The sequence below is a fragment of the Spirosoma jeollabukense genome, assembly GCF_054777855.1.
In genome coordinates this window covers 115,344-173,014 of sequence record NZ_BAAHAD010000005.1, presented here as the reverse complement: position 1 = coordinate 173,014, position 57,671 = coordinate 115,344, and the positions used below count along the sequence as shown (strand labels likewise).

At 48.5% G+C, this 57,671-nt stretch carries 50 protein-coding genes and 1 tRNA gene (2 of these 51 cut by a window edge); 20 read left to right on the top strand and 31 right to left on the bottom strand.

Features of this window, described 5'->3' with window-relative positions; translation table 11 throughout:
• The 4 genes from map to ACYVEA_RS20125 form a co-directional block, all read left to right on the top strand.
• On the top strand, positions 1–356 hold the 3' end of the coding sequence (map, locus tag ACYVEA_RS20140) for a type I methionyl aminopeptidase (RefSeq protein ID WP_461115227.1). Its footprint begins 406 nt before the window's first position; only the last 356 of its 762 coding nucleotides appear in the window; its start codon lies off the left edge, out of view; its stop codon occupies positions 354–356.
• A 675-nt stretch (positions 357–1,031) separates the two neighbouring features.
• Complete coding sequence (locus ACYVEA_RS20135) at positions 1,032–1,649, top strand: hypothetical protein (RefSeq protein ID WP_461115226.1); 618 nt, start codon at positions 1,032–1,034, stop codon at positions 1,647–1,649.
• Positions 1,650–1,776: 127 nt separating this feature from the next.
• A complete protein-coding gene (locus tag ACYVEA_RS20130) occupies positions 1,777–2,229 on the top strand; it encodes a hypothetical protein (protein ID WP_461115225.1) in 453 nt (150 codons plus the stop codon).
• Between the two features lie 257 nt (positions 2,230–2,486).
• On the top strand, positions 2,487–3,026 hold the full coding sequence (locus tag ACYVEA_RS20125; RefSeq protein WP_461115224.1) for a hypothetical protein: 540 nt from the start codon (positions 2,487–2,489) through the stop codon (positions 3,024–3,026).
• 257 nt (positions 3,027–3,283) lie between these two features.
• On the opposite strand, the gene fbp is transcribed toward ACYVEA_RS20125, so the two are convergent.
• The 7 genes from fbp to ACYVEA_RS20090 all read right to left on the bottom strand — a co-directional run bounded on the left by fbp (position 3,284) and on the right by ACYVEA_RS20090 (position 12,266).
• On the bottom strand, positions 3,284–4,300 hold the full coding sequence (fbp, locus tag ACYVEA_RS20120) for a class 1 fructose-bisphosphatase (protein WP_461115223.1): 1,017 nt from the start codon (positions 4,298–4,300) through the stop codon (positions 3,284–3,286).
• A 157-nt stretch (positions 4,301–4,457) separates the two neighbouring features.
• A complete protein-coding gene (locus ACYVEA_RS20115) occupies positions 4,458–5,777 on the bottom strand; it encodes an MFS transporter (RefSeq protein ID WP_461115222.1) in 1,320 nt (439 codons plus the stop codon).
• Complete coding sequence (locus ACYVEA_RS20110; RefSeq protein ID WP_461115221.1) at positions 5,774–6,442, bottom strand: beta/alpha barrel domain-containing protein; 669 nt, start codon at positions 6,440–6,442, stop codon at positions 5,774–5,776. Before ACYVEA_RS20110 ends, ACYVEA_RS20115 begins: the two co-directional genes overlap by 4 nt.
• 4 nt (positions 6,443–6,446) lie before the next feature.
• Entirely contained in the window at positions 6,447–7,475 is a 1,029-nt protein-coding gene (locus ACYVEA_RS20105) for a sugar kinase (RefSeq protein WP_461115220.1), read from the bottom strand.
• A gap of 76 nt (positions 7,476–7,551) precedes the next feature.
• A complete protein-coding gene (gene uxaC / locus ACYVEA_RS20100) occupies positions 7,552–8,982 on the bottom strand; it encodes a glucuronate isomerase (protein ID WP_461115219.1) in 1,431 nt (476 codons plus the stop codon).
• Between the two features lie 99 nt (positions 8,983–9,081).
• Positions 9,082–10,737, bottom strand: coding sequence for a UxaA family hydrolase (locus ACYVEA_RS20095; protein ID WP_461115218.1), 1,656 nt, complete (start codon positions 10,735–10,737; stop codon positions 9,082–9,084).
• Positions 10,734–12,266, bottom strand: coding sequence for a tagaturonate reductase (locus tag ACYVEA_RS20090; protein WP_461115446.1), 1,533 nt, complete (start codon positions 12,264–12,266; stop codon positions 10,734–10,736). Before ACYVEA_RS20090 ends, ACYVEA_RS20095 begins: the two co-directional genes overlap by 4 nt.
• Positions 12,267–12,600: 334 nt before the next feature.
• Here ACYVEA_RS20090 and ACYVEA_RS20085 point away from each other — a divergent pair, with 334 nt between their 5' ends.
• Entirely contained in the window at positions 12,601–13,647 is a 1,047-nt protein-coding gene (locus tag ACYVEA_RS20085; RefSeq protein ID WP_461115217.1) for a LacI family DNA-binding transcriptional regulator, read from the top strand.
• Between the two features lie 16 nt (positions 13,648–13,663).
• Here ACYVEA_RS20085 and ACYVEA_RS20080 read toward each other — a convergent pair whose 3' ends face one another.
• The 6 genes from ACYVEA_RS20080 to ACYVEA_RS20055 all read right to left on the bottom strand — a co-directional run bounded on the left by ACYVEA_RS20080 (position 13,664) and on the right by ACYVEA_RS20055 (position 21,256).
• Positions 13,664–15,349 (bottom strand): glycoside hydrolase family 28 protein, encoded by a 1,686-nt coding sequence (locus ACYVEA_RS20080; RefSeq protein ID WP_461115216.1) that lies wholly within the window; start codon positions 15,347–15,349, stop codon positions 13,664–13,666.
• 263 nt (positions 15,350–15,612) lie between these two features.
• Positions 15,613–16,476 carry a sigma-70 family RNA polymerase sigma factor gene (locus ACYVEA_RS20075; RefSeq protein WP_009282104.1) on the bottom strand — a complete coding sequence of 288 codons (864 nt, stop codon included), beginning with the start codon at positions 16,474–16,476 and terminating at the stop codon, positions 15,613–15,615.
• Positions 16,477–16,550: 74 nt separating this feature from the next.
• Complete coding sequence (locus ACYVEA_RS20070) at positions 16,551–18,677, bottom strand: polyribonucleotide nucleotidyltransferase (RefSeq protein ID WP_461115215.1); 2,127 nt, start codon at positions 18,675–18,677, stop codon at positions 16,551–16,553.
• 179 nt (positions 18,678–18,856) lie between these two features.
• Positions 18,857–19,132: a 30S ribosomal protein S15 gene (gene rpsO / locus ACYVEA_RS20065; RefSeq protein WP_093822608.1), complete on the bottom strand. Its 276-nt coding sequence runs from the start codon at positions 19,130–19,132 to the stop codon at positions 18,857–18,859.
• A gap of 114 nt (positions 19,133–19,246) precedes the next feature.
• A complete protein-coding gene (locus ACYVEA_RS20060) occupies positions 19,247–20,749 on the bottom strand; it encodes an LptF/LptG family permease (protein WP_461115214.1) in 1,503 nt (500 codons plus the stop codon).
• Between the two features lie 114 nt (positions 20,750–20,863).
• Positions 20,864–21,256 (bottom strand): START-like domain-containing protein, encoded by a 393-nt coding sequence (locus ACYVEA_RS20055; RefSeq protein WP_093822610.1) that lies wholly within the window; start codon positions 21,254–21,256, stop codon positions 20,864–20,866.
• Positions 21,257–21,371: 115 nt separating this feature from the next.
• Between ACYVEA_RS20055 and ACYVEA_RS20050 the strand changes: the two genes are divergently transcribed.
• Positions 21,372–21,445 (top strand) — tRNA-Met (locus ACYVEA_RS20050).
• Positions 21,446–21,861: 416 nt separating this feature from the next.
• On the opposite strand, the gene ACYVEA_RS20045 is transcribed toward ACYVEA_RS20050, so the two are convergent.
• The 4 genes from ACYVEA_RS20045 to holA form a co-directional block, all read right to left on the bottom strand.
• Positions 21,862–22,254: a hypothetical protein gene (locus ACYVEA_RS20045; RefSeq protein ID WP_461115213.1), complete on the bottom strand. Its 393-nt coding sequence runs from the start codon at positions 22,252–22,254 to the stop codon at positions 21,862–21,864.
• A gap of 54 nt (positions 22,255–22,308) precedes the next feature.
• Positions 22,309–22,755 (bottom strand): hypothetical protein, encoded by a 447-nt coding sequence (locus tag ACYVEA_RS20040; protein WP_461115212.1) that lies wholly within the window; start codon positions 22,753–22,755, stop codon positions 22,309–22,311.
• A gap of 69 nt (positions 22,756–22,824) precedes the next feature.
• A complete protein-coding gene (locus tag ACYVEA_RS20035) occupies positions 22,825–23,238 on the bottom strand; it encodes a response regulator (RefSeq protein ID WP_461115211.1) in 414 nt (137 codons plus the stop codon).
• Between the two features lie 149 nt (positions 23,239–23,387).
• The gene (gene holA, locus ACYVEA_RS20030) at positions 23,388–24,422 is read right to left on the bottom strand and encodes a DNA polymerase III subunit delta (RefSeq protein ID WP_461115445.1); all 1,035 of its coding nucleotides are present in this window, start codon (positions 24,420–24,422) and stop codon (positions 23,388–23,390) included.
• Positions 24,423–24,724: 302 nt separating this feature from the next.
• Between holA and ACYVEA_RS20025 the strand changes: the two genes are divergently transcribed.
• The gene (locus tag ACYVEA_RS20025; RefSeq protein WP_461115210.1) at positions 24,725–26,500 is read left to right on the top strand and encodes a CocE/NonD family hydrolase; all 1,776 of its coding nucleotides are present in this window, start codon (positions 24,725–24,727) and stop codon (positions 26,498–26,500) included.
• Positions 26,501–26,597: 97 nt separating this feature from the next.
• Positions 26,598–27,563, top strand: a complete 966-nt coding sequence (locus ACYVEA_RS20020; protein ID WP_461115209.1) for an HNH endonuclease — start codon at positions 26,598–26,600, stop codon at positions 27,561–27,563.
• Positions 27,564–27,695: 132 nt separating this feature from the next.
• On the opposite strand, the gene ACYVEA_RS20015 is transcribed toward ACYVEA_RS20020, so the two are convergent.
• Positions 27,696–28,772, bottom strand: coding sequence for a DUF2652 domain-containing protein (locus ACYVEA_RS20015; protein ID WP_461115208.1), 1,077 nt, complete (start codon positions 28,770–28,772; stop codon positions 27,696–27,698).
• Positions 28,773–29,015: 243 nt separating this feature from the next.
• On the opposite strand from ACYVEA_RS20015, the gene ACYVEA_RS20010 reads away from it, so the two are divergent.
• Both ACYVEA_RS20010 and ACYVEA_RS20005 read left to right on the top strand, forming a co-directional pair.
• Positions 29,016–30,026 (top strand): aldo/keto reductase, encoded by a 1,011-nt coding sequence (locus tag ACYVEA_RS20010; RefSeq protein ID WP_461115207.1) that lies wholly within the window; start codon positions 29,016–29,018, stop codon positions 30,024–30,026.
• Between the two features lie 61 nt (positions 30,027–30,087).
• On the top strand, positions 30,088–31,008 hold the full coding sequence (locus tag ACYVEA_RS20005) for a helix-turn-helix domain-containing protein (RefSeq protein ID WP_461115206.1): 921 nt from the start codon (positions 30,088–30,090) through the stop codon (positions 31,006–31,008).
• A 169-nt stretch (positions 31,009–31,177) separates the two neighbouring features.
• Here the strand turns inward: ACYVEA_RS20005 and ACYVEA_RS20000 are convergent, their stop codons facing one another.
• The 3 genes from ACYVEA_RS20000 to ACYVEA_RS19990 form a co-directional block, all read right to left on the bottom strand.
• On the bottom strand, positions 31,178–32,035 hold the full coding sequence (locus ACYVEA_RS20000; protein WP_461115205.1) for a hypothetical protein: 858 nt from the start codon (positions 32,033–32,035) through the stop codon (positions 31,178–31,180).
• Positions 32,036–32,468: 433 nt separating this feature from the next.
• Positions 32,469–35,000, bottom strand: a complete 2,532-nt coding sequence (locus tag ACYVEA_RS19995) for a serine hydrolase (RefSeq protein ID WP_461115204.1) — start codon at positions 34,998–35,000, stop codon at positions 32,469–32,471.
• Positions 34,997–35,461: an Lrp/AsnC family transcriptional regulator gene (locus tag ACYVEA_RS19990; protein ID WP_461115203.1), complete on the bottom strand. Its 465-nt coding sequence runs from the start codon at positions 35,459–35,461 to the stop codon at positions 34,997–34,999. The genes ACYVEA_RS19995 and ACYVEA_RS19990 overlap by 4 nt, the downstream gene beginning before the upstream one ends.
• Before the next feature lie 156 nt (positions 35,462–35,617).
• On the opposite strand from ACYVEA_RS19990, the gene ACYVEA_RS19985 reads away from it, so the two are divergent.
• The 4 genes from ACYVEA_RS19985 to ACYVEA_RS19970 all read left to right on the top strand — a co-directional run bounded on the left by ACYVEA_RS19985 (position 35,618) and on the right by ACYVEA_RS19970 (position 40,200).
• A complete protein-coding gene (locus ACYVEA_RS19985; protein ID WP_461115202.1) occupies positions 35,618–36,682 on the top strand; it encodes a DUF1611 domain-containing protein in 1,065 nt (354 codons plus the stop codon).
• Positions 36,672–37,739, top strand: a complete 1,068-nt coding sequence (locus ACYVEA_RS19980) for a mandelate racemase/muconate lactonizing enzyme family protein (protein WP_461115201.1) — start codon at positions 36,672–36,674, stop codon at positions 37,737–37,739. The genes ACYVEA_RS19985 and ACYVEA_RS19980 overlap by 11 nt, the downstream gene beginning before the upstream one ends.
• Positions 37,740–37,808: 69 nt before the next feature.
• Positions 37,809–38,735 carry a heme-dependent oxidative N-demethylase family protein gene (locus tag ACYVEA_RS19975; RefSeq protein ID WP_461115200.1) on the top strand — a complete coding sequence of 309 codons (927 nt, stop codon included), beginning with the start codon at positions 37,809–37,811 and terminating at the stop codon, positions 38,733–38,735.
• A gap of 88 nt (positions 38,736–38,823) precedes the next feature.
• A complete protein-coding gene (locus ACYVEA_RS19970) occupies positions 38,824–40,200 on the top strand; it encodes an APC family permease (protein WP_461115199.1) in 1,377 nt (458 codons plus the stop codon).
• Positions 40,201–40,266: 66 nt separating this feature from the next.
• On the opposite strand, the gene ACYVEA_RS19965 is transcribed toward ACYVEA_RS19970, so the two are convergent.
• The 4 genes from ACYVEA_RS19965 to ACYVEA_RS19950 all read right to left on the bottom strand — a co-directional run bounded on the left by ACYVEA_RS19965 (position 40,267) and on the right by ACYVEA_RS19950 (position 43,304).
• Positions 40,267–40,716: a rhodanese-like domain-containing protein gene (locus ACYVEA_RS19965; protein ID WP_461115198.1), complete on the bottom strand. Its 450-nt coding sequence runs from the start codon at positions 40,714–40,716 to the stop codon at positions 40,267–40,269.
• 90 nt (positions 40,717–40,806) lie between these two features.
• Positions 40,807–42,165 carry a hypothetical protein gene (locus tag ACYVEA_RS19960; RefSeq protein ID WP_461115197.1) on the bottom strand — a complete coding sequence of 453 codons (1,359 nt, stop codon included), beginning with the start codon at positions 42,163–42,165 and terminating at the stop codon, positions 40,807–40,809.
• A 9-nt stretch (positions 42,166–42,174) separates the two neighbouring features.
• On the bottom strand, positions 42,175–42,780 hold the full coding sequence (locus ACYVEA_RS19955) for an acyl carrier protein phosphodiesterase (protein ID WP_461115196.1): 606 nt from the start codon (positions 42,778–42,780) through the stop codon (positions 42,175–42,177).
• Positions 42,777–43,304 carry a deoxycytidylate deaminase gene (locus ACYVEA_RS19950; protein WP_461115195.1) on the bottom strand — a complete coding sequence of 176 codons (528 nt, stop codon included), beginning with the start codon at positions 43,302–43,304 and terminating at the stop codon, positions 42,777–42,779. Before ACYVEA_RS19950 ends, ACYVEA_RS19955 begins: the two co-directional genes overlap by 4 nt.
• Before the next feature lie 117 nt (positions 43,305–43,421).
• Here ACYVEA_RS19950 and ACYVEA_RS19945 point away from each other — a divergent pair, with 117 nt between their 5' ends.
• The 3 genes from ACYVEA_RS19945 to ACYVEA_RS19935 all read left to right on the top strand — a co-directional run bounded on the left by ACYVEA_RS19945 (position 43,422) and on the right by ACYVEA_RS19935 (position 46,532).
• Complete coding sequence (locus ACYVEA_RS19945; protein WP_461115194.1) at positions 43,422–44,444, top strand: Gfo/Idh/MocA family protein; 1,023 nt, start codon at positions 43,422–43,424, stop codon at positions 44,442–44,444.
• 68 nt (positions 44,445–44,512) lie between these two features.
• Positions 44,513–45,427: a pirin family protein gene (locus ACYVEA_RS19940; protein ID WP_461115193.1), complete on the top strand. Its 915-nt coding sequence runs from the start codon at positions 44,513–44,515 to the stop codon at positions 45,425–45,427.
• 85 nt (positions 45,428–45,512) lie between these two features.
• Positions 45,513–46,532 carry an aldo/keto reductase gene (locus tag ACYVEA_RS19935; RefSeq protein WP_461115192.1) on the top strand — a complete coding sequence of 340 codons (1,020 nt, stop codon included), beginning with the start codon at positions 45,513–45,515 and terminating at the stop codon, positions 46,530–46,532.
• 99 nt (positions 46,533–46,631) lie between these two features.
• On the opposite strand, the gene ACYVEA_RS19930 is transcribed toward ACYVEA_RS19935, so the two are convergent.
• Together ACYVEA_RS19930 and ACYVEA_RS19925 are read right to left on the bottom strand one after the other, a co-directional pair.
• Complete coding sequence (locus ACYVEA_RS19930; RefSeq protein WP_461115191.1) at positions 46,632–47,957, bottom strand: ABC1 kinase family protein; 1,326 nt, start codon at positions 47,955–47,957, stop codon at positions 46,632–46,634.
• 70 nt (positions 47,958–48,027) lie between these two features.
• Entirely contained in the window at positions 48,028–48,678 is a 651-nt protein-coding gene (locus ACYVEA_RS19925) for a TetR family transcriptional regulator C-terminal domain-containing protein (RefSeq protein WP_461115190.1), read from the bottom strand.
• Between the two features lie 139 nt (positions 48,679–48,817).
• Between ACYVEA_RS19925 and ACYVEA_RS19920 the strand changes: the two genes are divergently transcribed.
• Positions 48,818–49,399, top strand: a complete 582-nt coding sequence (locus ACYVEA_RS19920) for a hypothetical protein (protein WP_461115189.1) — start codon at positions 48,818–48,820, stop codon at positions 49,397–49,399.
• A gap of 161 nt (positions 49,400–49,560) precedes the next feature.
• The gene (locus ACYVEA_RS19915; protein ID WP_461115188.1) at positions 49,561–51,006 is read left to right on the top strand and encodes a tetratricopeptide repeat protein; all 1,446 of its coding nucleotides are present in this window, start codon (positions 49,561–49,563) and stop codon (positions 51,004–51,006) included.
• Positions 51,007–51,026: 20 nt separating this feature from the next.
• On the opposite strand, the gene ACYVEA_RS19910 is transcribed toward ACYVEA_RS19915, so the two are convergent.
• The 4 genes from ACYVEA_RS19910 to ACYVEA_RS19895 form a co-directional block, all read right to left on the bottom strand.
• Positions 51,027–53,147 carry a ComEC/Rec2 family competence protein gene (locus ACYVEA_RS19910; protein WP_461115187.1) on the bottom strand — a complete coding sequence of 707 codons (2,121 nt, stop codon included), beginning with the start codon at positions 53,145–53,147 and terminating at the stop codon, positions 51,027–51,029.
• Positions 53,144–53,596, bottom strand: a complete 453-nt coding sequence (locus ACYVEA_RS19905) for a GNAT family N-acetyltransferase (protein WP_461115186.1) — start codon at positions 53,594–53,596, stop codon at positions 53,144–53,146. Before ACYVEA_RS19905 ends, ACYVEA_RS19910 begins: the two co-directional genes overlap by 4 nt.
• 99 nt (positions 53,597–53,695) lie before the next feature.
• Positions 53,696–55,051, bottom strand: a complete 1,356-nt coding sequence (locus tag ACYVEA_RS19900; RefSeq protein ID WP_461115185.1) for a M43 family zinc metalloprotease — start codon at positions 55,049–55,051, stop codon at positions 53,696–53,698.
• The gene (locus ACYVEA_RS19895; RefSeq protein ID WP_461115184.1) at positions 55,032–55,997 is read right to left on the bottom strand and encodes a PhoH family protein; all 966 of its coding nucleotides are present in this window, start codon (positions 55,995–55,997) and stop codon (positions 55,032–55,034) included. The genes ACYVEA_RS19900 and ACYVEA_RS19895 overlap by 20 nt, the downstream gene beginning before the upstream one ends.
• A gap of 360 nt (positions 55,998–56,357) precedes the next feature.
• Between ACYVEA_RS19895 and dnaB the strand changes: the two genes are divergently transcribed.
• A protein-coding gene (gene dnaB / locus ACYVEA_RS19890) for a replicative DNA helicase (protein WP_461115183.1) crosses the window boundary here: on the top strand, positions 56,358–57,671 show its 5' portion. Its footprint extends 1,314 nt past the window's final position; only the first 1,314 of its 2,628 coding nucleotides appear in the window; its start codon is at positions 56,358–56,360; the stop codon falls past the right edge of the window.

Sequence of the window (57,671 nt, the reverse complement as noted above, 5' to 3'; positions counted from 1 at the left end):
ACATCCGAGGGGGCGTACAAATCGCTGAGATTGGGCGTTTAATTGAAACGGAAGCCAAGCGAAGCGGCTATCGAGTCATAAAGAATCTGGCTGGACACGGCATAGGCCGGAGCCTGCACGAAGAACCGCATGAAATTCTTTGCTATTATGACCGGTCTAATAAAACGCGTTTTCGAACGAACTCGGTGGTGGCCATTGAAACGTTTATATCCACCAAAGCCACGTATGCCCAGGAGAAGGGGGATGGCTGGACATTAGTTGCCAGGGACAGTTTTGCCGTGCAGCATGAACAAACGATTGTCGTTACCAATAAGCAACCAATTATCCTGACAGCTGCGAATCAATTATGGAAGTAAAGTCTTGATTCCCTCATGACCACTTGACACGCAGGATAGTAAATACCGGTTAACCAGTAGGCGGTTGGTAGGGTTGATAATCCTCAAACTCCCACAAGGCGATCCGACCCATCCTGGCCGCTATCTTCTCCCCTATAATAACAAGACGGGAGTTGGCGACTTTTATCCCATTCAAGGTCAAACCATGACCTTAATGCTGAGACGGCCGTAACCGACGATTCGGTACGCGTGGAGATCAACGCTACTGCCAATGGAGATTATTCACTGGGTAGCCATCGGCTATACGATAAGGTGTTAGTCGACCAGGAGATAGACGCCATATTGCTAATAAGAAACAAATAAACTGTATAACTTACGTGATAAGGTTACCTACTAATTCTAGTCAACCATCGGAAGGGGAACTGGTGAGAAGGCGCTGCGGCAAAGCAGCGATAAATGATTATCATTTTATAACGCCAGTCAGTAAAGTTGAAGCTACTGTGCAGTTCATTAAGAAGTAATCAGGGAGCTAGTTTCCTTACCCTGGGTCGACTTTTCTAAAACTCTGTTGTCAGTTTAGTTGCGTCATAGTGGCCCGGTTTTGTCGTATAGATTTACATAGCTGAAAAGCGTTTGGTCGCAACGGGTTAGGTAGGTTCAAATTATAGTTTATTGACTTCATAACCGAACACGCTTATGAAACCAGTTCTATTGTTTCTGTTTTTTATGACGAACTCCTTGGTTGTATTTGCTCAAGCGATCGAGGCAGAGGCTAATCCGGGTAAACTTGTATTGACTGTAGGCTACCTGCATTCACTTACTCGCGTAGTTGAATCACCGGGAAACCTCGTAGGCATATCTGACTATTATGGCAAACCTGGGTTTTATACCGGATTGTATTACGAAAAGATATTTTCAGCATCTTTTGCAACCCGAAGCGAATTAACGTATCAAGTCAAAGGCGTTATGTTTGACGCTATAACTAACGGAATTTGGTATAAAAGAACCTCTAATTTCAATTATTTAAGTCTTCGCCAGTTGTTTAGTATTCTTCGATTGAATCATGTTGGTGTTTTCGCTGGTCCAGAAATTAATCTGTTAACGACTAAACGAGAATCAACTCTCTCCTTTACAAGTGTAGAATGGGGTGTATCCGGTTGCGTGCGTTACGAGCTTGGCCGATTGGCGATCAATGTTGACTATTTCAGAGCCTTAAACCGATTCCTACGCTCAGGGGACAATTTGCAATATTTTGACTTGTATAACGATAACCTCCGGTTTGGCGTGGGGTATAATTTAAATAAACAAAAGTAGGAGTAATAAATTGAGGGATTAGTAGTGGCTCCAACCGACTTTTGCAACAGTCACGCCATTTATACAACAGGAAGATACAACCTTTGCCAGTAGATATGGGTCTATTAACTGCAAATTCAGAAACTGTATGAAACCAATTATCTCCCTAGTTATAGCCTTAGTTCTCTGCTCAGTATTACAAGCCTGTGAAAAGCCGGACTGCGGGTGCGCTCCTCCGTTAAGTTCAGCGTTGATGGGCCAATGGGAATGGATAAAAACGGTGTCTCCAAGTCGTACGATTACTCCGCAAACAATGAAGTATAATCGTGTTTTCCAACATGAAAATGATGGAAGCCGTGACTACATTGCCTTCTATCAAAATGATTCTCTGTATTTGGAATTGACTAATTCACGCACATTTTATCAAGAAGATAAGAAGCTGTTTACGGTTGTGGAGCAATACGGATCCCAGTATTTAAAATATTATCTGACAAGAGGTTCAGATAACGTAACTAGAGAAATGCAAACGAGTGAGCTAATGAAGACGTACAGTGAAAAGGCAGACACGATCCGGCATTACTACAAATTTATTGGCCGTTAATTTGGGGTATTTTTAGAAAAATCTCCTTAAATCAACCTTCTCTTTGGCTAATTTCACATAACATATTCACAGTGGCTGTTGCAAAAGTCGATATGGCTTCAGGCTGGCTCGTCGATTAAGCAATTTTCGGCTATTAATTGGGTCGTAATTAACTTACAACTCATGCTTGTATAATCCGGTCTAGACTTTTGCAACAGCCACGGAGATTATACAACAGAAAAGAAGGTCACTCGTTATGCAAGCAAATCGCTCAGGGTATGAAAACGTCTTCATGTCAACTCGCAATTTTATTGGCTCTTCTACTAGCTCTTCAAGCTTGCCGAATTCGAATTACGCCTTTACCCCCACCTGTTGACCCACCCAAAACTGAACAAGTTTGTAAAGCGCCACCCATCCTCACCAATATTAAGGGCGCTTGGAAATGTGGGTTACTGTTAAGTGGGAACGGGGATCCTTTACCCGAATCCGCTCCATTTACAACAGCCACTTTTAATCGATTTGGCACGGTTACTTTCGGAGCAGATAAGATGGTTATTGACCCTGATTCAATATTTGGCAATCGTTTAGACAATGGATCACCTGTGGTATACAAGACCTATAGCCTTGAAACAGATACGGTTAAAACGGGCTCCTACTACAAGTATGGGGAAATGTTTTGGGTACGTAAATATTATAAAACCAGAACGAATGATCTCCAAAACGTGACTAGCTACTACCTGAAAGTCATTAGCAATGAGTGCAATCGCATCCACATGAAAGGCCCTGCTGGTTCGATTGAAGTTGTCTTGGTTAGGTAGAAGTATAGCAACTTTACGTAATGCCAGTGGCTATTGCAAAAGTCTGGAAGGGATTCAAAGAGCCTGTTTAGGCAGCCATTCTATGGCTATTAAATGGCTAAACGTTACTGATCCACCAAGCTCTGATAAGTGGGTTTCTACTTTTGCAACACCCACCATAGCTATACAACTAAAATAAAAATAAGTCACGATTTACCACCCAATGAGAGAGATAAATCGTGACTTATTTCTGGATAAGCTTTATCAATAGTAGTAGGCTATTTGAGCAAATTAACCAGGTCATCTACCATTACCGGGGAGCCAATGTATAATGGGGTTCGCTGGTGTAGGCTGGTAGGCTTGATATCCAGAATGGCCTGGTGCCCCGACGTAGCTAAACAGCCTGCCATTTCGGCCAGAAACGCGAGTGGAAAGGCTTCGTAGAGCAACCGAAGTTTCCCTTCTTTATTTTTCTTCGTGGGTGGATACAGGTATATCCCTCCTTTCAGCAGGTTCCGGTGGAAATCAGCGACCAGCGATCCGATGTACCGGGCCGTGTATTGATTACGGCGGCAAGATGTCAGATAATCCCGGACACCGTCTTCGTAGCCATCGCTGTTCCCGTCATTGCAGGAATAAATCTGACCATTGGCAGGGCTGTGAATGTCGGGATGGGATAGAATATACTCGCCCAGAGATGCATCATACGTAAACCCATTGGCACTATGACCCGTCGTATACACCATGATGGTCGATGAGCCGTAGAGAATATACCCAGCTGCCACCTGACGACGCCCGCCTTGTAGAAAATCAGCCATGGTTGGTTCGCTACCAATGGGCGTAATTCGTCGATAAATGGAAAAAATGGTACCAATTGATACGTTCACGTCAATATTTGACGATCCATCCAGCGGGTCCATCGCCACTACGTATTTTCCGTTATTGTTACCCGTATAAATAATATCCTCCTCTTCCTCTGAAATAATAGCGCAGGCTTCGCCCCCATTGGTAAGCGCCCGTTTAAAGCGAATATTGGCGATCATATCTAGCTTTTGCTGGCTTTCTCCCTGTACATTCTGAACGCCCATGCCGCCTGTGAGGTCGATTAAACCAGCCCGGTTCACTTCCCGGTGAATGATTTTTCCTGCGAGTGCAATGTCACGCAGTAATTGCGATAATTCGCCGGTAGCGTACGGGAAGGCCGTTTGCCGGTGCATGATGTACCGGTCCAGCGTTACCCCGACGGGCAGGGCTAGTGGATGCGAAGCTGTGATGTCTACGTGTTGGACGTCCATAAGCATATAAGGAGAGATTTATTTGAATAGATAGTTTACAGAGTTTATAGGTTTATAGACAGGATTTATTGTTTTATGATAGGTTGTTGTTTGTTTACGGTATTCAGTGTTCGGTGGGCTGACGCGAGTGGCATTGACGCGCCAGCCCACCATAAACTTAAATTACCGGTTCAGATTCAGGGGTTTCGAGCCTGACCGGTTGCATGGTCGGCGTCAGCAGATGCATGACCACCCAGGCCAGCATGTAGGCCGATCCGCACATGAGAAAGATAATACTATAGCCGCCCTGCGCATCACCCGCCTGTTTATAGCTGTCCAGGATACGACCAACGATCTCTGGAAAGATAATCCCCCCTACCGAACCCGCCATACTGCCAATTCCCACGATTGAGCTGACAGCCCGCTTGGGAAACATATCAGAAGCGGTCGTGAAAATATTGGCGCTCCACGCCTGGTGAGCCGCACCAGCCAGGCCGATCAGCGCAACAGCCCCCCAGATACCCGGTCCAAAACGCACGGCGATAACTGGTAAAACTAACAGGGCAAAGATGAACATTGCCGTTTTGCGCGCCCGCCAGACGGTCCATCCCCGACTGATCAGCGCCGATGACAGATACCCGCCCCCAATGCTACCGATGCTGACCAGGGTGTAGAGTACCGCCAGATACAGGTTTGGCTTTTTGGTATCGAGGTGGAATGTAGTCGCGAAATAATCCTGCAACCAGAACAGGAAAAACCACCAGATCGGGTCGGTAAGCATCTTGCCGAAGACAAATGCCCAGGTCTGGCGAACACTCAGCAATTTAGCCCAGGATACCGGTTTGCCATGATCGGCTACTTCGTCTGGCGTGGTTTCGTTATCGCTGTGGATATAGTCGAATTCTTCCTTCGAGAGTTTAGCCTGCCTGGCGGGTATCTGATAAGTAAAATGCCAGAAAACCAGCCAGATAAAGCCAACAGCACCGGTTATTATGAAGGCCATTTCCCAACCGTAAACACCCAGAATCCAGGGCACGAGTATGGGCGCTACAACCGCACCAATATTGGCGCCTGAATTAAAAATGCCCGTTGCCAGGGCCCGTTCTTTCTTCGGGAACCATTCAGCCACGGTTTTGATGGCTGCGGGGAAGTTTCCGGCTTCGCCCAACCCGAGCCCTATCCGCGCGATAATAAAGCCAAACGTACTGGTTGCCAGGGCATGACCCATGGCCGCCAGACTCCAGAAAATGATCGAGATGGTATACCCCATCTTGGTGCCAATCCGGTCAATGACGCGCCCAAAAATGAGCAAGCCAATGGCATAAGCCGCCGAGAAAACCTGCACAATACGACTAAAATCCAGCTCCGACCAGTGGAATTCTTTTTCCAGCGTCGGTTTTAGCAATCCAACAACCTGGCGATCCAGGTAATTGATGGTTGTAGCGAAGAACAACAGCGCTACGATGGTCCAGCGGTAACTTCCCAGCGGTTTGTTCATGCAGGTTGTGGAACAAAAGGTGTAACAATCTGAACCAGTGATGCGATCCTATCGCGTAAAGCCGCCGGATCCCCGCTGTTGCCCGCAAACAGCTGAGAGCCAATACCTACCGCCGTAATACCTGCTTTAAACCAGGCATTCAGGCTTTCGCTGGTTGGCTCAACGCCCCCGGTTACCATGAGTTTCAGCCAGGGCATTGGCCCTTTAATGGCTTTAATAAAATCCGGTCCAACTACGTTTCCCGGAAATACTTTTACCAGATTAGCCCCCAGCAACGTGGCCTGATAGATTTCATTTAAAGTAGAACCCGCGGGCATCCAGGGGACGCCCCGCTCCCGGCACACATCGCCCACTGTGGCTGTAATGACGGGTTGTACAACGAAATCAGCGCCCGCATCAATAAAGCGGCTGGCATCCTCCGGTGTCAAAATCGTACCGATGCCCAGTGCCATGTCGGGGCAGTTTTCCCGCACGTAGCTAACTAACGTCGTAAAAACCGATAGCGCCCTGTCACCCCGATTGGTAAATTCAAAGACCCGGAGCCCCCCGTCATAACAGGCCTTGACAATGGCCTGGGCATGATCGACATCGGCGTGGTAGAAGACGGGAACAATGGGGTTATGGACAACCAGGTCAAAAATCTTATCTGTTGAAAAAACGGGCATAGTATTAGGTGATTGAGTTTATAGTGTCCAGGCGTTTGGCAATATCAGCCACTGTTTGGGCGGTAGCATCGCCAAGTTCCTGCAACTTACCGAAAGCAGCGGCAGCGGCAAAATCTACTACGTCCTGAGGGGCATGCTGATGATAAAGTCCATAAATCAGACCTGCCATAAAACAATCCCCACTTCCTACCCGATCAACAACTGAATCGGTCAGCCATTCAGACGACACGTACTGCCGACCATCAACATATATTGTAGTAAAGTACCGCAAACCCATTGGTGGCTGATCAAACCGGAACGTATTAGCCACTACTTTACAGCGCGGAAACCGTTCCTGAATAGCCGCCGACGTAGCGTGTGCATGCTCCACATAATCAGCCTGTTGGCCTTTGGTGTGTATGTGCTCATCGACCGAAATCCCCAATAGCGCATTTGCCGACCAGATATTCCCCATCACTACGTCGCAGTATTCCACTAAACTAGGCATAACCTCGGTTGGGGCCATACCGTATTGCCAGAGCCGTGCCCGGTGATTCAGGTCGATCGATACAGTTATGCCCTTTGCGGAAGCCGTGGCCATTAACTCCTGGCAAGCGCCAGCCACGGAGGCACTCAGGGCTGGACTAATCGCGCTCACGTGTAGCCAGCCCGTGTCTCGCAGAATTTCATCCCAGTCAACTTTACCAACGGCCAGTTCAGAAAATGACGAATGAGCCCGGTCGTAAATAACACCTGCGTTTTTGAGATCCGTTCCCTGCGGCAAATAATAACTCCCGACCCGTTGTCCAAACCGAACAATACCCGATGGGTCAATTCCCTTTTCATCAATGTAGGCCACAATGTCGTCGGCTAACGAATTTTCGGGTAGAACCGTACTGTATTTCACGGGCACATGCCAGTTGGCCAGCGCCGTCGCTACGTTCAGTTCAGCCCCGCCAACAAATACCGGCATAGCCGCCTGCCGAATCCATTCGCCATTGGCCACCGGCGAAAACCGCACTAACAATTCGCCGAGACAACAAACTTTTGCCATACAAAATACGATCAACTACCTGATCATTAACATAATACTCAAAAAAGTCACATTAATGAATTGTTCTGGCACTCACTCAGACACGCAACGCCATTGGCTTAATACTAAACCCAAAATACGTTTTGGCATTGCCGTAACAAATATTCTGTACGATCTGGCCCATCCAGTCAATGTCGTCGGGTAATTCGCCGTTTTCGATGTCATTGCCGAACAGGTTACACAGAATCCGGCGGAAATATTCATGACGCGGATAGGACAGAAAACTACGCGAATCCGTGAGCATTCCGACAAACCGACTCAACAGGCCCATATTGGAAAGAGCATTTAGCTGGCGTTCCATACCCTCTTTTTGATCCAAAAACCACCAGCCTGAGCCAAATTGTACTTTACCAGCCACCGATCCGTCGTTGAAGTTACCGATCATGGTGGCCATGAGATCATTGTCGGCGGGGTTCAGGTTGTACAAAATTGTCTTGGCCAGTTTATCCTGACTATCCAGCCGGTCAAGGAATTTGGCCAGCGCCCGAGCCTGCGAAAAATCACCAATGCTGTCCCAGCCTGTGTCGGGACCAAGTTGCCACAACATGCGGGAATTGTTATTACGTAGCGCCCCCAAGTGAAACTGCTGTGTCCAGCCTTTTTCCCAGTCCATCTCGGCTAAATAAACCAGCATCGCTGATTTAAATTTCAGTACGTCTGAAGGAGTAAGCGTTTTGCCCGACCGAAGTGTATCAAAAATGGTATGAATTTCGGCTTCTGTGTAATCTTCAGCGTAAATCTGCTCCAGGCCGTGATCGGAGAGCTTACAACCCATAGCTGCAAAATAATCGTGTCGCTGGCGAAGGGCATCCAGAAAATCAGCCAACGTAGTAACCGATCGTTGGCTAACCGCTTCCAGCCGCGCTACGTAATGATTGAAGGTCGCCGGGTCTTCTACCGCCATCGCTTTGTCGGGGCGGAACGTCGGTAATACCCCAATATCAAAACCGGTGTCTGCCAGCGTCTGGTGGTGTTCCAGCGAATCGACCGGATCATCGGTCGTGCAAACGGTTTCTACGTTCATTCGCCGGAGTAGATTACGCACCGAAAAATCCGGCGACTGCAACTGTTCGGTACAGGCATCATAGATTCGGCGGGCACTTTGGCCGTTGAGCGTTTCGGTTATCCCGAAATACCGTTTTAACTCCAGGTGTGTCCAATGATAAAGCGGGTTTCTGACGGTGTAGGGCACGGTTTCGGCCCACTTCTGAAACTTGGCAAAATCCGGTTGGTTACCCGTACAAAAGCTTTCGTCTATCCCATTCGAGCGCATGGCCCGCCACTTATAATGGTCACCGTACAACCAGATTTGCGTCAGGTTCTCGAATTGCTTATTCTCAGCCATCTGATCGGGCGGCAGGTGGCAGTGATAGTCGATAATAGGCATCGACTTGGCGAACTCATGGTAGAGTTGCTGGGCCGTGGGGGTTTGCAACAAGAAATCGTCGTTCAGAAAGGGCTTTTTCATAGGGTTATAGAGCGAATGAGCGAAAGAATGAATGAAAGACGGAACTGGCGAGTCGCTTTTTCGCTTATTCACCGCGACGGCGGACCGCTCTTTCACTCTTTATAACGAAACACCCCGTTTCCAGGGGATAAAATCATCTTGTCCGTGGCGAACGGCCGCTACGTCCAGTTCACCACTGGCGACGCGGATAATCTGTGCCAGCAACCGCTCGCCCGCCTGCTCAATCGTTTCGTCGCCGTCGATAACCGTACCCGTGTTAACATCAATAATATCGGGCATTCGATTGGCCAGCGCTGTGTTGCTGGAAATTTTGATAACCGGTGCAATTGGATTGCCGGTTGGCGTACCAAGGCCCGTTGTGAATAAAACGACCGTCGCACCTGAGGCCACTTCGGCCGTTGTCGATTCTACGTCATTGCCCGGCGTACAGAGCAGATTCAAGCCTGGTTTGGTCACCAGTTCGGGGTAGTCGAGAACGGCCACTACCGGCGACGAACCGCCTTTTTTGGACGCACCCGCCGATTTCATGGCATCGGTGATCAGCCCATCCCGAATGTTGCCCGGCGATGGATTCATATCGAAGCCCGATCCGGCTTCTTTGGCCCGCAGCGCGTAGGTGTTCATCAACTCCTTAAACCGGTTAGCCGTTTCAGCATCGACGGCGCGGTCGCAGAGTTCCTGCTCCACCCCGCAGAGTTCGGGAAATTCGGCCAGAATGACTGCCCCACCCAAGGCAACAACCAGATCGGATGCGTGTCCAACGGCAGGATTGGCCGATATGCCCGAAAACCCATCTGATCCACCACACTCCAGCCCAATCGTCAATTTACTCAGTGGCGCGGGTTTCCGCACACAGGCATTTGCCTGCATCAACCCGGCGAACGTTTGCCGGAGCGCCTGGCTAATTAGTGATTCTTCGGTGCCAATGGCTTGTTGTTCAAGCACGAACAGCGGTTTATCGAACTGTGGACTTCGTTTTTGAATCTCCTCCTGCAACATCCCCACCTGCGCGTTCTGGCATCCCAGACTCAGCACCGTCGCACCTGCTACGTTCGGATGGGTAATATAGCCCGCCAGTAATCCGCAAAGGGCTTGCGCATCCTGACGTGTGCCGCCACAACCGCCATCGTGCGATAGAAATTTCACCCCATCGACATTCGGAAAGAGTGGTAGTTGACCACTTAACGACTGTTCTGTCGTTTGGAGGTCCGCCTGTAGAACCTCTTCAATGGTATGACCCGCCTGGACCAACGCCATCAGCTCCTGCGTTTGGCGCTGGTAGGTATGCCGTCGGCCGTAACCGAGGTCGTTTACCAATGCTTCTTCCAGCACCTGTATGTTGCGATTTTCGCAGAAGACGAGCGGAATAACTAGCCAGTAGTTGGCTGTCCCCACGCGTCCATCGGAGCGATGATACCCCATAAACGTCTGATTCTGCCACTGGTTGACCGTTGGCGGAATCCACTGATAGGATGACGCGTTCAGGTCATAGCTGTTCGTCGCGTGTTGTACATTGAACGTCGTCAGTCGCCCGCCCGCCGGAATGGTATGTTTGGCTTTCCCGACCAGCACCCCATACATCGTGATCGAATCACCGGGGGCGAATGCCTGAATAGCCAGTTTATGCTTGGCCGGAATGGCTTCCGTAACAATCAGGGAAGCACCCTCATTTTGCACCCGGTCACCCGGCTCAAGGTCGGTTAGTGCAACCAGTACGTTGTCGTTCGGATGTATCTTTAGTACGTTGTTTTTCATTTGGTTACGATGTCAATATGCCCAAATTGAGCCGAAATGGTAGCTACTACGCCGTTCTCCAGCATGTCGGCGAGGTAAGTACTTACCGAATCAGCAAAGCCCGGCAACTGGCTTAAATCGTGCCCCCAAAGAGCCGTATTCCGGAGCACAGTAGTAGCTACTTCGCTGGGTATTAGACGTGCCCACAGGTCGGCAAAGTAGGCCGCCTGGGCATCGTGAATCGGATACGTTTCTCCATCCCGTTCGCCAAACCAGGTTCCACTTTCCTGCCGGACTGCCCGCATAAATAATAGATAAGCCGCAAAGCCGATCGATACGTAGCGAGGAGTTACCGAATCTAACTTTTTATAATAGTGAAGCAGGGTCGGGATATTCCGCATCTGCATTTTAGCCGAATACTGCATCGTGATGGCCAGCCAGCGATGCTCGATGTACGGATTCCGGAAGCGGTCCAGTACCTGAAAACCAAAGCGTTGCGCTACTTTGTCGTCGACAGCATACGGAATACCCGGAATGAGTTCACCTAACATGACACTGCTCATAAAGGCCGACAATACCTCATCGTCCATAGCTTCGCGGACCGTGTCGAACCCGCTCAAAAACGCCAGCCCGCAGCTTAGTGTATGCGTACCATTGAGCAGCCGCAATTTCAGTTCGCGAAACTGGTCAATGTTTGGCCGAATAATCACACGTTCATCAGCCCGATGGAAGGAGAGCACAGTTTGTACGTGTTTATTGCCTTCTATGGCCCATAGCGCATAAACTTCCGAAACGGTTAGCAGTTCATCCTCATAACCAAGCTGTTCGGTCAGCGCCTGATATGTAGCGGTATCGGGACGACCCGGCACAATGCGATCAACCAATGAATTGCAGCAGGTATTCGCTTTTTCAAGCCAGCTAATAAACGCCGGTTCCAGTTTGTTCCGGTGCGCCAGTTCCCGTAATATGGCAGCCAGTTTCGTACCGTTTTCCGGGATGAGTTCCGTAGGTACAATGACTAACCCTTTCGTTGGATCGCCGTTGAACGCCTGATAGCGGGCATACAACACAGCGAGCAGCTTGCCGGGAAATGACTCAGGTGGCGCCTGCTGAATAGCTTCCTCCACGAGCTGGATACCCATTTCGGTCGTATTGGAAATGACAAGCTGTAAATCAGGGCTGGTAGCTACTCGTAGCACCTCATCCCAATCCTGTTTGGCGGACAATACGCGGCTAATCGCGGAACAGATTACGTTTTCCTCGATGAGTTGCCGATTGTCAACCCCGCGGATACAGAGTGTGTACAGATTATCCTGCCGGGCAAACGCAGTCATGTCGCCCCCGTCGGTGGATTTCACGACAACAATCCGTCCATTGAAGATACCCTGCCGGTTCGCTTTGTCGATCAAATAATCGGGTAAGCCCCGGAGCAGCACCCCCGTTCCGAACTGCAATACCTTTTCAGGTAAGTCCTGTAACTGGGCGGACGGCAGATTCACCGGGATACTTGGCTGGATTGATGGCAGCGCCTGAAACGATAAAGGATTCATACAGTAGGCGAGTGTTACGTCCACGACCGGCAGATTCGCATGCATGCTGCTACGTCAGGAAGTTATAGATCTAAGGTAAAGTTGTCTTTTTTACAGATGTCGCGTTAACTGGCAACTGGGTTAATTCAGTCATTGGTTCTATAAGATTAAGTAGGATGTTTTTTATATAGAAATTAATAAAGATATTTATTCACGCAAACGTTATCGGGAACGTTGCCGGATTTCAATTCACGGTCTATTGACCCATAAAACGAGTAGGCAGCCGTCGACAGCCCCGTATAACTGATACGTACCAACTGATTTAAATTTTTGTATTTTACCAATATCAGACACCTTGGATACCATCACTATAAAAGATATTGCCCGTGCCTTAAATCTCTCGACCTCGACTGTTTCGCGGGCCTTGCGGGATAGTTATGAAATAAATCCCGAAACCAAACGACTGGTCACTGAATATGCCGAGCGATTCAATTATCGCCCCAACTCGATTGCGCTTAGTTTAAAGGAAAATCGAAGTCGGGTCATCGGCGTGATTGTCCCCCAGATTGCCAATAATTACTTTTCACAGGCCATCAATGGCATTGAAGCCATTGCCTATAGCCGTGGGTACTACGTCATTATTTTTCAAAGCCACGAATCATATGAGCGGGAAATAGCGACGGTGCAGCAAGCCGTTGCCCGCAACGTTGATGGCCTGCTTATTTCCTTATCCAGCAGCACGTCGGATGTGACACATCTGCGGAAACTACAGGACCGGAAACTGCCGATTGTTCTATTCGACCGGGTTTCGAAAGACCTGGATACGACTTTTGTAACTGCGGACAATTTTGGGGGTGCCTTTGCCGCGACCGAACACCTGATTCAAACAGGCCGAAGACGGATCGCTCACCTGACCATACCGCCTTATATTTCCATTACACAGGAACGACTGGCGGGCTACCGGGCAGCGCTCGAGAAGTATGGTATTCCGTATGATGAAAACCTGGTGGGGTATACAGAATTCGGCCAGAATGACGTAGAGCCATTCGTCGATACCTTACTCGATCAGTCGCCCGACGCGTTTTTTACCGCCAGTGACCGGCTGGCCATCGGCTGCTTGGCCGCCTTGAAGAAGCGAGCTATTTCGATTCCTGAAACGGTTTCGCTCATTGGGTTTACAAACACCCCGGTAGCCGATTTGCTGGCCCCCCCCATGAGTACTGTGGAACAGCCTGCGCTGGAAATTGGACAGATGGCTGCGGAACAATTGATCAATCAGATTGAAGGAAAGCAAAAAGACATACATCCGGGTCGGATAACGATTCCTACCCGGATGGTTATTCGAGCCTCATCAGAACGCTTGCAGACTTCGCCTATCCTGCGGGAACAAAGCGGCTTATAAGCCTATATACTACGTATCACTTCATTGTCAGTACGTTAGCAGAAACATCGGTGGTTGTTTCTACCGTTTTCTTCGCCTGCGACGTATTGGTATTCAACAGCTTGATGTCTTTCGAGCGATTACCGGCGATGTGCATAAGCAGATCGGTATTGTCGGCGTAGCGAATGGCATCGAGCGTCAGGTTATGGCTGTTCTGAATTTGGATTAGCGGTCCGCCGTTCTGGATTTTCACGGGGCAAATGATGGCCACATTTTTCAGCCGGACATTGTCAGCTTCGATACAAACAAACCCTTTTCGACTTTGTATTACGGCGTTTTCGATTAAAATATCCTTCACGGCCATCTCGGGTAAGCCGCGTATCATAATGGCGGTTTCTGCCCCTTTGCAGCGCACGTTCCGAATCTGAAACGATTTGAACTGCGGGGTTGCTTCCGATAGCGGTTGCGCTGGAATGACCGGTAGTTCAGTGCTCTCTCCCTGTTGCGGTACGGGATCTTTGGCGGCATAATACATGTCGAACAGAATGGCTTCGCCTGCAATGTCGGTCATGTCCACCCCGTCCACGAAAATATTCTCCACGACCCCACCCCGCCCACGGGTCGTTTTAAAGCGCAACCCCACGTCGGTACCCATAAACGTGCAGTTCGATACGTAAAGGTTCCGTACACCGCCCGACATCTCACTGCCAATCACAAACCCACCGTGCGCATGATAGACACGGCAGTTCCGCACGACAATATTTTCAGTCGGAACACCGCGCTTGCGGCCCTGTTCATCACGCCCCGATTTGATGCAGATACCATCGTCCCCTACATCGAATGTACAGCCTTCAACGACGCCATTCCGGCACGACTCCAGGTCCAACCCATCCCCGTTCTGGGCATACCAGGGATTTTTAGCCATGACATTACGTAGCGTGATGTCTTCGCATAGCAGTGGATGTAAGCACCACGCAGGCGAGTTCTGGAACGTAACACCCTCCAGGAGAATTCGCCTGCAACGCGTAAGACTCAACATATTAGGCCGTAAAAAATCTTTGATGTCTTCGTAGTAAGCGGGTGCCTGGCCCGCTTTAATCGTAGTCATTGCGCCTTTAAGTGACTGAGCAGATGGGTACCATGCATCCTGTTTATCGTTTACTACACCCCCCGAAGCAACCAGTTTTTTCCACTGATCGGCGGTTAGTTTACTTTTCTTGACCATGCGCCATGTATCACCCGCCCCATCCAGAATCCCATGGCCTGTGATGGCAATATTTTCGAGGTCAGTACCAGAAATGGGCGCCTGATTCCGAACAGCGTCTTCACCCTCCCAGGTAGTATGCACCAGTGGGTACTCTGTTCGCTTATTGGTGAATTGTACCAGGGCTCCGGTCGCCAGGTGTAGGTTCACGTTGTTTTTGAGAGTAATCGGTCCAGTCAGCCATAAGCCGGACGGAATCAGAACGACGCCCCCGCCACCGCGACTGCATTGCTCAATCGCTTTATTGATCGCCGACGTATTCATCGTTACCCCATCCGCAACAGCACCGAACGTACTGATCGTCAGAGTATCTTTCCGAAAAGCAGGCATTTGTACTTTTGGCAGATCACGAATGTCAGGTGCACCGGACAAATTCACTCCAGGGCCATCGGGCAACGCAGGCGCTACGTCAAAGGCAATTGACGTAACGAACAAGGCTATTCCAGCAATTATTTTCATTGTTTTCAAAAAGGAAAGAGAATGTGACCGTTGATATAAGCAGGTACTAATGAGCCTGACAGCTTGCCAATAATACCCTAAAGTGATTGCTAAATCAGTACTTATTCAAGAAGGTCTATACCTTTTTTTACGCAATCGTTGCCGGGAACGTTACCACTCTACTCTAAAACCGGACTCTTGGCGCTACCCTTACCGGGGAGTAAAACAAAAACGGCTTCTACTTTCGCAGAAGCCGTCTTGCACATACATTACAAACAGGAATCTTAGCCCAGATACGTCTTCAGTGCCTTCGACCGTGAGGTATGGCGCAGCCGACGAATGGCTTTTTCTTTTATCTGCCGAACGCGTTCGCGGGTCAGGTTGAACTTCTCACCGATCTCTTCAAGCGTCATGGCATGTTCGCCATTAAGCCCGAAATAAAGCGTGATAACATCAGCCTCACGCTGCGTTAACGTCGACAGGGCCCGTTGCACTTCTTTACGTAGCGAATCGTTTATCAGGCCTGAATCAGGCTTGTCTTCACCATCATTTTCGAGTACGTCGAGCAAACTGTTTTCTTCTCCCTGCACAAATGGCGCATCCATCGATACATGACGACCTGAAATCTTCAGGGTGTCAACCACTTCAGCCGCCGAAATTTCCAGCACGGCGGCTAATTCTTCCGGCGACGGCTCCCGTTCAAATTTCTGTTCGAGGTCTGAGAATGTCTTTGATATCTTGTTAAGCGAGCCTACCCGATTTAACGGCAAACGAACAATCCGGGATTGCTCAGCCAACGCCTGAAGAATCGACTGGCGAATCCACCAAACAGCGTAGGAGATAAATTTGAATCCGCGCGTTTCGTCGAACCGTTGAGCCGCTTTGATTAAGCCCAAATTACCTTCGTTGATCAAATCGCCCAACGAAAGTCCCTGATTCTGATATTGTTTAGCCACCGACACCACAAAGCGCAGGTTTGCTTTCGTTAGCCGCTCCAGCGACAATTGGTCACCTTCCCGAATTTTCTGGGCCAGCGTTACTTCCTCATCGGGCGTAAGCAGGTCTACTTTACCAATCTCCTGCAAGTACTTGTCTAACGACTGGCTCTCGCGGTTGGTAATCTGTTTTGAAATTTTTAGCTGTCTCATGATACGTTGTCCCCGGTGGAGTCATGTATAACGCGAACCTTTGACGTTGCATTACACGAAAAAGTAACAATTACTTACGCATTTTTGTTCTCTGGCTTCGGCAGCAAAACTTTACGCGATAAACGGTACTTTCCGGTCTTTTTATCCACGTCAATCAACTTTACTGTCACTTCCTCCCCTACCTGTAAGACGCCATCCATGGTTTCCAGACGCTCCCACTTGATCTCGGAAATGTGCAAAAGTCCGTCCTTACCCGGCATAAACTCGACGAACGCGCCGAAGGGCTGGATTGTCTTTACTTTACCAACGTACGTTTCGCCCACTTCAGGAACGGCAACGATGCCTTTCACACGCGATACGGCTTTGTCCATACTCTCTTTGCTGGTCGCAAAAATGCTGACCCAGCCTGCGTTGTCGTGCTCATCAATATTGACGACGGCGCCAGAGTCCTTCTGGATATCCTGAACGACTTTACCACCGGGTCCAATGACGGAGCCAATCTGGTTGGTATCGATCTTGATAACCATGGCCCGTGGAGCGTGTGGTTTCAGATCGGAACGAACTTCAGAAATACCCTTCATCATTTCGCCAAGAATGTGCAAACGACCAACGCGTGCCTGCTCCAGTGCCTGAGCAAGTACTTCGTAGGATAAACCATCAACTTTCAAGTCCATCTGGCAGGCAACTATACCTTTTTCGGTACCGGTTACCTTGAAGTCCATATCACCCAGGTGATCTTCGTCGCCGAGGATATCCGACAGCACCGCATATTTGTCTCCATCGGAAATTAAGCCCATGGCAATACCGGCTACGGGTGCCTTGATTTTGATCCCGGCATCCATCAGCGCGATGGTACCAGCGCAAACAGTTGCCATTGACGACGAACCGTTTGACTCCAGAATATCGGACACAATCCGGATCGTGTACGGATTTTCGTCACCAGCCGGCAACACCTTTTTCAAGGAACGGTGGGCCAGGTTTCCATGACCGATTTCGCGACGGCCAGCACCCCGATTTGGTTTCACTTCACCCGTTGAAAAACCGGGAAAATTATAATGTAGCAGGAACTTACTATAGCCCTGATACATCGTCTGATCGACAATCTGCTCGTCTGTTTTGGTACCCAGCGTTACCGTCGTAAGTGACTGGGTTTCGCCACGTGTAAATAAGGCAGATCCGTGCGGGCCTGGCAGATACCCCGCTTCAGCCGAAATTTGGCGAATTTGATCCAGCTTCCGGCCATCCAGACGAACCCGTTCATCAAGTACCAACCGGCGCGATGCCTCCCATTCCAGATCATGGAAATAGGTTTTGATCAAGCCAACATTTACGTCGGAGCCTTCAGGGAAGGAGGCTATGTACTCGTCGCGAATGGCTTTGGCCGCTGCGGAACGTCCTTTTTTGCTTGGGTTCTGCTGACTGACCGCGGCATAAATTTTATCGTACGTAGCCGCCCGAACAGCCGCCCGAAGTTCTTCGTCGTGCGTTTCGTGGTTATACTGACGTTTTTCGGTCTTACCAACTTTAGTGGTCAATTCTTTTTGTGCCTGGCACTGTACTTTGATAGCTTCGTGAGCGATCTTCAGCGCTTCAACGACTTCGGCTTCAGAACATTCGTTCATTTCGCCTTCTACCATACAAATATCCTTTTCGGTAGCGGCAACAATCAGGTCAATGGTTGCCCGTGCCAGCTCGGTCGTTTTTGGGTTGATCTTGTATTGCCCGTCAATTTTCGCGACACGCACTTCAGAGATAGGCCCGTTGAACGGAATATCCGATACAGCTAATGCGGACGATGCCGCCAAAGCTGCCAGTGCATCCGGCTGAACTTCGGGATCAGCCGAAATCAGCGTAATCATCACCTGTGTGTCGGCGTGGTAATTATCGGGGAATATTGGCCGCAAGGCGCGGTCAACTAAACGGCTAATGAGAATTTCATGGTCGCCCAACCGGCCTTCACGCCGTTGAAAGCTTCCAGGAATACGCCCGGCGGAGGCAAATTTTTCTTGATAATCAACGGATAAGGGGAGAAAATCAACGCCTTCTTTCGCGTCTTTACTCGATACGACGGTGGCTAACAACATCGTGTCGCCCAACCGTACAACCACCGCTCCGTCGGCCTGACGGGCCAGTTTTCCGGTTTCGATGGTAATTTCCCGCCCGTCGGGCAGCGCAACGGATTGCGTGGTTATTTCAAACATAAAACAGATTTTGATACGTCCTCTTACAGCTTTAAACCGCTCTGGCGGCCCGGCAAACCGGGTAGCCTGATTTACTTTTTACTCTTTTTTCACTTACTGGCACTACGCTCCTGTTGAAACAACAAAAATCAGGGAATCTACTGTGTAGCAGATTCCCTTTTTTTCATGGGCTGACCCAATTACTTCCGTAGTCCCAGCGCGGCCAGAATGGCCCGATACCGCATGATGTCTTTTTTCAGGAGGTAGTTCAGCAGCCGCCGACGTTTACCAACTAATTTCAAAAGACCCAGTTGGGTGCCGTAATCGTGCTTGTGGACTTTCAGGTGTTCAGTTAAATGACTGATCCGGTAGGTGAACAGCGCGATCTGGGATTCGGCCGACCCGGTGTCCGTTGCGCTTTTGGCATGGCCCGAGGTGGAGAATATCTCCTGTTTTTTTTCGGTCGTTAGATACATCTTCAGACAGCTTATTTAAGTAAAAAAATGAATTCGGGTGCAAAGGTAGTAAAAATAGTCGAAAGTCATTAGTCAATAGCCTTTAGTTTTTCTACTGGGGCCTATAAACCTCTGTTAACTAACAACCATTGACCGACGACTTTTACGATCAGCCCATCTGCGTTTCCATCGTTCCCAGGCAATCGTGTATACGTCCTTATCAAATAAGCGTGAATCATGTCGGGCACGCTGCATCAAAAATAAGCCAACGGGAAACAAGACCAGATTAGCCATCCAGGCACCAATAGGCACCCACAGCAGGCCTTCTTTCGCGTACTTATCGCCGACAAGCGTTAATACGTATAAAGCAATGAAAAACACGATGGAAACGAGCACGGGTAGCCCAAATCCCCCTTTTTTAATAATTGCCCCCATGGATGCGCCGATCAGGAACATAACAAAGACCGAGATGGCCTGTGTGAATTTGTGATGACTTTCTAACTGATATTTCCAGACATTCTTTTCTTTTTCACTCAGGTACGTTACGTTCGACGTTGAGTATGACAAGATATTTTGCGCCTGACTCAGCGCCATCTGCATTAATTCGGGACGGGATACGGCTCGTTTTTTCAAGAGCGAATCCACCCATTTTCCATCCTTCACTGTTTTTTGCCGGAGCACGGCATCCGCTTTAAACTGGTAATTATAGTATTGACGCGATGTACCGGCCACGCTTAAGCTTGTCCGGTTATAATCTTTACGTAATGAGTCGGTCAGGGTAGAGAGTTCCCTGAGATTTTTCATGTACTCATGGTACTCAAACTGATTCTCGTCGGTACGTTTAATACCAAACGATTCAAGGCTGATGACGAGTCGATAGTCTTTAAACCCATTTCGCATAAACTGGGCACCCTGAGCGCCCCCCCCGCTGCTGGTATAACTAATGGTGTTGTCTGAATATTCCTGATAATCATTGCCGTTAAATAGCTGAAAAACGAGGTATGTGCGGTCTTTATCCGTATACATACGCCCCGAATCGGCCAGAATAATCTCTCGATTGCCTGACTCAAGACCATTCGTTGATTGTTTGTAAATGATCAGCCCCTTCAATAAATCGCCGGTAGCACTCCCTTTAGCGGCTTTAACTTTATGGTCGACCTTAATACTATACCCCGGCAAATCATTATAAAAAATACCTTCTTTCAGGTTTAGCGTAGCTTTGGCCGTTTTGATATCATAAAGTAAACTATACCCCTTGAGGTTAGCCCAGGGTGCAACTGAATTATTAAACCAGAATGAGAAAGCGCTGATGCCAACCGCCACGACAAGCAGTGGCTGCATAGCTCGGGTAAGCGAAATACCGGCACTTTTCAATGCGGTCAGCTCAAAGAATTCACCGAGATTCCCAAATGTCATCAGTGAGGAGAGCAACACCGCCAGTGGCAAGGCAGTCGGAATGGTTAAGAGCGCAAAGTAGAAGAGTAGGCGGCCGAAGGTAGCCAGATCGAGGTCTTTTGAGACAAACTCGTCAATGTAGAACATCAGCAGTCGCATCAGAAATATAAAGATGACGACGCCCAGGGTTAAAAAAAACGGCCCCCAAAACGAGCCGAGCACTAACTTATCTATCTTCTTCATTAAAAATGTATAATGCAAACGAAAAATGGATAATGTCTTTTCTATAAGCCGTCAATCACATTATACATTCGGGGCCGCCCGTGCGGTTCATTTTCCATTACCCATTAACAAACTTTAACTTCCAACGATTTCTTTCAGTTTATCCATCAGGCCATCCCACAGATCTTTGAGCTCTTCCTGGTCCGTTGTGGATGAATAGTCTGTAACCCGTAGAAACGTTGATTGTGTCAATTCACTCTGATCAACCCGGAAGTCAACGTAGTTGTTGTCGGTACCTGGCTCAGCCGTATCTAAAAACTCAAAGCGAACGCCTTTATTCTGTCGCATGGATACTTGCCGGGCAATGTGGCTTTCATTGTCCCACTGAAAATCGAACCGTTGTTCAGGCATTGTATTTACCTTACTGGCAAACCATTGTGATAGACCCGACGCCGTGCTGATATACGGGAAAAGCATTTTTGGAGATGCCCGGAGTTCGTATTCAGTAATAAATTTTATTTTCTCCATAGTTCGAGCTACTTTATAAATGGCGATATTAGCAAAGGTAAACGATTTTTTTTGCGAAAGTCAACGATGTTTTTTGTCTTAAGCCAATTTTTCCTTACTTTTGTGGCATCAACACGGCGGGGTAGCTCAGATGGTTAGAGCGTAGGATTCATAACCCTAAGGTCGGCAGTTCGATCCTGCTCCCCGCTACTCAGATAACGCTTAATTAATTGTTTATCAATTGGTTAAGCGTTATTTCATTTCAGGCATGGCTGGATTTAGTAAAAATCATTACTTTCTCTTATATCAAGCCATCGCCTAAAAGTAGCCTTCCTTTTCTTTAGATTTCCTGCTCAGTTCCGTGTTTTTCTTCTCACCGCCATTAGCCAGACACAATCAAACGCAATTTCACGGTCGGGTTATCTATATAAAATAGAACCAGGCAAGTCTGAAAAATAGATTTATATCGGTAAGGAGCGCCTTTTCGATACGTAACGCGGTCGGATGGCTACAGGTGATTTGGGCGGTTAGGTAGGACTAACGTTCGAACCTAAAAAAACGTCGTTGGCTACCGTCGAGATAATGGAAAGCGTACTAAGGCCTCCATAGTGTAGATTTCAGTACGATCAGGGATACCGTCTATTAGTTGACAAACCCGTAGAAGCGATCACGTTAAAACTTCTATCCAGTGTGCAATGAATTGTATCCTGTATCACTAAGCTATCAACGGTTTTTGTAACAATTGTCGTTGTATAATACAGAGCATCCTCGTGGGACACATCACTTTTAAGTCCAGATGAAGGTGATCCAGCGGCATTGATCCGTTTAAAATCAGTGGTTTTGACTTCATAGATCATAGGCTTATCCTTTAAGGCAAGCCAATCATTGAAATCGTTAAAGTAGCTTAAAATTGATTGATCAATCCGTTCCTGAAGTTGTTCTTTACTGGGTTCACCGCAGGAAAAAGCTACGAGTAATAAAGGCAGTAGCAATACCTCAGTTTTCACACGTCTTAACATGATGTAGTAAGTTGGATTCGGGCATGAAGCCCGACTTCATTACAAACCGACAAGTTAGGGTAGCGTATATTCTAATGTCGCTTGCTCAAGCGTTTGCGCATATCGGTTAATGATTCCATTGAAGGCCATAAAACCGCCTTTTATGGATTCATCCTCTGGACCTTCATTGGCCAGTGGTTCATCTTCAAACTGCTGGCCCTTTGTTTCGAAGGTGCCCTGAGCAGTAAACATAACCACGCTATTTTCAATGCTCGCCATTATCCGTATCTCTGTTTCGCCGTAGACATTTTTGTATTCGGTAACAATAGTAGCGGCCTCTTCATCGGCTTTTTCTATCGTAAACCCTTCATTCTCCAGATAGGCCTGAACTGACTCAAACAAGGTAGAGTCGGTTAACGTAGTGGTCAATTCAATACCCGTCGCGCCAGGCGGTATGGATTGAGCGTTTAGCGCCAATGAGAAGACGGTAAGGGTGATAAATAAGCAGAAAAGATACTTCATGGCCTGGTTTAAACTACCACAAATATTCTCAATTCTGTCTTGGCGACCAAATAATGACATCAAGTGACGCTATTTAGGGCTTCCGGAAGCCGTGGATTGGTAACCAATTAGTTTAATAACGATACGTTGCAATTCATCCCGATTGATTGGTTTACAAAGATAACCTGTCGCGCCAAGTGCCTGATAGGCTTGCTGGTCGGCTTCGTTAAACTGCTCAGCGAGCATAAAAACGGGCGTGTTCAGGCAGCAATCATTGACCAAAAACTTGCTTAACCAAGCTTCTTCTTCACCTGTAGGTACAACTCCATCCAGCACCACTGCCATAGGCTTAGGCCCCGTTGCCGTTGCTAACAAAAACGCTTCGGCAGACCTGAACCATTTTAGGTCTACTTCACCCGCCCAGCGTTGAAATCCATGCCGCCAGAAAAGAAAATCATCTTCATCCTCATCCAAAAGGGCAATCCAGGCTCTATCCGTATTCATTCGTGTCAACGTATTAGGCAATGGGCATACTTTCCTACTAGTAGGTCCTACTTGTACCGTATACAGCACCGAATTGTTTGATGTAGTCTTAATTAACTACTAATAGGCCTACAATCTTGTTGCACCCTACCTAGCTACGTTCAAAACCATTAATGGAGCACCTCAAAAACAAGCTCACGCAGGATATCGCCTTCGGTCATGGTGGGTGCGTCGATTCCTTTACTCCGGGCGTCGGCCCGACGGATGGCCTGAATGATAGCGGCTACCTTGGGCAACGGGAACGTACGGGCGGCCGAGAGGTAATCTTTCACAAAAAATGGATTGACGCCCAACAAAGGAGCTAATCCTTTATCGGTCTGATCTTTAGAGGCTTGCACCAATAACACTTTACTAAAGTAACCAAATAACTGCGCCAGAATCACCACCAGTGGATTGTCCTTTGGGTTGCGCCCAAAATAGTCAATAATTTGATTGGCCTTCACAACATCGCGCTGGGCGAGGGCCTTTTGTAATTCAAATACGTTGTATTCTTTACTGATCCCCACTAACCGCTCAACCGTAGCCGCCGAAATCTCTTCGCCAACGTGGAGGTTGATCAGAATCTTGTCGATCTCGCTGGCCAGTCGTTTGAGATCATTGCCAATGTGGTCGGCCAGCAGCTGGCAGGCTTTGGGGCTGACCTTTGCGCCCTGTTCGCGGCAGTACTCCCCTACCCAGTCTGGAATTTTATTATCGTATAGCTTCTTGACAGCTAACAGTTTGCCTTTCGCACCAAAGGCTTTTACCCAGGCTTTCCGCTCGTCGAGCGCTGGCTTTCCCTCTTCTTTGACGTAGCAAAGCATCAGGATGGTACTAGGTAATGGATTCAGCGCATAATCTTCAAACAAGGTCTGGGTCGATTTGTCATTGATACCGTTCATCTGCTGGGCTTCTTTGACAAGTACCAACTGGCGTTCAGCCATGAACGGATAGCGACGGGCATAGTTCAGCACCGCCCCGGCATCGGTATCTTTCCCGAACAGGACAAATTGATTAAATCCCCGCTCAGCAACCGGTACAGCCACTTTTTCGAGTTCGTCAGCAATACGATCCAGGTAAAATGGCTCGTCGCCGTGAATGAGGTAAACGGGGGCAATCCGCTTATTACGGATGTCTTTCAACAGGGCGTCAACGGCAGGAATCAAAATAGCTTCGGGAATAAAGAAAATTGTAATACAGAGATATACGGAGGAAATACGGAGATACACCGGGATAGATTTCTGAGAAATGAAAAAACTCAGTGAAACTCTGTTTATTCGCCGTGTATCGCTGGGTTGCATCCGTTCTAATGGTCAAATTTAGAAATTTAGGGCCTTACCAAAAAGCTATCCGGTGATTCATAGGGATGATGTGGCTATGTTTTCTATCTTTATTCCCTCACGCACAGACGCTTCACTCCATGAAAATCATTTCCCGCTGGCTCCCTGGACTTTTTCTGCTTTTATCAATGCCATCAATCGCCCAGGCACCCAGTTCCTACGAACGCAGGGAAGTCCTGATACGGATGCGCGATGGTGTTCGGCTGAATACGGTTATTTATACGCCTAAAACCAGTAAGGAACCAGTACCTTTTCTGCTGACCCGCACCCCGTATGGCGTCAGTGAAACCGACAGTCCGGATCGTATACCGTATGTAAAAGATATGGCCGACGATGGCTACATCTTTGTCTATCAGGACATTCGGGGACGGTATAAATCGGAAGGCACTTTTGAGATGCAACGATTCAGCCGCAACAAAGAAGACCCAAAAGCCATCGACGAGAGCACGGATACGTATGACACCATCGACTGGCTGCTGGCGAATGTGCCTAACAATAATAAAAAGGTAGGCATGTATGGCATTTCGTATTCAGGCTGGACTACCGCTATTGCGGCCATTGATCCGCACCCGGCCCTGGTAGCCGTTTCGGAACAGGCGACGCCTTCAGACATGTTTCTGGGCGACGACTTTCACCACAATGGTGCGTTTCGGCTGAGTTACGGATTTGAGTACGCGTTCATGGAGGAAGCGACCAAAACGGACTCGCTGTTTCCCTTCCCCAGTTATGATACGTATGACTGGTACCTGAAACTAGGGCCGCTTTCGAATGTTAACAAGCTGTATTTCAAGGAGAAATTACCCACCTGGAACGACTTTGTGAAACACCCGAATTACGACAGATTCTGGCAGAAACAATCGCTTATTTCCCGCATCGACAGCCCAAAAATCCCCATCATGAACGTAGCGGGCTGGTGGGATCAGGAAGATTTTTACGGCCCGCTGAAAGCGTATCAGCTTTGGGAAAAGCAGGACAAATCGCACAAAAATTTTCTGGTGGCTGGCCCCTGGAACCATGGCGGCTGGGGGCGGAGTGATGGCCGGTCATTGGGCAATATCAAGTTCGATACGGCCACATCTGTTACGTTCCGAAAGGAGATTCAGGCGCCGTGGTTTGCCTATTATCTAAAGGGGAAGGGGTCGGGAAATTTTGCCGAAGCTGTTACCTTCCAGACGGGCTCAAATACCTGGAAACGCTACGAAACCTGGCCGCCCAACGAAGCCACCAAACGCAATCTCTATTTTCAGGCAAACGGCAAATTATCCTTCAACGCGCCCAACGTTGCAGCCGGCGCCGATAGCTACGTATCGGACCCCGCCAAACCCGTTCCCTACCGAACGCGCCCCATTGAAGCAACCTACGGTCCGGGGTCTCGCTGGCGCACCTGGCTTACGGAAGATCAGCGATTTGTGCATAACCGACCGGATGTACTTTCGTGGGAAACCGATGCACTTCAGGAGGACATAACGGTGACGGGCGAGGTGTTGGCCAAATTATTTGCGGCAACCACCGGCAGCGACGCCGACTGGGTTATCAAGTTGATTGATGTCTATCCGGCTCATTACCCAAAGGAGCCAGCCATGGGCGGCTATCAGTTCATGGTGGCGAATGATGTTTTTCGGGGTCGGTTCCGGAAGAGTTTTGAAAAACCGGAAGCCATTCAACCGAATAAAACCGAAATGTATTCGATTGATCTGCACACGATCAATCACGTTTTCCAGAAAGGCCACAAGATGATGGTACAGATCCAAAGCACCTGGTTTCCCATTATCGACCGGAATCCCCAGACGTTTATGCCGAACATTTTTGAGGCCAAAGAAACCGATTATCAAAAAGCCACGCACACCATTTTCCGATCGGCTGCGGCTCCCTCGCATCTGGAGTTGAGCGTAGTGGGGAAGTGAGAGAGTTTTAACTCAAAAATAATAGATTACAGTAAATAACAATAGATTACAAAGTGCGATTATTTATTGGACTTAATATAAAATACAAATATAATTTATGGAAATTATTGCTGATTATCCAATAAATGAAGATGCAATAAAAGCAATTTCAGAATTACAGCATGATTACGATTTTTTAGTAATTAAAAGATTTAACAGAGAAGGGGATAAGAACTTCCTAAAGGGTTCTATTGAAAATAAATGCAGATTTTGTGGAAAATCTTTCCCCCATGTTAAATTTAGGAAAATTGCACACGCAATACCGGAATTTATTGGCAACAAATGCTTACTTGCAAAATTTGAGTGTGATACTTGTAACAACTATTTTAGTGAATTCGAAAGCGAGCTAGCAAATTTTATGCTACCTTTTAACGTAATAGCTGGAACAAAATCAAAAGGCAATAATGCGCCTAAATTTAAATCCAGCAATCAGCCTCAAATTAATAATCAGAATGGAATAATTTCTATCAGTGATTTTTCTGATCAAATTTTATCAGATTCTGAGTATTCAAATTTAGAGTTTAAAATAATTTTACCATCTCATATTCCTGAACTCATATATAGATGTTTAATTAAAATTGGGCTAAGCATTATTCCTGAAAAAGATTTAGAAAACTACAAAAATACAATTGTATGGTTAATGGATAAAAGCATTCAATCAAATATAAAGCCTTTTATGTTATTTTCTTTATACCCTTTCACTATAAGCTCCAATGAAATATTTTGTTCAATACTTGTCAGAAAAAATAATTGTACTAAAAATGTCCCACATTCTATTTTAGTGCTCTCATATGGGAATTTCGCTTTCCAAACTTTAATTCCATACAGCGCAAAAGAAAAAATTGGAATTAAATTACAGGCTCTTCCATTTATATTTCCAACGATATTTGACTTAAATAAAAATCATTCTATTACAAGAGTGGATGAATACATTGAATTAAGTTCAACCGAGAAAGTAAAGGATAAGAGAGTATCATTTAGTATAGAAGGAAAGCGATATACAGAAAATTCAATGAACTTCTAAGTGAAATCAATAAGTAACTCATTTTCTGTCTTTCCTACTTTCAAAGTTTCACTACGTTAAATTTACAAATCTTTCAAGCCCCAGTCCTGCATAATGGCGATAACAGTATTAACATAGTCCAAAAAAAATACCCTAAAGATCAAATTCAACTTTTTCCTCGCAATATGTCTTAAGTCCTTCTGCCATCTGTTGTAGCCTCTCAAGGAACGTAGCACGTACTTTTTCCGGCAAACCGGATTCGTCAGCATTCATAAAACGACAGCTAAAAGTACTGGTCTTTTCATCAATTTCTTTGAATACATATTCATAAATCAACGAGAGATTCATCGACCGAATCTGGCAACTTTCGGCATAAATAAACCCATCCTCGGTTATCGTCATTCGTCGGGGTGATAGGATGGCTTCATACTTGTCGAAAGTGAAACGATGAACGCTGCCAATGAACACTTCGGATATGTCCTGTTCTACCTTTTGCAAACCGGGAACCCAGTCAGCACGGTTGGCTATATTCATAACAAATGTCATATAAACATCACGAACGTTTGCCGCTATCTCGACGTCATGGTATGGCGTCGTATCCGTACGGTAAAAAACCGGTGGGGCCGGTGGTTCAGGCACGAGTTTTCTCAGGCCATTCAGCATGGTAAAGCGATACTCCACTTTACCAATCGAATCATATTCTGATGACGAAATAGTCCATTCCATGTCCTCCGTTTCCGACGAATCAGCCTCCTGTTGCAGCAGTTTTTCCGTTATCAGTACGTACTCATGATTTTCAATATCATTTTTCAGTAAACGGTGGGCAACGATCATATCCAGGCCCGATTGTTTTGTGAAACGGCCTACTTTTATTTCAGCCAGCGGCCCATGATGCACGACAAACTTCAAGGTTAGATTACTAATCGATTGGCAGGCTTTGCAAGGGCAAACGGTATAGCGCTGAATCCATATCCGCCTGAAATGGAAGGCGTTAAAGATTTTAAGGCACATGTCCAGTACGTCTTTTTTGGCAGGCGCCGGGCCTTTTTTTATCAGCAAAACAGCATCGCCTTCAATTTCTGATACGTCATATTCATCCCCTACGGCCGTCACTATTTCATCAATGAGTAAATTGATGGCGTGTGAGCTATGGTTGAGTTCCGTCGTTGTCATGAACTCGGTAAATCCGCTGATATCCGGGATCAGTATCGTTGCGTTAGTTTGCGCCATTGCCTAAAAGAATAAACCGCTAAGTTAATGAGGAGTAAAGTCATGTGAGCCGCAAAAATTGGTCATTTTAGCCCACTTATTCCCCTATTTTTGCGTAACAGGCACTACTTTTTGCAAAAAAGCCTGACTAATTTAACGACTTCATTTTGGATACAACTCCGCTCGATTCGGCTACTTTTTGGCGGGCAAGTCTACTGACCTTTGCCTTGTTAATCAGTAGATCATAAATCAACCAGTCGAGTCATGAATAGTATAAAGAAAATCAGCTTAGGTAGTCAGGGGCTTGTTGTTCCCGTGGAAGGGCTGGGGTGTATGGGAATGACCCAAATTGCGGGAAATGATGTGTATGGACAAGCCAATGAAGCCGAATCCATCGCAACGATTCATCGTTCGCTGGAATTGGGCGGCAATTTTCTGGACACCGCGGACCTCTATGGCCCGCTGCAAAATGAAAGGCTGGTGGCGAAGGCTATCAAAGGGGCCAGAGATCAATACGTTATAGCGACGAAATTCGGTTACGAAATAGACGATACTGAACAATTGACCTGGCAGTTCAATGGCCAGCCTGCCTATGTAAAAAAAGCCGCCGAACGCTCACTTAAAAACCTTGGCACCGATTACATTGACCTCTATTATCTGCACCGGCTCGATCCGAACACGCCCATCGAAGAGACCGTTGGGGCCATGGCGGATCTGGTGAAAGAAGGCAAGGTTCGTTACATCGGGCTTTCGGAGGTGTCGGCAGCGACGATCCGAAAAGCGCACCAGGTGCATCCGTTAACCGCCGTACAGACGGAGTATTCTCTGTTTGAACGAGGTGTGGAGGAATACAGAATTTTAGCTACATTACATGAACTCGGGATTGGGTTTGTGGCGTATTCACCGTTGAGCAGGGGGTTTTTAAATGGAGTCATCAAAAGCCCAGCCGATTTTGATGATTCCGATTTCAGGAAATATATTCCCCGGTTTCAGGGCGAAAATTTCAACAAAAACATGGAGTTATTGGCTGAAATTAAAAAACTGGCCGAGGCAAAAGGGATTACTTCGTCGCAATTAGCGATTGCCTGGGTGCTGTCGAAAGGCGCTGTAGCGATACCGGGCACTAAGCGAGTTAAGTACATTGAAGAAAATCTGGCTGCCGCCGATATAATTCTAAGTCCGGACGAGAAGCAGCAATTGGAAGCTATTGTACCCCTGGGGATCTCTACCGGCGACCGTTACGATGCGGCCAACATGGCAGGCATTGATCAATAAACCAGTAATAAAGTTGAGAAAGCATTGCTAGTTTTCTCAACTTTATTTATTATGTACGCTGATGAAAAAAGAAGCAAACCACCCCTACGTTATTAATTCAATTTCCGACCTGCATCGCTTATTAGCGTTACCCAAGCCGGAACATCCGATGGTGAGTGTCATTAATCTTGGCGAAATAAAGTGCTATCTGGATGAAAGTTTACGTAGTGTGATCTATAATTTCTATTCGATCTGTATCAAAAAAGACTTCAAAGGAAAAATGAAGTATGGGCAAAACTATTATGATTTTGACGAAGGCGTAATGACGTTTTTCTCGCCCGGACAGGTCGTCTCTACGGAAACGCCCGAGGACATATCATTGTCGGGCTGGTGGCTGGTTGTCCATCCTGATTTCGTACGGAATTATTCGGTAGGCAAAAAAATTAAAGACTATGGTTATTTCTCTTATGCCGTAAATGAAGCCCTGCATCTTTCCGAAAAAGAAGAAGCCATGATTACAACTATCATGCAAAACATAGATCAGGAATATCGGTCAGTAATTGATACGTATAGTCAGGATGTTATGGTTTCTCATATTGAATTATTACTCAATTATTGCAACCGGTTTTATAACCGGCAATTTATAACTCGTAAGACAGCCAGTAGTGATTTATTAATCCAGTTAGATGGCATTTTAGCGGACTATTTTACGGGAGACACGGTGCAGCAATTAGGCTTGCCTACCGTTCAGTATATTTCGGATAAACTGAATGTATCGCCCAGCTATTTGAGTGATATGCTGCGAACATTGACGGGCCAAAACACCCAGCAGCACATCCACAATAAATTAATTGAACAAGCCAAAGTAGCCTTAACAACGACCTCTTTATCCGTGAGTGAAATTGCCTACCAGCTGGGTTTCGAATACCCGCAATCGTTTAATAAATTATTCAAGAGCAAAACGAACGTATCACCGCTGGAATTTAGAAGCTCTTTTAATTAAATTCAGTTATTCTTTTACCCATCTACATCCCTGACAATGGCTTACCCGCCTGGTGGAATTAATGGGAATATAGGTTTACCACCATGGCTCAAACAGCGTTATATGCCCCAGGTTTCCAGTAGTAGATTATCTGGGGCACATAACGATAATTATCAGAAAAATCAACGTATCACGCGGCCATCCTCAACAATGAACCGTTATTAGAAACGGGTATTGAATACGTAGTTATTGTCGCATTGCTTGGCGGCAGTGGCTTTTGAACAACGTTTACATTCGATGACGTGCCTTGTGATCCGGAAAACGTACCGGAAGCCATTGCCTGCACCCCCCCGTTCACAACCTGATACCCGGTCGTATCTATTATATTGTTATTAATGCAATCGGTAAAAACACTTCCGATATCCACAAACCACAACCAGTGATAGTCATTGTTGTGATTCAGATCTACTTTATTATTGAACCAAATGGCAACTGATCCCGAAAGAAAGCAAGTGGCTGTCCAGGGAATATCGTACTGATTGGTTGTTACAACCAACGTAGCATCGACGACACTTTCCGCCGGAACATTTATGGTCGTGTTAATTGACCAGCTCTGGGAGTTAGTTGTCGTTTCAGACTGTGTGCTCGACAGAGTTAGATTCACGGAAACCTGCTCCGTTGCCGAAGCAACACTGGGAACCCCTTCTGTAGCGCTTACCTGAACCCCAACCTGAAGGCTTTCGGTTATGGACCAGGCAAACTGCTGTGTAGTTGTTACACTTTGCACGTATGCCTGAGAATCCTGCACTGAACTGTTATTATTAAATGCCGATACGGTTGAGGAAATAGAACCCGACACCGGATTATAGTTGCTGGTATCGTAATTCAAGGATTGATACGTAGCACTGGTTTGATATTGATGATAATTAGCCAGGTAAGACTGGGCCCCATAGTTGGTGCTTTCCGTAAATTTGACGCCACCACCGTTTAGTTGAGCGTTCATCCAGTTTCCCCAGGCATCAGTGATACTCTGTAATGAGTTAGCCATTTTTTTAATTACTAAAGTTTATTGCTTACTCTGATGAAGGCTTTTCAGCGTCCGCCTGCTGTGCAATTGAGCTCAAATTGTTGGTTCAAAATTGCAGGGTATCGAAGAGAACTTTACTCATTTTCTGGACAAAAACACTAAATTTCAGGACATCTCCCTGAAAAACCAGTGGTTCACTTATAGGTATGTTACAGACTACCCTTGATGTTGATACGTATATTGCAGGCTCCAAAAAAAATACAGCACATGTTGGAGCAACTACATGCTATAGTCAGAGAAGCGACCCCGGAAGCTGAGGAAGTCATCAAATAGGTATGCCCACTTTAGTTTTGAGCGGCAATCTGGTACAGTTCGCTGCTTTTGAAAACGATATAGGGTTTTATCCAGCCCGGCCGGAAAGCCAAGCGTGAGCGAAGAACAGAACTTATAAAAATCATTCTCGCCGAATCAATACCCCTGGCTGCTCACCCGTCGCTTTCTGCTCTTTGTACACAAGCTTTCCAGCGACCCAAACGGCTTCAATACCCGTTGACAGCGCGCTGCTATCGCCAATTCGGGCGTTGTCCTGCACCGTGTCGGGGTTGAGTAATACCAGATCAGCGTAGTAACCGGGCGCAATTATACCCCGGTTTTTCAAGCCAAGATGTTCGGCCGATAGCCCCGTCATTTTGTAGATGGCCGTTTCGAGCGGCATCAGTTTCTGGTCGCGAACATAGCGCCCCAGTACCCGTGTGAAAGCCCCATACCCCCGCGGATGGCCGGTGTAAGCCCCGTCGGAGCAGATAACGGTGTGCGGCCAGACCAGAAAATTCTTTACATCCGGGTCGTCCATCGACTTACCCATTATCCCCTCAACACCGTCTGCGTCAGGATTTTTCTGCGAAAATGCCGACGCTTCGGCGACCAGTCCCATGAGTGTCTGTGCGGATTTTTCGTGCCGCAGTTGGGCAATGTCACTAATGGTTTTTCCCGCGTACGATGGATTGGCCGCGAAACGCACCAGCACCGACTGGGCAGGATCGAAGAGCTGATTGACCGCAAACTCCGCGCTGGCGGCATTGGTGTAATCGCGCTTGGGGAACAGTACCCGTAACGTCGACATCCAGTAATCATACGGGTAGCAATCGGCGGTGATGTTAATACCCTCAGACCGAGCCTGTTCCAGTTGCGCCAGAATACGAGTCGATTGTCCCCATTGATCACGCAACGCGATTTTGATGTGTGAAATCTGAACGGGCATTTTCGTGATTCGACCAATCTGGATAATCTCATCGATGGCATCGTCGATCATCATGTCTTCGCTCCGTATGTGGCTGATATACCGCCCACTTGAATCGGCCGCTACCTGCGCCAGTTGTATGACTTCGTCGCGGTTCGAGAAAAAGGCCGATTCATATTCCAGCCCCGTCGACAGGCCCAGCGAGCCATTGCTTAACTCAGCACGTAACAGCGTTTTCATGCGATTGACTTCGTCGGGTTTGGCGGTTCGGTACAATCCGTTGGCACCCATAACTTTCTGACGGAGCATGGCATGTCCCGTGTAACTCGCTACGTTCACGGCCACGGGTTGCCGTTTCAGTCGGGCCTGTAGCGTGTCCATGGGTGTTCCGCCCCCATCCTGCCCCACCACAATCGTCGTAACACCCTGACTGACAATCGGAAGTGCGTCAGGTTTAAGCCCCCAATCATGGTGGCTGTGGCTGTCGATAAAACCCGGCGCCAAAACCATCCCACGACCATCGGTGACTGGTTCATTTGGAAAAGCGTTCAAATCGCCAATTTCCCAGATTCTGTTGTTTCTGAGCCGGACAGCCGCTTTTTTAACTGGTAAACCAGTACCATCGATGAGCCGGATGTTCGTAATCAGATTCGTCCGGGCCAGCACGGGCGTCTTTCGCGCCAGAATTTCCTCGGCCACCCGACCTGCCGCATTCGTCCCGTTCGTGAGAACGATCAGCGTTTGTTTTTTATCAATGTAGCGCGTAATCAGGGTTCGAAAACCGACCCAGCTACCCGTATGTCTAATTACGTTACCGCCCTCCTCGATCATCCAGCCAAACCCGTAGGGATACGTAGCACCTGAGTTGAGTTTTACGGGCGTAAAAGCCTCGCGTAACGTAGTGGTTTTGATCAGTTTCTCTGTATATAATGCCTGATCCCAGGTCAGCAGGTCCTCGGCGGATGCATAAACATTCCCATCGCCGATGACCCCGTCGATCCGAATCAGGTCATTTGGTACGTTTGTGCCGTTCTCCCTCTGAAAACCATACACCCGATTTCGGGGCGTCGTGCGGCTTTTGTGGTAATAGATGTACGTATTTTTCAGTTTGAGCGGTTTGACGATGTGCTGATCAAAAAATGTTTCGATCGGCATCCCGCCCACTTTCGTGATGATCGACCCCAGCAATACGTAGCCCGTATTGCAATATTCCCAGCGATCGCCCGGCTGGAAAATAAGGGCGGGTTTGTACTGATGCAGCAACTGAAGCATCCCATCATTGGTGAGCGTATCCAGCGGGCCGAGGTATTGCTGCGCCAGATTGAAATACTCAGGCAACCCCGACGTGTGGTTCAGCAGATGCCGAACGGTGATCTTTTCGTAAGGGAATTCGGGCAGATACGTTCGTACCGGCTCGTCGTACCGAAGTTTTCCCCGCTCCTGCAACTGCATGATCATCATGCTCATAAACTGCTTCGACACCGACGCCAGATTGAAAGCAGAGTTTATCGCCAGCGGTTCGTTGGTAGCGATGTTGGCGGTACCTAATGCCTTCGTATACCGGACTTTACCCTGCTCAGCCACCAGCACGACGCCGTTAAACATAGCCCGGTTATGAAGTACGGTCAAAGTGGAGTCGAGCGTTTTCAGGCGAGATGCCAGCGGGGACGTAACAGACTGCGCCTGAGCGGTGAGCTGTCCGGTTACAAAGGCTATAAGAATGTAGCGAAAGAATTGGGACATCATGATTTTGGGTAGGTTGGCACAACGGTTGACTGCTTAACGGCATAGAGGGCTATGGCGCTACTGTGGACACGTATCATCGGGAGCCTGGCCAGTTGCTGCAAAAACTGAGCGTATTCTTTGATGTCACGGACCACTACTTTCAATTGATAATCAATGGTTCCCGCCAAGTGATACGCGTCCAGGACGTCGGGCATCAGGCGGATGTTCTCTTCAAATTCAGTAATATTTTCGGGTGTATAGTCGGGCATGGACACGTTGCAAAACACGACTAGTGGCCGGCCTACTTTCTCGGCATTGACCAGCGCTACGTAACGCTCGATGACCCCGTCGCGCTCCATTCGCTTGATACGCTCAAAAATGGGCGTGGTGGTCATGCTTAGCTGTTCAGCCAACTCCTTAATCGTGAGTTTGGCATTCTGTTGCAACAGGGCGAGCAAACGAAGGTCAACGTCATCGAGCATAATCAACCTGAAATAATATTCTTTTCAAAATGGCAATCTAACAGGTGTATAGAATATTATTCCACTATTTACTTTTTAGCACAATTTTATTCAATCAATTAAGCAATTATAAGAACGAATCTATAGATTTATCAAAATTTTTAGAACAATTAACAAATGAATAATCGAGCTATTCTGTTGACTGATGGCTTGTTAAGTACGCCGAATGCCAAAACTGCCCACGGTCTGATTCGCGGTACAGAGCGCTACACGGTTGTCGGAGCCATTGACGTACCGACAGCCGGACAAGACGCTGGCTATGTATTGGATGGGCACGTTCGGGACATTCCGGTTTTTGCCTCCGTCGAGGAAGCTCTGGCACAACTTGGCGACGTTGCCTATGCCATTGTATCCATCGCCACCAACGGGGGCGTGTTGCCGCCCACGATGTTGACCGACATTAAGCGCAGCCTCGAACAGGGACTTTCTATCGTCAATGGATTGCACGAATTCCTCAATGACAAACCGGAACTGGTGCCGCTAGCGCAGCAATATGGCGGACAGCTTATTGATGTGCGACGGCCCAAAGCGCGCAACGAACTGCATTTCTGGACGGGTGAAATCAATCAAATTACTGCCCCGATTATTGCGGTCATAGGTACCGACTGCGCGCTGGGAAAGCGTACCACCGCCCGCCTGATCCGGGAAGCCTGCGGACGTACTGGCCTGAATGCACAGATGATTTATACCGGGCAAACGGGCTGGTTACAAGGGGTTCAGTATGGTTTCATTTTCGATTCAACGCTCAACGATTTCGTATCGGGTGAACTGGAACATGCGCTGGTATCATGCTGGCGCGAAACCGGGGCCGATCTGTTGCTGATCGAAGGGCAGGCCGCCCTTCGGAATCCGAGTGGTCCCTGCGGATCGGAGTTTTTGGTTTCGGGTAACGCACGTCACGTCGTACTGGTTCACGCCCCCAAACGGACATATTACGACCACGACCCCACCTGGGGTAAAATTCCATCCGTCGAGTCAGAAATTGCCTTGATTAACGCCTACAACTCAGACGTTATCGCCCTGGCGCTCAATACTGAAGACTGTAGTACTGAGGAAGCGTTCATGTACCAAAAACAGTACGCCGAACGTCTCGGCATTCCGGTATTATTGCCGTTACAAGAGGGTGTAGACCCAATTCTGCCGGTTCTTGAGACACTACTTTCCAAAACTCATGCGCATTAAATCCATTCGGGCGTTCATTCAGGATCTGGCTCTGACCAAACCCTACACCATTGCCTATCAGACAACCTCGTCGGTCGAGAATGTCTTTCTGGAAATCGAACTCGACAACGGCATGGTTGGTCTTGGAGCCGCGAACCCGTCCCCCGAAGTAGTGGGAGAATCTCCGGCGCAGACCCTGCAAAATCTTCAGAGTGAGTGGGTTGAGAACCTGGCTGGGCGGGACATCCGTCTCTTTCTCAGCCTGATTGACGAGGCTCAACAACAGTTTCCGAATGCGCCCGGCACGTTGGCCGCGCTGGATATTGCACTGCACGATGCCTTCGGGCAATATCTGGGCATTCCAGTTGTGCAGTTTTACGGACAGAAAATACGGTCACTACCTACGTCTGTCACCATCGGTATTATGAACGTAGCAGATACGCTGACCGAAGCGGCCGCCTATGTTAAGCAGGGATTTCGGGTGGTGAAGGTGAAAACGGGACTGGACGTAGCGGAAGACATCGAGCGGATCGTGAAACTTCGGGAGACTTTCCGTAATGAACTGACGATACGTGTCGATGCGAATCAGGGTTATTCACTGGCTGATTTAAACCGTTTTTATACAGCAACAATAACAGCCAATGTTGAACTGATTGAGCAACCCTTACCAGTGGGCCAGGAACACGAATTGCTGGGTTTATCAACCGATATCCGACAATTTCTAGCGGCCGATGAATCGTTAAAAGACCCCAAAGCAGCTTTGCAGTTGGCGCAGCAACCCCAACCATTTGGCATTTTCAATATCAAACTGATGAAATGCGGGGGTATTAAAGCGGCTCTTGAGATCGCTACGATTGCCCGGCCTGCTGAAATTTCGCTATTTTGGGGATGCAACGACGAAAGCAGGGTGAGCATCGCGGCAGCCCTTCATGCAGCCTTCGCCAGTGTCAACACGCGCTACATCGACCTGGATGGTAGTCTTGACCTGGCCGAAGACATTGTATCGGGTGGTTTCCTTATCGAAGATGGCTTTATGCGCCCCACCGACGGCGCGGGTCTGGGATTGGTTCGTCTTTGATAAAACCCTGACAACCAGCGTCGGCTCCCGCCATTCCATACATCATATATCCGATATCATACATCGAAAATGCTCCCCTACTTCCCTTTCGGCCAGCAGTTTAATGACAAAATGGGCACAGCTCCATTGGCTGAACATGACCGGCTGATAGAGGTTGATGAGCACTACCTGACTGAGATTACTCTGAAAAGGCAGCTCCTAGTTGAACTTCCTGCGTACTATTTTCAGGCCCTACCAGGCTACGAAACAGCGCAGTGGGACGTAGTGAATCTTGTTTTAAATAATCTTTCCCGTTTCCAATCCGATCAGTTCACGCTTCGCCTTAAAGGTGATAACTGGTACTGGCACAATCGCTTACTGAATGAAACCGTAAGCTTTACATATGGGGATTCGCGCACGCTACCGATGGAGCCGCTCGATTGGGTAGGCCGACAGGTGCAGGAAGATTTGGTATTGCTCTCAGGCGATGACGCTACGTTGGTGGCCGGACAACTTTGCTTCGCTAATGACTGGTGTCTTGATGAGAAAATAGGATTGCCCTTCTGGCAGATTCATGCACCGATTGTTCCAATTGTGGAGCCGATGATGCAAGCTGCCCGGAAATTCATGGAACGCCTGTCCGCTGGTCGATCTTTCTGGCGGACGAACTGGAGCGTGAAAGTGAGTGATCAGCTGGACATGACGAGCCGACATACGGCAGCACTCAAACAACTCCTCGCCAATCGGCTACCCTGCCTGACACCCGAAACAATCGGGCAAGAGCTTTTCGTCCGAGTCGAGCGACAAACCCTCACCCGTTTATCCCGTTCAGGTGCCATCCTGTTCGGTATCCATACGTATCAGAATCTGCTTGCGCACGAAGCTGCCGACCCCGAGCGCGCTGAGCGTATGGCGCAAGTATTCAGCACCACGCCACCGGCAATGCTGGATTACAAAAGTATGACAGCTTTTACGCCTTCGCTCCTTGTTTATTTAACTACACCAAAACCTCTGTAAAGCCGCCAATCGCTATCTAATTATTTCGTACTATTGCTATTATATAAAATAGTACGTCCACTCAGCTCCGATTAGCCAAACATTCCTCATGCACAAACTCGCCCGCACAATTGAATTACGTCCTGCTATTTTATTGGTCGTCAGTGGTATTGTGGGATCGGGTGTTTTCAAGAAAGTAGCGCCCATGGCGGCTGAACTAGGTTCCCCATTGTTGGTGCTAGCGTGCTGGATCGTAGCCGGATTGATTAGTCTCGCTGGAGCGCTTACTTATGCCGAGATGGCCGGCATGTTTCCGCAATCAGGTGGGGAGTACGTCTATTTTAAAAAAGTCTACGGACGCTTATTTGCGTTTTTGTATGGCTGGGGCGCGTTCACCGTCATGCGAACCGCCACGATTGCCGCCCTCGCGCATATCTTTGGCCAATCGCTGATATCCCTCACTGGCTTACGCGATTCCTCGGTCGAGTTCGCCGTGAAATGCGTCGCTACGTTGCTTATCAGCGTGTTAAGCCTGCTAAATTACCGGGGCGTTACGTTTGCGGAGGGATTTAGCCGGGCCCTCATCTACCTTACCTTTGCGGCTGTGGCCGTCATTGCCTTCATCGGCTTTCGAGCCGACACAGGCAGTCTGGCCAATTTGACACAGGCCATTCCGAGGCCCAGCGCTACATCCCACACGCTACTGGGTTCACTGGTTGCCGCTTCCCTGGGCGCGTTCTGGGGATACGAAGGCTGGAATCAGATCGGGTATATTGGTGAGGAAGTCAAAAATCCACAGCGCAATCTGCCCATCGCCCTCGGGGTAGGAACCAGTATCGTTATCGCGATTTATGTGCTGCTGAACGTCGTTTATGTATACGTCCTCCCCATACATACGCTGGCTGATCTGGCCAGCGTGCCCGGCAAGATTGCGGGTGTCGAAGTGGTCCGTCAGGCGGCTGGCTGGGTGGGCGCTACGTTTATTTCGATATTGATTCTGGTAACGACATCAAATTCAACCAACGCGTCAATCCTGATGCCTGCCCGGGTGTTCTATGCGATGGCCCGCGACGGGCTGTTTTTTAAGGCAGCCGCGATCATACATCCCCGTTATAAAACGCCATCGGTCGCCATCTTGCTGCAAAGCGTCTGGTCGGTCGTTTTGGTTTGGTCGGGGAGCTTCGACCAGCTAACGGATATGCTGGTCTTCGCATCCTTTATTTTCTACGGAGCTACGGCCCTTGGCGTCATTCTGTTACGGTATAAACAACCCGATTTGCTACGCCCCTATCGGACTATTGGCTATCCAATTGTGCCTGTTTTTTTCTGTGCCTGCTGTGCGTTGCTGGTCTGTATGACGCTCATCAATCAGCCCCGCGAGGCCATAACGGGTTTGGGTCTGATTGCTACGGGCCTGCCTTTTTACTGGTTCTGGCGAAAGCGCCCCGAAGAGTCTAACGTAGAAAATCCGGTACTGAACGAGTAATGTCTCTGTGAGCTTTACCCGTGTTTGAATCAGTACTTAACAGGGGCTAAAGCCCACAGAGACACGTCAATCAATAGCCGGATAGCCTTTATCGAGCCAATCGGTTTTCAAATTTTTGGGAATATTCAACAGTTTGTGATTGGTAAATCCCATTTCATTAAGCTTCGTGAACGCCGGCCGAACATTGGGGCATTTACTGAACGGGCAACATCCACAATAAATCACAATTGCCCGATCTTTCGGCTCTTTGCTGAGCAGTTTTTCCAGTTTCGCTATATTTTCAGCCTCGTTGGCTGGCCCAACGCCCACCGATGTCTTGATCGTAGCGGCTGGCCCAATGCTGATAATGAGCGGCTGTTTCGCATCCGGGCTGGCGATTGTAGCCGCTAAGTCAGCCGGTTCGAGCAGTTGCTCAGGGCTCCAGGGCTCGGCTTTTTTCCAGCTAATCTGGGCGAAAATGGCGCAGATCAATGTAATGGCAAGGATCAGTGAGGAGATTGTTTTTTTCTGGTTCATAACTTGACTATTTTTCTACATCATGGAGCGATGCCGCTCATTTTTAGGCAAGAAGCAATTTTAATCCTTAAGTCGGATACGCTTATCTTTTTATTTCTCGGGTACATACCAGAACGGAAGGGTAACGATTTCCTCGCCCCTGGCAGCAGAGTCGGCCTGGATGCGAATCCGAAGCATGTTCCTGCCCGTTTTGAGGTTAGTTGGTAGTAAGATCGTTTGCCAGCCGCGTTGCTGAGGAGCCTCCCGTATCGTGAACAAGAGGTTCGGGTTACGATACAACGAATCATTTATATCAATGTGTATCAAGCGGTTAATCTGCTGGCTGCTCCACATCGCAACCAGTCGGCGTTTTTCAGCTCTGGACAAAGAATCATTCCACACAGGCTCCGGGGCTAGTTTGGTCAGGAGCGTATCCAGGGCTTTGGGATACGCTATAAACAACCGAATATACGGATCACGAATCACATCCTCCTGAATAGAGGCCACGCCAATATATTGACCCTCAGCTCGTTGGTTATCATAGGAACCTGGATTAATGTACAGGCTATCCAGCCGGGCCGAATAGAGATGGCGTCGGTTCAAGCTTACTGTCCGTCGATCGAGTCGAGCGAAATCAGCGAAAAATTCGACGACAATCAACACCATGAAAACGCCCGTCATCAGGGCTATCGTTCTGAGGATTTTCTGATACGACAGGTGGCTGTAGAACGTATTGAGAATAAAGGCAAAGGGTCTGTAGAGCCCCAAAAATAGCAGCTTGCTCAGTTCGGTAAATCGATAGTGCAGGCTGACACCGCTCGGATGCGCTTTGACCCTGGGTAAACTCAGTACAATACTGGTCAGCAAATAGCCAGCCATCAGTACGTAAGCCATTAGCTTGACCCCCTGCCAATACTGGGCCGGGATAAACGGCCGCAGAAACGAGTAAATCAATACGGTCAACAGGTAGGAAAAGGCAACGATAATCAGGATGAGAACAAATAGAAAGGCTATTGCGAATACCGTATTGCATCGTCGATCCAGCCGTATAATGTAGGCATCCAGCGGTCCCAGTTTTGCCGCCATCCGATCCTGGGCGTATTTAGTGGAAAACGGTATTCGGTCGTAGTGAATACCCGTTGGATAAACAGCCAGTAAACCAACCAGGCCAACCCAAAAACCACGCATAACGAAATTTGTCAGAAAGGCGATGAACAGGACGTAGCAGATTGCCTTCATTAGGCTATAAGCCATCGACGGAAACAGTCCCTGCATCCCCACGGTTTGCGTCAATAAATTGTAGCGAAAGTAATCAAAGGCGGCATCGAGCAAGTCGGGCAGTTGCAGGACGGCAAACAAAGCCGCCCCCGAGATAACCAGTTCGAGGTTCCAGCTCTGGGTCGTTAACTCACGTAGTTTTTCTTCCTGCTCGGGAAGCAGAGGCTCAGTTGGGGCTGGTACTTGGGTCACAGGAAAAAACTATAGCAGCGTTAATAAATCGATACGTGTCTGTTGACAATGGTCGACCAAATCAGGCCAAAAATACGTAAAATGCGCCCCGATTTCCTCATAGTACAGATCCAGATCCTCAATGGCCGTATCTAATCCCGATGGATACGCGGTTCGGCGGGAAACGCCCTTCAGCGAACGATCAATCCCATCAATAAATTGATAATTCGTCAGCCAATCCTGCCGAATCATGTACTCAACCATTCGAGCAGCCGGGACTGGTAATCTGGATACATTGGTCTGCAACGTCTGGTAGAAAAACGCAACAAATTCAGTTAGTGGCTCGCCCGTGAGTTCCTGAAAGTTGGCCGCCAGAAAATGATCAAAAAATATGTCCACGGCTGGCCCAGCGTATTTATGACAGCGTGGATGCAACAGGTCACGCACGGCCGCTACGTCAGGATGCGCATCCGTAAATGTATCAATAGCGCGGTGAAGCCGAACGCCCGCTACTTCGCCGGGCGTCAGGTTATGGCGCGGACTGGCAGGGTCTCCTTTGATAAAATCGCCAATAAAGTTACCGATAAGTAAATCTGTGTTTCGGCCGGAGAGATAACCATGCGCCAGAATGTTCATGGCTTTCTGGCGGGAATGGGCGGTTCAGCCAGCAAGGTAACGCCCTCGCCCGATACGTACCGTTCAACCGATACGCCAAATCGACGCAGAAAATCAACGCCTTCGTCGGAGCCAATACCCTTATATTCAGCATAGGAATGCAGAAAGATCACTCGGGCAATTTTCATGCTGTAAATAATTCGGGCGCAGGCGATGCAGGGCGATAACGTTACGTAGATGGTGGACCCTTCAATCGCCGAGCCGTTTTTGGCGGCATAAAGAATAGCGTTTTGCTCGGCGTGAAGCGCCAGTGAACACGACCCTTTAGAGTCACGCGGGCATCCTACATCGGGAAATTCCTCATCACAATTGTGCGTTCCAGCGGGGGGGCCGTTGTAGCCGATGGAAATAATTCGGGTGTCGCGGGTGAGTACAGCCCCGACCTGCGCCTTGATGCAGTGCGACCGTCTGGCCAGATTAACAGCCAGTTCCATAAAAATATCGTCGAAGCGGGGTTTAGCAGGCGAATCAGCAGTACGTAACATTTGGTAAAGATACGTGTTGGTGCGCCAATTGCCCCAATGTTCAGCCAGCAAACCCACGCAGCCCAAATAAGATCGCCCCTGTAGGAAAGGTTACCAACTTTTTACTTTCTTTACGGCATGTCAATACTCAAAGCAGCTATCATCGGTGGAGGCCATATTGCCGATACCAATCATATCCCCGCCCTCAAGCAGTTAGGTGAGCAGGTAGAGGTGGTTGCCGTGTGTGGCCGGGACCTGACGAAAGCCCGGGCGCTGGCCGATAAACATGGCATTCCCAACGCGTTTTCCTACACGGGTGAAATGTATCAGCAATGTCCGCTCGATCTGGTGGTGATCTGTACGCCCAATCACCTGCACTATCCACAAACCATTGAAGCACTGGAACATAACTGCCACGTATTCTGCGAAAAACCGCCCGCCCTGACGGCTCAGGATGCCCGTGAAATGGCTGATCTGGCGGCTCAGAAAGGGTTGGTACTTGCCTATAATTTCCAGTTACGCCAATCGGCCGAATGGGAGTTGTTTATGCGTTGCAAAGACGAAGGCCTGTTGGGCAACATTTATCATATCAAAGCTCATTTCCTGCGTCGGCGGGGGATTCCGGGTTGGGGAAATTTCACGAACAAGGACATACAGGGCGGGGGTGCGCTGATGGATCTGGGTGTTCACGTACTGGATCTGGCGCTGTGTGCCCTTGGCTACCCCACTCCCGATCAGGTGTTGGGCAATACGTATGATTTTATCGGAAAAACGGGCGGAAAAGGCCTGATGGGGAGCTGGGACCCCAAAACCTTCGGCGTAGAGGATGCTGCAATGGCCTATCTTTCGTTTCCCAACAAAGTGTCCATCATGCTATCGGCGTCGTTTGCCCTGAACACGCAGGCCGACAAAGATCGTGATCTGGAAATTTTCGGCAGCAAAGCCGGGGTTAAGCTGTTTCCGTTCATGATGTATACCGAAATAGCGGGCGAACTGGCTGATGTTCGGTTTCCGTATCTGGAAGAGGTGGACATTCAGCTTAAAAATACAGCCTCCTTCCTGGATGCCTGCCAGGGAAAACCGTCGACCGTTTGTACGGCCGAACAGGGTGCGATTTTACAGGAAATCGTGGAGCGAATTTATGCGTCGGCAGAAAGCTAATTTTTCGTCAGGATTAAATTACTGACAAACAATCCTGTCGAAAAAATTCCAATAAAACACATCCCTTCATGCTAGATATAGTCATTGATGCCCGACCCGCTTCATTAGGCAATGGATTCAATGTCCGGCGTATTCTGCCCTACCGGCTCCGACGAATGCTCGGGCCGTTTATTTTTATGGATCATGGTGGGCCGGTGGCGCTGAAACCCGATCAGGTTTCCAGCATGGACGTACTACCCCATCCACACATTGGCCTTTCGACCGTGAGTTATTTGTTCGATGGACAAGTCACGCACCGGGATAGCCTGGGCGTACAGCAGATTATCCGACCCGGTGAGGTAAACTGGATGACAGCCGGCAGCGGGATTGCCCACTCGGAGCGATTTGAAGATCCAACGATGCTGGCCGGCGGCACGCTGGAAATGATTCAGACCTGGGTAGCGCTGCCCGAAGCGGATGAGGAAGATGCCCCCTCGTTCGATAATTACCAGCCCGATGAACTTCCCATTTTTACGGACAAAGGTGTCTGGATGCGGCTTATTGCGGGCAATGCCTTCGGACTGCGTAATGATGTCAAAACACATTCTCCTTTGTTTTATGCCCACGTTATCTTACAACCGGGCACCCGATTCGGGTTGCCCCTGGGTTATCCGGAACGGGGAGCCTACGTAGCGAAAGGGACAGTGGAAGTAAATGGAAATCACTATGGAGCCGGTCAGTTACTCGTCTTTACGCCGGGTATCGACCCCATGATGATTGCCCTCGAAACGACTACGATTATGCTGCTGGGCGGAGAGCCGCTGGGTGAGCGCTTTATCTGGTGGAACTTCGTTTCCTCCCGACGGGAACGTATCGAGCAGGCCAAAGCGGACTGGCTGGCTGGCCGTATTGCTTTACCACCCAATGACAACCGGGAGTTTGTCCCCTTGCCCAACGATAACTCCAGACCTGCGGGAACACCACCGCCCCAACCGCTTTCTTAATAAAGGTGAATTGGCGACAGCAGAACTTTGCAACCGGATTTTTTGTCAGAACTGCTGATTGTTACACGTTAAAATAAGACGAATCATGACGTATAAGTATGTAGGCAATACAGGCCTGATGGTGTCGGAGCTGTGCTTTGGCGCAATGACTTTTGGTGGTCAAAATGCTGGTATATGGGAGCAAATAGGTAAACTACAGCAGCAGGAGGTCAATGAGCTCATCAAAGCGGCAACCGAAGCCGGTATCAATTTTTTCGACACCGCGAATGTATATTCGCGCGGCCAGTCAGAGCAGTTATTGGGGCAATCCCTGAAAGACCTGAACGTCCCGAGGGATCAGGTTGTAATTGCCACCAAAGTATTGGGTCGTATGGATGATTTCCCCAACAGCCTGGGCCTATCCCGCTATCATGTTTTTAACTCGGTCGATGCGAGTTTGAAACGCCTGCAACTGGACTACATCGATATTCTATACGTACACGGGGTTGACCCTAAAACGTCGCTGGAAGAAATTGTACGTACCCTGAACGACATCGTCAACACGGGCAAAGTACGCTACGTCGCTATCTGTAACTGGCCCGCCTGGATGGTGGCGAAAGCTCAGGCGATTGCGCACTACAGCGGCTGGCATAAATTTATCGGCTTACAATACTACTATTCGGCGGTTAGTCGGGATATTGAACACGAACTGGTGCCAATGGCCGCCGATCATAAACTGGCTATATTCCCTTGGAGCCCATTGGCGGGCGGCTTCCTGACCGGCAAATTCACCCGCGCGCAATCCAGTGCGGGTTCACGCAGAGACAGCTTCGATTTCCCGCCCATCAATAAAGAAAAAGCCTATGACCTGGTGGACGTCATGACGGAGATTGGTAAGCCGTATGAAGCTTCCGTAGCGCAGGTAGCCCTGGCCTGGGTACGGCAGCAACCCGGTGTCACCAGCACGATCATAGGCGCCAAGTCGGTAGAGCAGTTAAACGACAATATCAAATCCACGACCTTTTCGCTGTCCGGGGAGGATTTGAAGAAAATAGACGAAGTAAGTCCGCTGCCCCTGCAATATCCCGGCTGGATGGTGAAGCAGCAGAGCGGATACAGAAGTTAACGTAGCGTAAATTCATGAGTTACACTACGTACTACACATAAAAAAACACCTAAGCGACTCTGGACCAGCTTAGGTGTTTTTTGTGTGTAGCAGGATTGCTTATGCAACTAGTTTCTTCGACCTCAACCATTCGGGCTTGGTCGTTACAATTCTGGCTTTCAGCTCATTCAGCATGGCATAAAGGCCATAGTAGGTACGATTGACGTATAGACCATCCTGCGAGCCCCGCGCTACTTTCGAGTTCTTCAATTCCTGAACGTTGGCTAGTCCTTCGGCAAACGCATACACCTTGTTGAAGTATGAATCATCGCCAAAATCAAATTCATCAACAGCAAACGGCTCGGCCAGCATCAACGTCATTTCTTTGAAAAGATCGGAGAAAAACTGTCGATCTTTTAGCGAATCTTCAGGTGTCAGGAATTCCAGATTATTGAAAATCTCTTCCGTCAGCTCAGCATCTTCGAGGGTATCGGGGTTGACGAGCCGAAAGTAATTATCGTAGTAAAAGTCGGGAATGACTTTCACGCAACCGAAATCAATCACACCCATAGTGCCGTTGGCCCTCATCAGGAAATTACCCGGATGCGGATCGGCGTGTACCTGACGTAGCGTATGAATCTGGAAGTCATAAAAATCCCACAACGCCTGCCCGATCTGATCGCGAACAGCCTGCGACGGATTTGTCCGCATGAATTCCTTCAGATGTAACCCATCGAGCCAATCCATTGTCAGGATACGTTTGGATGACAATTCAGGATAATACTTTGGGAATACCAATCCCGGAATATGGGCGCAGGCTTCCGATATTTCAATCGATCGCTTGAGTTCCAGATCGTAGTCGGTTTCTTCCAGCAACTTCGACTCCACTTCGCCCATGTACCGGTCAATGTCCCGCTCATTGAGGTTAAGCAGACGTACCGCCAAGGGTTTGGCAATCTTCAAATCCGACGTAACAGCATCGGCGACACCGGGATACTGGACCTTGACGGCCAGCTTTTTACCATCCTTCCAGGCTACATGTACCTGTCCGATACTAGCCGCATTGACCGCATCAATGTCAAATTTATCGAACAGTTGCGATGGCGATTTACCGAAGTATGTTTTAAACGTTTTAACGACCAGCGGCCCCGACAACGGTGGTGCCGAGTACTGCGCCATCGTGAACTTGTCAGAATACGCTACCGGCAACAAACCCCGATCCATACTCAGCATCTGCGCCATTTTGAGGGCCGAGCCTTTGAGTTCGCTCAACGCATCATAAATATCAGCCGCGTTGTCTTTGTGTAGTTCGTCTTTTGACAAGCTGGGGTCCATCAGTTTTTTACTGTAGTGCTTAATGTAATTACCACCAACTTTAACCCCAGCCTTCATAAACTGGCTGGCACGCGCAACTTTACTCGTCGGAACGGATGTCTGGATTTTCATAGGCAGAAGCATGGGGCAGGGAGCAGGGAGCGTGGGAACAACTCCCCTGCTCCGCACCCCGTGCTCCCTGCTATTTATTTTGATACATAAATTTGGCAAAGTCGAACAACGTATCTAAAGGCGAACGGCCAATGAGATCAAAAGCGGTGTTGACTGACTTTTCGATGGCTGAGTCGGTTTTTTCGAAGTTCTTACTTACGTCACGCACCCAGAAATCAAGCAGGTAAAGTGTCTGTGCCCAGAGCGCGTTCGGGTAACGGTCAGTAACAAACGGACGTGGTTCAACTTCCTTGCTTTCACGGCCTTCGGCCAGCAAGTCACGGGCGTAATCGAAAAATGCGTCCTTGAATAAAGTTAAAACAGGCGTTTGTGGTTTCATGCGCCCTATGCCCCGCGCCCCAAGCCCCATGCGTCCATAGCTGTAGACGACAAAACTGCGTTGAGATTTGAGCAATTCGATCCAGGTATAATAAAACGCCAGCAATTTCTCCCGTACGGAATATCCCTGGTAGGTCTCATCGGCATCTACCGTGGTTTTGGCATCGGTAAAAAACGTGAGCCAGATGTCGGCTTCAATGGCGTCGAAGGATGTATACTGAGTATAAAAGTCAGCTTCGGCGATTTTCAGTTTTTTGGCAAACTGAAAGACTGAGGGGGGTTGTTTCCCGTTTTCTAATACGTACTCGGTGTACGCCTTGCGGATTTTTTCTAGCATTTCCATACACAAAGAGAACGGTAGGTTTAGGGAAAAAGTTTAAGGCTTCTGCGCATCTGAAAGCCCAATAACTTCCCTTATTTTTGTCCTGTTATTTATACTTAGTTGCACGAAACAAGCTCTAAACTAATTGGTTGAAGCCATCATGAAAAAGACAATTGTGTGGTTGTATTGCCTAAGCCTGATTGCAGGTCTGTCCATTAGCGTTCAGAGTTTCGGTCAGTATGGCGGATATGGAGGGGGCTATGGGGGCGGATACGGCGGTCGAATGGGGGGAATGGGCGGCAATAGAATGGGAGGTGGTATTCCGAACACCACTCCATCCCGCCCTTCGATCCCGAATATTGCGGGCGATATAGCCAATAAGGAAACTAAATGGCTGAAAGAAAACCTGGATCTGGATAAAGATCAGGCGAAAGCCGTTAAAAACCTCAATAACGAGTACGCCAGTCAGCAGCAGGACGCCATCAAAGACATCGTCGGACCCAGCGGAAAACCAGGACCCGATACGCGTAAGCAGATTCAGGATATGATGCTGATGCTCAACGAAGAGAAGGAGGATAGGCTCAAAACCATTCTGACGCCTGAACAATGGGCAACGTATCAATCGAAGAAAGATGAGATGCAGAAAGCAGTCGGTGGGTTCCGGCCACCAGCGCCGAAAAAAGATTCGCTAAATATGCCGAAGAAAGACTCATTAAGCAGTAATAAGGTTGGGTCGAATTAGGTCACTTTCGTTGTCCTTCACGGGATAAAGCAACGTATTGGTTGGACGCACGCTAATTTTCATTGGGGGAGTAAGTCTAATTTTCGATTTACTACGTACATCTGGCATCAGTTGCCAGCAACATGAAAACAATAGCACTTACCAACCAATATACCTTGCTTATGAAACGCTTATGCTTAGCCCTCTTCTTGCTTAGTGTTGGACTTACTACTGGCGTCGCACAGGATGCAAAAAGTTTATCCCAGGCTATCCGCTACGTCAAACTTGCTAATACGCTCCGGGAGGTCGATAAGTCGGATGAGTCGATAAACTTGCTCAAGCGGGCATTACCCGCCGTAAAATCGACTAATCTCTACTGGGAAGCGATTACCAATGAACTACTGGGTCTTTCGTATAAAGATTTGAAAGACAGCACGACGGCGCTTCAGTATCTGGAACGGGCTCGTACCCAATACCTGAAGTTAAAATATGTAGCCAGTGCCTGGGGTGTCAATGAAATCGTCCGGAATCTTTCCAGTAAAAATTTGTACGCGGGTATCCAGATCGGTTCATCAACCATCAAACTGGCTATCCTTAAAACGAAGTACGAAACCGATTTCTACGAGAAAGACATCAAGTCCACGGTTGATATTGCCAATCCAGCCGTTACGTTATTCGCTGATGCTTCGGGATCGTATCGGGGTGGTCAGGATGCTCTACGAATTTGCCTGGATTCCATCCAACGCTATAATATTCCTAACGAGCGCGTTTTCATTGTTTTGAGCAACGAGGTTCGGGAAGAACTGGCACGAACGCCGGAAAGCCGGAAAAAACTGTACGATCAGTTATCCCGTGTGTTGCCCAACAGCACCCTTAAAATTGACACCAGCCTAACCGCTCCTCGCGAAGCCGAATTGTTTACAATAGGGGCTATACCCCGAAAAGTTTGGCCAACTACCTCAGCGTTAGACCTGGGAAGCAACAGTACTGTTGGCGGCTATTTCGACCAGGGTGTGAACATGCACGACAAAACATTTCACCCAATAAATATTCCATTCGGCACCACCTCACTCGTCAATCAAATTGATAGTAAGGGCTCGCTAGGCATGGATGCTTACAGAAAAGAAGCGCAACGGGTTATAAAAACCCTCTCGGATACGCAAATCGCCCCTCAATTGAACGCTGGTAACCGAGGGTTGCAACAACGCAAAACAGTAGGTGTGGGTGGTGATATTGCCTGGGCGCTTATCACATATCTCCATCCTGAACAGGCTGGTGTTACGGCCGTTCCCATCACGATTGAGGACGTTGAGCGCTTCAAACGCCTGACCTTAACCGATTATAAAGAACTTACCAAAGTAAATCTGAACGCTGTAACAGACCCAACGGTACGTAATCAGGCACAACAGGATATAGCGACGATACAAGCACAACTGAATGAGAAACAGTTGATTGCGGGTGCCTTGTGGCTGGAAGCCATCATGAAGGCGTATTCAACGGCGGCTGGTCCCAAGCGATTTGTGTTCGTCCGAAATGCGGATATTGGCTGGGTAACCGGTAAGTTTCTGGAAACCATCAACTACGAGTACGAATCAACCATTGCCAAAGGGGCTTTGTATACGAGATAATGATTCCTGATCAAGTAAGATCACTCCAGTTCGGCCACGTAGGCGCCCATCTGCCGAACGGAGTAGCAGGCAACACCGAGTTGCTTAGCTTCAACTAACAGTTTGTCAGTCAGGGGAGTCTTGTTCGAATCGTCAAAGATGATGTGTCGGGCCACGACGCGCCCATCCAGCTGATTCCACGCATGGAGAGCATTTCTGCGAATGATGAGGTAATCAACTACGGCTGGTAACTTCCAGTGATTACGGCCGGTCAATTTGTTAACCAGCAGTAAGGTTTTACCCCGCCAAACCCATAGGGCGTAGTCGCGCGTTTGGTAATAAGCCGGGATACTTTTTAACGAATCGATTGATCCTGTACGCTCCCGAGTCAGCCTTGAGACGCCCCATTGCCCAAATGTATTTTTGAGGTAGAAATCGTACGAACGCGTATCCGTACTGTCAAGGTCGGTCAGGAGTGTACTTTGATGCCCATCTGTTACACTGACAGCCGTTCGGTGTGGTAAGAAATGTACGGCAAGTCGGCGTTGGTGCGCCTGTGCATAGTCATCCCATAGTGTCAGTCCTGCCAGCGTCAGTGCAGCCAGGCAGGTAGCCCAGAGGTATACCCGATTGCGGGTTACCAGCAGCGCAACGCCACACAGAATGACAGCATAAATCAATACCATCGCCGTCGATGAAAGCCATAGGCCATCCCAGGCAGCGCCCGGTAGCTGACTCGTTTGGGTTACGGCGTAATTCAGTACCCAGGCCGTTTTTTGCAGCACCCACCCCAGTAAATCGTTGATATATGGCACCCAGCTAAAGGCCAGGGCGGCCATTGACAACGGCAACAACAACTCCGACATCACAATAACAATCGGATTGGCCAGCAGGAAATACGTTGGAAACTGGTGGAAATAGAATACCCCAAGCGGAAACGTTACAAGTTGAGCAACAAGGGCTACGGCCGTCAATTCCCACAGTCGATTTGCCCATTTATTTCGGAACGTAATAGACTGATATAGTGACGACTGCCAGTTGCCAATACCGGCTACCGCCAGATACGACAGCTGAAAACCTGCCGAAAACAGGGCGTACGGATCGAAGCACAGAATAAAAAAAGCCGATGCGCCCAACGTATTAGTCAATTGCTGTTGCCGTCCTGATGCATTGGCTATTATCAGCATTGTAAACATAGCTGCTGAACGTAGCACTGGCGGAGAAAAGCCCGTTACCAGTGCGTAGAACCATAAAATCAACAATTGTATTGCTGCCATCAGGAGTTTACCGCGAGGCCGCTTGATGAGAAAGCTTAGCAGGAATGTCAGCACGGTAAACAGGATGCCTACATGCAAGCCAGACACAGACAGGATATGCACGGCTCCGGCAGCAGAATATGCTCGATATAATTCCGTATCCAGATCATCCCGAACGCCCAGAATCATGGCGTTCACAAGACCATATTCGGCACGGGTGCCTATTTGATGCGTAAACATACTATCGGCCCAGCGATTCACGACCGCAGCCAGGTTGGTAATCCGGTTGGGCGGATCGACAGTCAGAATCTGCCGTTGAAACGGACGCAGGTATTGCTGATGCTCAATATTCCGGTAGCTCAGGTATTGTTTGTAATTAAATTCACCGGGGTTCAGCGGTGGGTCAATGGGTCGGGGTGGACCGGACACAAGCCAGACTTCGCCATACCGGGGCATTGGCACGCCCGCCTTATCCAAGTACACAATAACCCGGCCACTGAGCGCTTGCCATCGTTTTTCCGCATGGTCACTTCCCCATTTTCCCCGACGGATTTCTAACTCGACGCGATACGTTTTGGCACGTTCTTCCGGCTGAGCCGCCACGACACCCTCGTAGGCTTGCAACGTATCTGCCAGATGACCAATCGCATCGGGCCGATTTCGAGCGGTATGTTGATACGTTATTGCCCAGCCTAAAGCCAGCAAAATCAATAACCCACCAAGTCCAGACGTTAATTGAATCGGCTTGATAGTTTGGCCGATACTACGTATGAATCCCCAACTAATGAGGCAAATACCGATGATCAATGCCGTCAGCGGCACACTTATTAAGTCTGGGTATTGAACGTAAAGGAGTATACCGGCGACTAAACCAGCCGCATAGCGAATAAACGGATGGCCTTTCATTCTTTCGCGTAGGCCGACCCTGGCAATACCATCTTGTAATGCTGAATACCAGCCTCTTCAAACATGGGGCCGATGGATACAAAGCCAAAACTAGCATACAGAGGCATGGCACTCACCTGTGCATGCAGGTAGATACGTTCAATGGGTTCCGGCTGCTGGCTAAATACATCCTCAAGTACAGCTTTAACTAAGGCCTTGCCAACGCCCATGCCTCGAAAGGGTTTTAAGACCGCAAAACGCTCTAACTTAACACCGTTAGATGTGCGTCTCCAGCGTGCAGTGCCACATGGGGCGCCATCGGCACGAGCCAGGAAGTGGGTACTGGTATCCTCAAATTCATCGTATTCTTCACGTGCAGAAACATGTTGCTCGTCTACAAACACCTCCCTGCGAATGGCAAAAGCAGAGTCAAGATCAATAGGATTGGAAATAGGTAAAACACTAATCATAAAGTATGTTTTAAAGCCAACCCCACCACTAGCCAGTAGGGTTTCAACTGACCGGATTATTGACCAGCCCTGGCGAATTTAACCGAACATACAACTATTTTATTGTACCAGCAAACGTTTACTGACTACTTCACCAGCGGTTTTCACGCGAACAATGTAGATGCCGGCGGTCAAACCAGTAACCGATACGGGAACGCTGGTACTTGGGGAATTGGTGAACGAAGAGCTACGTAGCTGACGCCCGGTCGCATCAAACAAATCGATGCTAAACGATTGAGACCCTTTTAACTGTACGTCGATGGATGCGGCATAGGTCGTTGGATTTGGGTAGACGTTGATCGTAAGGGTCTCTGTTTCACCCAGGGCTGCCGAGGCTAATTTGATCATTTTTGCCCGGCGTGGACTCACCTGCAACACCGCCCGCATGCGGGCAACCTGCCCAACCGTGAACATGTTCATGCAGGCATCGGGCGAATACATCAGGTAATTTTCTATTAATTCGCGCGTACGCCGACCTGAACAGTTTGAGAATAGATCCGTACACCGGGTCGTCTGATTGAGGTCATCGGTGGGGGGCGTATCCGTTACGTGGTCATCACCACAGTCAACATCACCGTTTGGGTGGCGGAGGCCCAGCCAGTGCCCGATTTCGTGCGTAGCCGTCCGTCCCAGTGCATAGGTTGAACTGGTCACGGTGCCTGTTTGCTTCCCAAAATATCGGTAGTCAATAATTGAGCCATCGGTGAATTCGTTTGAATCCGCAGCGGGAGTCAACCCCGTCAACGTGTCGGCCATAGTTGGAAACTGGGTATACCCAAGATACGAGTCAACTTTGGTTACCCAGATGTTTAAATAGCGATCGCTGGGCCAGTACGCTATATTTGAGAGCAGTACGTCGTCGTTGAAGACGTCAAAAGATGTTTTCTGTGGGTAATAATGGCGGGTAATCCCCGTACTGGGCTGACCATCCGGATCGGTTGTCGCCAGATAAAACTCAATATTGGCATCGGCCCCGATCGAGCTGGTATTGTATCCATTAGTACCCGGTTTACGCCGATAATCTTCGTTCAGGACCTGAATCTGGGAGATAATCTGGGCATCAGAAATATTAACATTGCCTGCCCCACCAATCGTACCTGATGCATTATTATGCACAACATGAACAACAACCGGAATTCGGTACGTAGTGCCGTCGGCCGCTTGCCGCAGCAATGAGGTTTCGGTCTGTAGCTGCTGCACACGCTGGTTTAATTCATTCAGCTGCTTAAGGCGGTTGGGGTTGCGTTGTTGCAGGATACGCTCGTGTTCAACGACTCCGCAGCGATCGAGCGCTTGGTCAACGACTCCTGAGGTCTGTGCCCAGGCCGTTGAACTTACTAAAAAAACAAACGAACCGACCAGCCAACGCCAGCCGGTTCGTTTACTCTGCATCAGGTTATTGACCTGCTTTATCATATGCCGTAATAATTTCACGAACAAGTCGGTGACGAACCACATCGCGGCCATCGAGTTCAACAAACGCGATACCCTTGATGTTTTTCAAAATCTCAACAGACTCAACCAGCCCCGATTTTTGCTTATTTGGCAGGTCAATCTGCGATTTATCACCCGTAATAATTGCTTTTGACGTTGGTCCCATCCGCGTCAGGAACATTTTCATTTGCATCGACGTCGTATTTTGTGCTTCGTCGAGCAGAATAAACGCATTGTTCAGCGTCCGACCACGCATATAGGCCAACGGAGCAATCTCAATGATTCGATTCTCCTGGTAAAACTTAAGTTTTTCTGCCGGAATCATATCATCGAGTGCGTCGTAAATAGGACGCAGATACGGATCAATTTTTTCCTTCAGATCGCCCGGCAAAAACCCCAGATTTTCACCCGCTTCTACGGCCGGACGCGTAATAATAATTTTTTTAACTTCCTTATTTTTCAAAGCCCGAACGGCAATAGCAACGGCAGTATAGGTTTTGCCCGTTCCGGCCGGGCCTACAGCAAATACCAGATCATACTTTTCGGCCGCTTCGACCAATCGTTTCTGATTATCGGTTTTGGCCCGCACCACTACGCCCCGCGTGCCATAAACCAGCACTTCATCATCGTCGGGTAGTATGGGGGGAGTTGCGCCGTTGCCATTCACTGGCTGACCACTGTGAGTAATATAATTCTGAACATTTTCATGAGTGACCTTACCATATTTCTGGTAATGTTCCAGCAGCGAGTCCAGAATGTCACTGATTCGGCTAATTTCAGGCGTTGTACCTTTAATGCGAATCTCGTTGCCACGCGAGATGATTTTGCTCATGGGAAACGCAGCCGCCACTTCCTTGATGTTGTGGTTCTCTACGCCCAGAAAATCGATGAGCGATACGTTGTCTAGGGTAATGACTTTTTCGACCAAACGCTAAATAAAGTTAAAATGTGATTCCGAAAAGTAAGCGATTTCTTTGCTTCTACAACGTCATTCACTGAAAATTTATTCGTTTTTCCTATATTCTTATCGCTTGGTAATATTTGACCAAAAAGGGGTATTTTTTAGGGATATTTACTTATCTTGCTGACCTACAGTGATCTGGTAAGGCTCTATACCATGTACGCAATCTGCTCCCGCCACCGTTGCTTAAAAAATCGATTTTTTTTTCGGCGTGATAGCGTCAACATTACCAGAATGTTACGGACGACGTGGCCGGTAACATGGCTATACGTCGAACAACCCGAATTTGCCTTATGCCGGGGAGAATGCGTAAACTTGCACTGAGACATGGAGAATAACGCACGCCCCAACCAACACCTTCGTAAACCTTCTGGCTTTGCCGGAGGTCGTCAGCAAGCCGGCAATCATTGGCTCGATACCGGCCTTGGTAAATTACCCCCCCAGGCGCTTGACCTCGAAGAAGCCGTACTGGGTGCGTTAATGATCGAAAAAGACGCCCTTTCTTCCGTTGTCGATATTCTTAAACCAGAGACGTTTTACAAAGAAGCCCACCAGCGGATTTACAACGCCATTCTGACGTTATTCGGCAACTCCGACCCCATCGATCTTCTGACAGTAACGAACCAGCTTCGTAAAACGGGTGAGATCGAACTGGTAGGTGGCGGTGGTTTTGTTGCGGAACTTACGTTTCGGGTCAACTCGGCGGCCAACATCGAATATCACTCCCGAATTGTGTCGGAACAGGCACTCAAGCGGGCGCTGATCGCGATGTCGTCCACAATTCTGCGCGACGCCTACGAGGATACCACCGACGTTTTCGAACTCCTGGATCGGACGGAACAATCGCTCTTCAAGATTTCGGAATCGAACATCAAGAAGAACTACGCCGACATGAGCACCATCGTCAGGATGGCGCTCAATGAACTCGAAACCAAGAAAAATCAGGAAGGTTTAACAGGCGTACCATCCGGCTTTACCAACCTCGACCGGGTTACGTCGGGCTGGCAGCCGACCGAATTGATTATTCTGGCGGCCAGGCCCGCGATGGGGAAATGCCTCGGCAAAGGCACCAAAGTAGTTATGTTTGATGGGTCACTTCGGAAGGTAGAAGATGTTCGTGAGGGTGATTTGCTCATGGGTGACGACTCAACGCCCCGCCGGGTGCTCAGCATTGCCAGAGGTAAGGAACGAATGTATTGGGTAAAACAGAATAAAGGGATCGACTATCGGGTTAATGAAAGCCATATTCTTTCGCTGAAGCGGTCGCGAACGGAAGGCCCGCATGTCAAAGGTGATATATTGAATATTACCGTCCGCGATTACCTGACGAAAAGCGATAAATTTAAAACGAACTATAAAGGGTATAAGGTCGCCGTTGAGTTTCCGGAGCAGACTGTCCCGCTCGATCCATATTTTGTAGGTTTGTGGCTCGGCGATGGACACTCATACAGCTCCCGAATTACCAGTGTCGATAACGAAGTTGTTGACTATCTGAAAGGGTATGCTGATGAATTGAATATAACGTTTGCAACGTATCAGCAAGTCGGCAAAGCCCCCAATCATGCCATTACGTCTGGCCAGCGCGGGGGTGCCCAATGGGGCAAACGTCCAGCCGTTTTCAACGTACAGGAGCAATTGAGA

Excerpts from the sequence above, each read along its gene's own strand:
- ACYVEA_RS20135 (WP_461115226.1), top strand. The coding sequence starts at position 1,032 with ATGAAACCAGTTCTATTGTTTCTGTTTTTTATGACGAACTCCTTGGTT.
- ACYVEA_RS20130 (WP_461115225.1), top strand. The coding sequence starts at position 1,777 with ATGAAACCAATTATCTCCCTAGTTATAGCCTTAGTTCTCTGCTCAGTA.
- ACYVEA_RS20125 (WP_461115224.1), top strand. The coding sequence starts at position 2,487 with ATGAAAACGTCTTCATGTCAACTCGCAATTTTATTGGCTCTTCTACTA.
- fbp (WP_461115223.1), bottom strand. The coding sequence starts at position 4,300 with ATGGACGTCCAACACGTAGACATCACAGCTTCGCATCCACTAGCCCTG.
- ACYVEA_RS20115 (WP_461115222.1), bottom strand. The coding sequence starts at position 5,777 with ATGAACAAACCGCTGGGAAGTTACCGCTGGACCATCGTAGCGCTGTTG.
- ACYVEA_RS20110 (WP_461115221.1), bottom strand. The coding sequence starts at position 6,442 with ATGCCCGTTTTTTCAACAGATAAGATTTTTGACCTGGTTGTCCATAAC.
- ACYVEA_RS20105 (WP_461115220.1), bottom strand. The coding sequence starts at position 7,475 with ATGGCAAAAGTTTGTTGTCTCGGCGAATTGTTAGTGCGGTTTTCGCCG.
- uxaC (WP_461115219.1), bottom strand. The coding sequence starts at position 8,982 with ATGAAAAAGCCCTTTCTGAACGACGATTTCTTGTTGCAAACCCCCACG.
- ACYVEA_RS20095 (WP_461115218.1), bottom strand. The coding sequence starts at position 10,737 with ATGAAAAACAACGTACTAAAGATACATCCGAACGACAACGTACTGGTT.
- ACYVEA_RS20090 (WP_461115446.1), bottom strand. The coding sequence starts at position 12,266 with ATGAATCCTTTATCGTTTCAGGCGCTGCCATCAATCCAGCCAAGTATC.
- ACYVEA_RS20080 (WP_461115216.1), bottom strand. The coding sequence starts at position 15,349 with ATGAAAATAATTGCTGGAATAGCCTTGTTCGTTACGTCAATTGCCTTT.
- ACYVEA_RS20075 (WP_009282104.1), bottom strand. The coding sequence starts at position 16,476 with ATGAGACAGCTAAAAATTTCAAAACAGATTACCAACCGCGAGAGCCAG.
- ACYVEA_RS20070 (WP_461115215.1), bottom strand. The coding sequence starts at position 18,677 with ATGTTTGAAATAACCACGCAATCCGTTGCGCTGCCCGACGGGCGGGAA.
- rpsO (WP_093822608.1), bottom strand. The coding sequence starts at position 19,132 with ATGTATCTAACGACCGAAAAAAAACAGGAGATATTCTCCACCTCGGGC.
- ACYVEA_RS20060 (WP_461115214.1), bottom strand. The coding sequence starts at position 20,749 with ATGAAGAAGATAGATAAGTTAGTGCTCGGCTCGTTTTGGGGGCCGTTT.
- ACYVEA_RS20055 (WP_093822610.1), bottom strand. The coding sequence starts at position 21,256 with ATGGAGAAAATAAAATTTATTACTGAATACGAACTCCGGGCATCTCCA.
- ACYVEA_RS20045 (WP_461115213.1), bottom strand. The coding sequence starts at position 22,254 with ATGTTAAGACGTGTGAAAACTGAGGTATTGCTACTGCCTTTATTACTC.
- ACYVEA_RS20040 (WP_461115212.1), bottom strand. The coding sequence starts at position 22,755 with ATGAAGTATCTTTTCTGCTTATTTATCACCCTTACCGTCTTCTCATTG.
- ACYVEA_RS20035 (WP_461115211.1), bottom strand. The coding sequence starts at position 23,238 with ATGAATACGGATAGAGCCTGGATTGCCCTTTTGGATGAGGATGAAGAT.
- ACYVEA_RS20025 (WP_461115210.1), top strand. The coding sequence starts at position 24,725 with ATGCCATCAATCGCCCAGGCACCCAGTTCCTACGAACGCAGGGAAGTC.
- ACYVEA_RS20020 (WP_461115209.1), top strand. The coding sequence starts at position 26,598 with ATGGAAATTATTGCTGATTATCCAATAAATGAAGATGCAATAAAAGCA.
- ACYVEA_RS20015 (WP_461115208.1), bottom strand. The coding sequence starts at position 28,772 with ATGGCGCAAACTAACGCAACGATACTGATCCCGGATATCAGCGGATTT.
- ACYVEA_RS20010 (WP_461115207.1), top strand. The coding sequence starts at position 29,016 with ATGAATAGTATAAAGAAAATCAGCTTAGGTAGTCAGGGGCTTGTTGTT.
- ACYVEA_RS20005 (WP_461115206.1), top strand. The coding sequence starts at position 30,088 with ATGAAAAAAGAAGCAAACCACCCCTACGTTATTAATTCAATTTCCGAC.
- ACYVEA_RS20000 (WP_461115205.1), bottom strand. The coding sequence starts at position 32,035 with ATGGCTAACTCATTACAGAGTATCACTGATGCCTGGGGAAACTGGATG.
- ACYVEA_RS19995 (WP_461115204.1), bottom strand. The coding sequence starts at position 35,000 with ATGATGTCCCAATTCTTTCGCTACATTCTTATAGCCTTTGTAACCGGA.
- ACYVEA_RS19990 (WP_461115203.1), bottom strand. The coding sequence starts at position 35,461 with ATGCTCGATGACGTTGACCTTCGTTTGCTCGCCCTGTTGCAACAGAAT.
- ACYVEA_RS19985 (WP_461115202.1), top strand. The coding sequence starts at position 35,618 with ATGAATAATCGAGCTATTCTGTTGACTGATGGCTTGTTAAGTACGCCG.
- ACYVEA_RS19980 (WP_461115201.1), top strand. The coding sequence starts at position 36,672 with ATGCGCATTAAATCCATTCGGGCGTTCATTCAGGATCTGGCTCTGACC.
- ACYVEA_RS19975 (WP_461115200.1), top strand. The coding sequence starts at position 37,809 with ATGCTCCCCTACTTCCCTTTCGGCCAGCAGTTTAATGACAAAATGGGC.
- ACYVEA_RS19970 (WP_461115199.1), top strand. The coding sequence starts at position 38,824 with ATGCACAAACTCGCCCGCACAATTGAATTACGTCCTGCTATTTTATTG.
- ACYVEA_RS19965 (WP_461115198.1), bottom strand. The coding sequence starts at position 40,716 with ATGAACCAGAAAAAAACAATCTCCTCACTGATCCTTGCCATTACATTG.
- ACYVEA_RS19955 (WP_461115196.1), bottom strand. The coding sequence starts at position 42,780 with ATGAACATTCTGGCGCATGGTTATCTCTCCGGCCGAAACACAGATTTA.
- ACYVEA_RS19950 (WP_461115195.1), bottom strand. The coding sequence starts at position 43,304 with ATGTTACGTACTGCTGATTCGCCTGCTAAACCCCGCTTCGACGATATT.
- ACYVEA_RS19945 (WP_461115194.1), top strand. The coding sequence starts at position 43,422 with ATGTCAATACTCAAAGCAGCTATCATCGGTGGAGGCCATATTGCCGAT.
- ACYVEA_RS19940 (WP_461115193.1), top strand. The coding sequence starts at position 44,513 with ATGCTAGATATAGTCATTGATGCCCGACCCGCTTCATTAGGCAATGGA.
- ACYVEA_RS19935 (WP_461115192.1), top strand. The coding sequence starts at position 45,513 with ATGACGTATAAGTATGTAGGCAATACAGGCCTGATGGTGTCGGAGCTG.
- ACYVEA_RS19930 (WP_461115191.1), bottom strand. The coding sequence starts at position 47,957 with ATGAAAATCCAGACATCCGTTCCGACGAGTAAAGTTGCGCGTGCCAGC.
- ACYVEA_RS19925 (WP_461115190.1), bottom strand. The coding sequence starts at position 48,678 with ATGGAAATGCTAGAAAAAATCCGCAAGGCGTACACCGAGTACGTATTA.
- ACYVEA_RS19920 (WP_461115189.1), top strand. The coding sequence starts at position 48,818 with ATGAAAAAGACAATTGTGTGGTTGTATTGCCTAAGCCTGATTGCAGGT.
- ACYVEA_RS19915 (WP_461115188.1), top strand. The coding sequence starts at position 49,561 with ATGAAACGCTTATGCTTAGCCCTCTTCTTGCTTAGTGTTGGACTTACT.
- ACYVEA_RS19910 (WP_461115187.1), bottom strand. The coding sequence starts at position 53,147 with ATGAAAGGCCATCCGTTTATTCGCTATGCGGCTGGTTTAGTCGCCGGT.
- ACYVEA_RS19905 (WP_461115186.1), bottom strand. The coding sequence starts at position 53,596 with ATGATTAGTGTTTTACCTATTTCCAATCCTATTGATCTTGACTCTGCT.
- ACYVEA_RS19900 (WP_461115185.1), bottom strand. The coding sequence starts at position 55,051 with ATGATAAAGCAGGTCAATAACCTGATGCAGAGTAAACGAACCGGCTGG.